Raw genomic sequence first — 54106 nt, 5'->3', positions numbered from 1 at the left:
GTTGATCGGCGGTATCACCCAGGAAAGTGTCGAGTCGCTGCGGGCGCGGGTAGTGCGATCGTACCGAGTCATTCCGCACGGCGGCTCGCCGGACGACTACGAAACTTGGGCGTTGGAAGTGCCCGGAGTCACTCGCGCCTGGTGCCGCCGAAACTTCCTGGGGCCGGGTACCGTTGGCCTTTTCGTGATGCGTGACGATGACGCGAATCCTATTCCTGACCCCGCTCAACTCGCAGAGGTTCGGGATTACATAGAGCAGCCGAACGTGCGTCCTGTCACTGCGGAGCTCTATGTGCTCCCACCAGTGCCGGTGCCGGTGGTGTACCAGCTTAGCCTGACCCCAGACACCAGCGCCGTGCGTGCGGCTGTAACGGTGCAGTTGCAGGATCTGCACAACCGTGAGGCGGGGCTGGGTGACAAGCTGTTGATCACCCACATCGGCGAGGCTATCAGCAGCGCCACGGGCGAAACCGATCACAACCTGATATCGCCATCGGATGACGTTCTGGCCGCAACCAATCAGTTGCTGACCTTCGGGGGTTGCCTATGGCTGGATTAAGAACCGCCGAGCAGTACCGCGCCCAATTGCAAGCGCTGCTCCCTGCGGGGCCTGCGTGGGACCCAGAGTTGGTCCCTGAGGTCGGCCTGATCCTGTCGGGCGTCTCTGTGGAGTTCGCAAGGCTGGAGGGCAGGGCAGCCGACATCCTCAACGAGATGGACCCTGGCGGCGTAAGCGAGCTGGTGCCCGACTGGGAAAAGGTTATGGGTTTGCCGGACGAATGCCTGGGCTTGAACCCGGTGTTTGAGGATCGCCGCCTGGCAGTTCGCCGGAGGCTGGTGGAGGTCGGTGGCCAGAGCCGCGCTTACTTCATCGAGATCGCAGTGAGCCAGGGCTACCCGGGAGCAACCATTACTGAATACCGCGCGCCCCGTATGGGGCGTTCTCGTTTTGGCTCCGCGCACTTTGGTACATGGGGAGCCCAGTTTATGTGGGTGCTGAACACAGGCGGCCGTCTGCGCGCTGGCCGGCGATTCGGCGCGAGCTTCTGGGGTGAGCGGTTCGGTACCAATCCTGGAGATGCGCTTGAGTGCCTTATCCGTCGACCGGCGCCAGCGCACACCGTTGTGCACATCAATTATGACTAAGGGGTGAAACGTGGATTTTCCTAAAAGTGTTCCCGGCGTAGGGCTGGTCGATGGAAAGTTTATTGATGAGGATCCGTTGGCTGCTACGCCTGGGTCGCTGATTCCTTCTGCTTGGGGCAACTCGGTTACGCTCGAGCTGCTCAAGGTGATCGAGGAGGCGGGCCTTACACCCGACGAAGACGACAACACACAGCTGAACGTAGCCATTGATCAGAAGATTTCGGAATCCTCTGTTGCGTTTGCGAGCCAGCCCGAAGCCGAGGCCGGCGAGTCAGCCACCAAAGCGATGAGCCCGCTTCGAGTATTTCAGGCGATCGCAAAGGTGGTTACGCAGGCCACTGAGAACGCATTTGGATGGCTCAAGATTGCCACCCAGGCGCAGGTCACTGCTGGGATAAATGACTCCTCGGCCGTAACTCCGAAAAAGCTTGCAGCTCGATTGACCGAAAAAGCTGATTTAGATAGCCCCGTTTTTGTAAATCCGGCAACGAACTCAACACCAGATCTTCATGACAACAGTGCAAAACTTGCCAATACGAACTTTGTATATCAAGAGCTGCAATCTTATTTGCGGTCAACTTCAGAGTCGGTGCCCGGCCTTATACAGCTAGCTACCAGTCCAGAAGTGACGGCAGGCGTTAACGATTCGAAAGCTGTTACCCCGGCAAAGCTGGCTGTCAGGTTGGGCACTGCACTAAATAGCACGCTTGGATATAACAGGACCTATGTTGATGTAACTGTTTCGCGTGGAAGCGGGGTAACCTACACAAATAGTTCCGGGGCTCCAATTCAAGTATTTCTATCACTTGATACGCTATCTGGAGCTGAAGCGACGACAGTCGTAGTTGGAGGGGTTACGATTTATAGTGGTGATCCTGGCGTAGCAGGGCAACGAGCCCCGCTTTCATTTATTGTTCCAAACGGATACGGATACTCGGTGACAATTTCAGGAACAACAATACAAAAGTGGGTGGAGTTAAGATGACTAATTTAGTTATGAGTTATTTTTTGGCGGAAGATGGTTTGTATTATGGATTCGATGATGAGCAAGTAGCGTCAGGGTTAAGCGATGGAATGACGCGAATATCCCTGAAAGAAGTAAATGGCATCTTGAATCCCGTTGTCAGCCCAGCCATCGGCGAGCGAGCTTGGCGTGATGGAGAACTGAAGTTGACCGACGAGATCGTTTCGAGACATCGTGACGAGGTTGAGGGTGGAGGAGTGACCACACTAACTCCTGATGAATACAAGGATCTGCAGGCATATCGAACATCTCTGCGCGATTGGCCTGGGTCTGCGGGATTTCCAAAATCCGAAAAACGCCCGATAGCTCCAGCATTGCTGGCGGCCAAGATCAGCAAATAATCGAGAATATTGGCATGTCCATCACCAGCAGCAGCTGCTGTAGATCCTTTCGAACACCGGCCATCAAGCCGGTATTTTTTTGCCTGGAGAAAAGTATGAAGTCTGCCGATAAAGACCGTGACGTCCTGGCCCGCACGCTTTGGGGTGAGGCCAGGGGCGAAGGCCTCGCCGGCCAGATCGCCGTCGCTTGGACGATCCGTAACCGCGTGTTCGACAGCAAGGCCAAGTCTTGGTGGGGGGAGGGCTACGCCGGGGTTTGCCTGAAACCGTGGCAGTTCAGCTGCTGGAACCAGAACGACCCGAACAACGCTTACCTCAGTGGCGCCAAGCCGATCCCGGCCGCGCAGTTCGCCCAGGCCCAGCGTGTGGCTGATCAGGTGATATCTGGCGAAGTGCCGGATCCAACCGGCGGCGCCACACACTACTACGCCACCACCATGCCGAAGGCGCCCGCCTGGGCGTCGGGTGCCAAGCAGACGTTGCGCATCGGGCACCACGTCTTCTTCAAGGATGTGCCGTGATGACGCCGGGTCAGATCCTGGCGTCGATCCTGCTGGCGCTGGTCATCGGGTTCGGCGGCGCCTGGCAGGTTCAGGGCTGGCGGATGGGCGAGAAGCTGGCCGAACAGGATGGGCTGCACAAGGATGACCTGGCCGATATCGGAAAGGCCGCTGCCTCCCAGGCTCGCGCCGAGCAGGATAAGCGCCTGGCAGCTGAGCAGCAGCTCTCCCGCCAGGATCAAAAACACACCAAGGAATTATCCGATGAGCAACGCAAGCAGGCTGTTATCCGTGATCGCCTTGCCACTGCTGATCTGCGGCTGTCAGTCCTCCTCAAGGATCCAGCCAGTGGCTGCGACGTGCCTACCACCACCGCCGCCGTCGGCGTGGTTCATGCAACCCGTCGAGCCCAACTTGACCCAGCGCATGCTCAAAGAATTATCGCAATAACCGCGGACGGGAACAATGGATTGATAGCGCTTCGGGCGTGTCAGGCCTACGTTAGAGAGATTTCGGCAGTACATTAATATTTTGTTTTCTCTCGTAGTGTTCTAACAAGATCTGGATCAGTCAAGGCTATTTTTGCAATTTCAATTATCACTAGCTCAAGGAAAGAATTAACGTTGCCTAGATCTTTTATAAAAGGCTTTAATTTGATAGTTGATCCGTGAGCGATACGACTCCTGATGTCATATAGTGTTTCCCAGAGCTTTTTGTATTCGATCACTCCAAAATATTTGGCGGTATCAGGAGGGGTATCAGATCTTTCCATGATTGGTTTTATATTGTTTAAGATTTGCGTTGTGATCGGTGGGCCGTGTCGAGTTATCAGGCATTCGATCACGGAGAAGTATGATAAGGTTTTCAGCGTGGAACGCATGTCAAGACTCATTGAGTCAAGGAATAGCTTCATTGCATATTTTGTTTCATGAATTACATCTTTGCCCTCTAGCTTTCCAAAGTAAAGCTTGAAATTAGCCATGGCCTGAGGAGTTACTAACTGGGTTCTATAAGGCATCCAAGATTCTCGACATATTCTGTCTGCCTCATGCTGCCTTAATAATACATGAGCCGTCGCATAGTGATCATTTTCATTTCCAATAGCTCCTTGCATGGCGAAATTTATTTTTGGTCGGATAAGTTCTCCGGCCATATTCAGTGTTTCTGTATGATCTATGCCATCAGCAAAGCTGACCAACCACCATCTCGGGGTTGGTGCAGGTATAGGGTCGTTGTCGGCATTTAATATAAAGCAAGGCGAGCCGTAATCTAAAAAATTGTGAAACTGGAAATAATTTTTTGCACCTTCCATGTTGCTCTGGAATATACTTATATGCTGTTCGTTAGCTCGTTTAATGGTAAGTAAGTCATTGATGTGATAGGGGATCAGGTTCTCGTCGAAATACACGTTTGAGGTAATAAGGCAAAAATCATATCGATCCATTTTTATCGCTCATTTAGGTTTTCCGTTAGAGTATAGGCAAAATAATGGATTCGACATGAAGCTCAGGATGGGATTGTCTTATTGAGCTCGGCGAGCAGTCTCTGATTCTCCCTAAGCAGATAATCACGCTGCCCGAGAACAATCCTCACGCTTTGCACTGACGCAAACGAGTACTGTTGTTCCAGTGTGCTTATCTGTTGCTGCGCGGCTGCGAGCCTTCCTTCTGCTTCGGCCTAAGCCCTGGCCAACAGGTTACTCATTTGCACGAGGCCGGCCACGTTCGCCCGCAACTTGCGTAGCGTTGCCTGACTCTGGATGAGTTCGTCTTTGAGCTGGGCGCACTGGCGTTGGTTACATTTCCAGGGGCGTACGGCAGCCTAACCATGCGACGAAGTGTAGAAAATCCATTCCGCAATGGAAATTAGTCCTCTCAAATCCAGCGGTCGCCAGCGCCATTAAATTTTTTGTCGTGCGGAATTGTTTTCTTGGTAACTTGTTGAAAAATAATATTATTTTTGTGGATTGCAAATCCGCCTACGCCGGTTCGATTCCGACCTCGGCCTCCACTCTTGAAAACCCCGTAGATTAGCGTCTACGGGGTTTTTTATTGCCCGGACGAAAGTACGGGCGTGCCGATCAAGGTTTTTGCATGGTCCGTCCCGCAGACGTAGAAAAGCCCGCAATTGCGGGCCTCTCGCACACGACTTTCCGGCTTATTTAAACAGCCCACCGATTGCATTGATCGCATCCGCTGCCTTGTTCACGTTTTGTTGGTGCTGCGGGTTGGTATTCACTTGGGCCTGGGTGTTGTAACTGGCGTTACTGCAGCTTTTGTTTGTCTGGGTCAGCGCAGCTTGATAGGCGGTTGCGCGCAAGGTATCGCCCTTGGCATTGGCTGCATTGATGTTCGCCTGCAGGTCGCGGACCTGTTGCTGGCAGGAGGAGGCGTTATTGGAGTAATTGGTGTTATTGGTGGTGTTGTTTGCACCACCCAGAGCAGAGGACAGAGCCCCTGTCAGGGCACTCAAGTCAGCGGCTTGTGCCGATAGGGCGATCAGACTGAACAGGGCGGCGGATGGAGCGAGCTTGGAAAGACGCATGGCAAACCTCAATGTTTTATTGTCTGCACGCGCGTGGCTCCCGAGCTGGTGCAGAGCAATATCCGTATAAAGGTGTGTGCTCGGTTGCGGCAAAATATTATTTGGTCAAATTTTGAGCTTCAATATCCAGTGTCAATAAATGTGAATTCTTTCACGTTGTTCGTCGGCTGCGCGCCATTGGGGTATGCCTCCTGTGATTACAGGATTTCAGACCTGGCGATGCGCTGGTCTTTCACCTCACCTGCATACGCGTGAAGCCTTTCCTGTTGCGCTGCCAGCAACGCGCAGATCTTCATCAGCGCCACGGCCTCATCCGGCGTCCGACCGCTGGCGGCTAAAGCCGTCAATTCAACCACCGACCAGCCAATCACAGCGGCGGCGTCCTCCAGGTCGTAGAACAATTCCTGCTGTGCCGTTCTGGGGCCGTCGAGCCCCTGGATCAGTTCTTTCATTTATTGCCCCTCCCACTTCAGGTCAAACCCCATGATATCCATCCCGATCTCCGCCAGATCGGTCTTGAATGGAATTTCTCCCATCAAACGCCTGATGTGTCACAACGTCCAGCCCAGCCCCAATGCCTTGTGCAGCGAAGCAAAATCCTTGAGCAGTTCCGCATCCCCGGAAATCCGGCTCTCCTGGGCCTGGTAGCGGGTGCGCTCCGCATCCAGCCAATCCAGGGTGCTGGCGGTGCCCGCACGGTAGCGTTGGCGGGTCAGGTCTGCCGCACGCACTGCCGAGGATTCCACACTGCGCAACAGCACCACGTTCTGGCGTTGATGGCCGTACCGCGCCAGGGCCACATCGGCGTCGCGCAGCGCACTCAATACCACACTCTTGTACTGCGCAAGCGCTTCGTCGCGACCGGCTTCGGCACCTTTGACGCTGGCGGCCACGCGGCCGAAGTCCAGCGCGTTCCAGGTCAGGCGCGGCAGGATCAGCCAGGTACCGTTGTCCTTGCGGGCGAGGTGGCCGGGGTCGCCGGCAGAGAATGACAGGTCGCCCATCAGGCTGAGCTTGGGAAACCAGTCGGCGGTTTTCTCGCCGATCTGCGCGTTGCTGGAGGCCAGTTTGCGTTCGGCGACGCGGATGTCGGGGCGGGCCTTGAGTAGGGCGGCGGGGTCTGCCACGGGTACCACACCGGGGATGGCGGGCAGGGCTTTGGCGGTGGCGAGGCGGCCATCCAGTTCGCCGGGTTCCCGGCCGCAGAGCAGGCCGAGTTGATCCAGGGATTCAACGATGGCGGCTTGCAATGGCAGGCGCTGGGCCTGGGTGTTTTCTGCCTGGGTGAGGACTTGTTCCAGTTGCAGCTGTGAGGCCACGCCACGGCTGCGACGTTGCTGGGTCAGGTCGAGGGCCTGGTTTTCGATGTCGACACTGGCGTCTACCAGCGCCAGGCGTGCCTGTTGGTCGCGCAGGTCGGTGTAGGCCTGCACCACTTCGGCGGCCAGTTGCACCTGGGCGTCGGCCAGTTGCGCCTGGGCAGCGTCGGCTTCGGCTTGCGCGCCTTCGACGGCGCGACGTGTGCCGCCGAACAGGTCGGCCTCCCAACTGGCATCGAAGCCGGCCAGGTAGAGCGTCAACGGCCCGCGACCGCTACCGCCGCCACCCAGTGCGGAGGTGTCGGGCGAGCGCAGTTTGAGCATGGCGGCGTCACCGGTGACCTTGGGCAGGGCGTCGGCCCGCGCACCGCTGAGGCTGGCGCGGGAGTGTTTCAAGCGGGCCTGGGCGGTGGCAATGTCGGGGCTGTTGTTCAGCGCCATCTCGACCAGTTCATTGAGCTGCGGGTCATTCAACGTTCGCCACCACTGCGCCACAGCCGGGGCGCTTGGCACCTGGCGGTCGGCATGGGGCAAATGCCCGGCGGCCAGGGTTTTCGGCGCGGCGTCGGGTGCGCCTGAGTAGTCCGGGCCTACGGTGCAGGCCGATAGCAGGCCAACGGTCAGGAGCAGAGGAAACGAGCGAGCAATCATGGCTGTACCGTGCGCTTTTTCAGGATGAAGATCAGGGGCAGGCACGCCAGCATTGCGAGTCCCAGTACGTAGAACGAATCGTTATAGGCCATCACCGAGGCTTGGCGGGCGATGTCGTTGGCCAGTTGGGCCATGGCTTGCAACGAGGCGGTGGAGGCGTCGCCGGTTTGTGCCAGGTAGCTGGCGGTGTTGCTGGCCATGTGGTCCTGGGTCAATTGGCTGTTGGCCAGGATGCCTTCGCGCAGCCGGTCGTCATGGAAGTGGCTGCGCCGGTCCATCAACACGCCGAGCAACGCCAGGCCAATGGTGCCGCCGAGGTTGCGCGACATGTTGTAGAGCCCGGCCGCGTCGCCGGCGTCTTTGGTCTCTCCCGAACGCATGGACAGTTGGCTGAGGGGCATCATCACCAGGATCTGCCCGAAGCCGCGCAGCAACTGTGACCACACAAAATCATGGCCGACGCTGTCGGCGGTCAACAGGGTGTCTACAAAGCAACTGGCCCAGTACAGCAGCAGGCCGGCGCCGACCATCCAGCGCAGGTCGTAGCGGCCGAGCATTCGCGGCAGGATCGGCATCAGCAAAAACGCCGGAATCCCCGACAACAGCATGATCGCGCCGGACTGCTGCGCGTTGTAGCCGGACAGAATCCCGAGAAATTGCGGCACCAGATACGCCGTGCCATACAGCCCCGCACCCACCGCCGTACCGATCAGCAACACGCTGCCAAAGCTTTTGTTGAGCACCAGTGGCAGGCGCAGGATCGGCGTACTGGAGCGCAATTGCCCCACGGCAATCAGGAAAAAACCGGTGACCGTGGCAATGCTCAGCCACACGATCAGCAGCGAGTCAAACCAGTGCTCGCGCTGGCCTTCTTCCAGCACCACGGTCAGCGAACTCAAGCCCATGGCCAGCCCCAGAATGCCCAGCCAATCGGCGCTGATAAAGCGCTGCAGGTTCATGCGCTCGCTGGGCAGGCCGGTGATCAGCAGGGTGATCAGCGCGATGCTGATGGGCAGGTTGAGAAAGAAGCACCAGCGCCAGTTGATGTTCTCCGTCAGCCAGCCGCCGATCACCGGGCCGAGCAAGGGGCCGAGGATCACGGTCATGCCGAACATCGTGGTGCCGATGGCCAGTTGGTGGGGCGGCAGACGCGTGCGCACGATGGTCTGCGCGGTCGGGATCATCGCGCCGCCGGCGAAGCCCTGGCCGATGCGCCCGGCGATCATCGCGCCAAGGCTGGTGGACAAGCCGCAGAACATCGAGAACAGGGTGAAGGTGAGTGCGGTGCCGATCAGAAACCGGCGCAGGCCGAAGACTCGGGTCAGCCAGGCCGCGAGCGGGATCATCACGATTTCCGACATCAGGTAGCCGGTGGCGATCCAGGTGCCTTCGGTGCCGGTGGCGCCGATCTGGCCCTGGATCTGCGGCAGCGCCGAGTTGGTGATCGACACATCCAGGGTCGCCAGCAGGGCGCCCAGTGCGCCGGCGGCGACGGCGATCCAGTCGGTCAGCGAGGCGTTGCGCGGTTTCTCGGCGGCCACCCCGGCCATGCTCGCCTCAGCCATGGTTGGCGTCTGCGGTGTGGGTGCGGGTGTCGACTTCCACGGTGGCCGACAGGCCTGGCATCAATGCGGCACGCAGGTCATCCGGTATGTCCAGGGCAATGCGCACCGGTACCCGTTGCACGATCTTGGTGAAGTTGCCGGTGGCATTCGACGGCGGCAGCAGGGCGAACTGCGCGCCGGTGCCGGGCGCCAGGCTGTCGATGTGGCCTTGCAGGTCGCGGCCGGGCAGGGCGTCGACGTGCACGGTGACGGTCTGGCCGGGGCGCATGCCACCGATCTGGGTTTCCTTGTAGTTGGCGGTGAGGTAGATCGCGCTGATCGGCACCACGGTCAGCAAACGCGTACCAGGTTGCACGTACTGCCCCACGCGTACGCCACGGTCAGCCACACGGCCGTCCAGCGGGCTGCGGATGACCGCGTCGTCGACGTCCAGTTGGCTTTGCGCTTCGCTGGCCTTGGCGACGCCCAGTTGCGCCTGGGCCTGCTTGAGCTGGGCCTGCAACGTGCCGTAGCGAGTCTGGCTGGACCGCAGCGCCGCCTGTTTGGCCGCCACGGTGCTGCGGGCCTGTGCCAGTTGGTTGTTCAGTTGGGCCAGGCGCTCTTCCGGTTCGGCGCCCGAGCGGGCCAGCGGCGCGTAGCGGGCGACTTCGGTCTGCGCATGCCGGGCATCGGCCTCGGCGCCCTGCAATTGGGCGCGGGCTTCGGCGATGGTGGAGTCCTGTTGCACCAGGTCGGCCTGGGCCTTGGCGAAGTCGGCATTGCGTGCGGCGATGGTCGCGGAGGCTTCGTCGCTCACGGCCTGGTACTTGCGCGCATCCAGGCGCACCAGCACGTCGCCACGCTTGACGTTCTGGTTGTCGCTCACCAGCACGTCGGCCACGTAGCCGTTGATCTTTGGCGCCACGCTGATGCTGTCGGCTTGCAGGTAGGCGTCGTCGGTGGTCTCGATAAACCGCCCGGTGATCCACCACCAGGCGCCCCATGACACGCCCGCCAGCACGGCGACGCCGGCCACGCTGAGCAGGATGCGCCGGGCCTTGCCACGTTGACCGTTGACGGTTTCTTCAGGCATGACCTGAGGGGAGGGAGGTGCAGCCGACATCGAGGTCACTCCAGATTTATAACGAGTGGAATAAATTCCTTTTTTCGCGAATTTTTGTCAACTGGTATATTTTGGTCCGGTATTCGAAGGGAGCTGCACATGGCACGACACAAACCTGCCGCCGAGGGTGGTTACCAGCGCGGCGAAGAAACCCGCGCCCGCATTATCGAGGCGGCCGTCGAGGTATTCGGCGCGCGTGGCTACGATGGGGCGTCCACGCGTGATATCGCCACGGCTGCCGGCGTCAACGCACCTGCGATCCAGTACTACTTCGATGGCAAGGAAGGCGTGTACCTGGCGTGCGTCGAGCACTTGATCACGCTGCTGTGGCGCAAGATGTCGCCGCCGGTGGAGGCGGCGGAAAGCGTGCTGGCCGATGCCGATTCCGGCGACAACGCGCTGATCGACGCCTCGCTGGGCATCCTGGGCACCGTGGTTTCAACCATCCAGGACAGCCCGCAAACCACGGCCTGGCGTGCGTTCATGGATCGCCACCAGGCCGGGTTGTGCCCGCAAAGCGCAACGATGGCTTTCGAGGAGCGTTTCAAGGCGCGTATTGCGCGAGTCATCCGCCAACTGATCGCACGCGTGGCCGGCCTGGCGCTTGAGGATGAGCGCACGGTGATCCATTCCATGGCGCTGTTTACCCAGGGCCTGGCGTTCCGCATCCAGAAGCCCAAGCTGCTGGAGGCGTTGAAGTGGAGCGAAGTGAACCAGAAGGAAATGGAACAGGTGCGGGAGGTGGTGCTGCTGCAGGCGCGGTTCACTTTGGAAGGGCTGGCCCGGCACCGGGACCAGCACGCCTCCCGTTAATCGGCGGTTGCCGCCTACTTGCCGCCTGTCACGTCCAGAAAGGTCCCGGTGATGAACGACGCTTCCTTACCGGCCAGCCACAGGATAGCGCGGGCCACCTCTTCGGGTTCGCCGCCACGGCCCATGGGAATGCTGTCCTTGACCCGATCCACACGCCCCGGTTCGCCGCCGCTGGCGTGCATGTCGGTGTAGATATGCCCAGGCCGTACGCAGTTGACGCGTATGCCTTCGCGCGCGACTTCCTTGGACAGCCCGGTGGTGAATGTCTCCAGGGCACCCTTGGAGGCGGCGTAATCGACATACTCGTTCGGGCTGCCCAGCCGGGCGGAGGCCGAGGACACATTGATCACGCTGCCACCCTTGCCATTGTGACGCAGCGACATGCGTTTCACCGCGTGTTGCGCGCACAGCATCGGGCCGATGGCATTGATCGCGAAGATGCGCTGCATGCGGGCAAAGTCGAGGTCTTCAAAGCGTGACTGCAGGGCAATGATCGCGGCGTTGTTGACCAGCACATCGATACGGCCAAACGTCTGGTCAATGGCTGCGAACAGCTGCGCGACCTGTGCAGGGTCCGCACTGTCGGCGCGGATGGCCAGGGCACGGCGCCCCAACGCTTGCACATCCGCCACCACGCCGAGCGCGGCTGCCTCGTTGCTGACGTAGCTGATCGCGACATCGTAGCCTTGCGCCGCTGCAAGGCGCGCGGTTGCCGCGCCGACACCGCGGCTGCCGCCGGTAATCAGAATCAGCGGTGTCGAAGACACAGTACTCATTGCTTGGACCTCCTTTGAGGGGTTAAGGATCAGCCTATCAGCATCGTGCCGGTCGCAATGACCACGCACGCCAGGACTTTGCGGACAGTCAGCGACTCGCCCAAAAACAAATAACCGATCAAGGCCGCGAACAGCACGCTGGTTTCGCGCAGGGCCGAAACGGCGCCCATCGGCGCGTGGGACATGGCGTAAATGACGATGCCGTAGGCCAGGAGGGACACAAGCCCCCCGATCAAGGCCGTGATGACGCCGGGGCGTGGTGCGAAGAGGCTGCGTGTATCGCGCAGGCCGATGTACACCAGGGGCATCAATACGCCCCAGAGCGCACACATCCATACGGTGTAGGCCATCGGTGCGCCGGACAGCCTCGCGCCAATACCGTCCGTGACGCTGTAGGCCGCGATGAAAAACCCCGTGCCCAGGGCGTAGGGCAGGCTGGGCACCGCCAGTCTGCGCTGTCTGAAGGCCAGAGAAATAATGCCGCCGGATACCAGCAGGATGCCGATCAGAGCGCTCGTGCTGAGCGTTTCACCGGCAAACACCAAGGCGCAAAGCGTGATCAGAATGGGCGAGGAACCGCGGGCGATCGGGTACGTCTGCCCCAGGTCGCCCACCTTGTAGCTTCGCACCAGGAACAGGTTATAGCCCACGTGCAACACGCCCGACAGCACGGCGTAGGGCCAGCTGGCTGGCGCGGGAGGGGCGAGAAACAAGGCTATTACACTGCTGGCGATGGCGACCGCCACGCACATCATGGTCATTGACCACAGCCGGTCGGCGCCGACACGCAACAATGCGTTCCAGCTGGCATGCAAGAGGGCGGCGAAGAGGATGAGTAGAACGATGGGTAAAGGCATGCGCCATGGTAAACACCACAAGGGCGTGTTTAACAGCGAAGTCCTTTCATCCTGTCATGAGTGAATGTTCATGCATCACTGATAATTTTGCTGTGCCTGCATCGACTCGGCCAACAGCCAGTTACGAAAGCTGATGATGTGTGGCTGGGTTTCGATCCCTTTGGGGCAGACAAAGTAGTAGCCGACCGGCGACGCGAACGGCAGCTCAAACAGCCTGATCAGGCGGCCGTCGTTGATTTCAGCTTCAACATGGCCGCTTCGCGCCAGCGCAATACCTTGGCCCAGCAGCGCCGCCTCGATGGTCATGTTGGTGTCAGCGAACCTGACGCTTTCCTTGAGGGGTGCAATGCTGACGCCGATATGCTCGAACCAGGCGTCCCACTTGGGCACCAGGTCTGCGCCGTCGCGCGTCAGCAATGGATAACGCAGCAGCTCAGCGGGCTCGTGGGGCGCGCCGAAACGGTTGAGCAGATCCGGGCTGGCCACCGGGAAGATCTGCTCGCGGAGCATGAATTCCGAGTGCAGGCCGGGATAATTGCCGTTGCCCAGCCGGATGGCCACATCCGGGTCTGAGCTGGAGAACTTGATGGCCTTGTCGCTGGTCTCCAGCGTGATCAGGATTTCCGGATGTTGCTGCGACAGGCTGGGCAACCTGGGCAGCAGCCATTTCAAGGCAAACGAATACGTGGTGCTGACCTTCAGGCGAACCCGGCCTTTTTGTTCCCGCAGGTCAGCCAGGGTGGCCTCAAGGTTCATGAAAAACTCGCGCACAATGGGCGCCAGTGCGGCCCCGGCCGGGGTCAGCCGCAACGCCTTGCCGCGCTGGAACAGCTGCAAGCCCCACAGGTCCTCGAGGTGCTTGAGTTGGTGGCTGACGGCGCTCTGGGTCACATGCAACTCTTCTGAAGCCGATGTGAACGTCGCATGCCGGGTCGCTACTTCGAAAGCTCGCAGCGTGGCGGTGGGCGGTAGATCTCTCATGACTGGGTCCGGGTCGGGGGCTGGCGATTAATCGGCATGAATACAGGTTCATGGTAATGGATTGGCAGGCTTTCACAGAAGCCGCAGACCATGGCCTTGTGAATTGTTGTGAAGCACAGATTAATGGCCCATTGCCCATGCTAACGTCTGCTCCTGGCTATCGTCAGCACGACGATTTCATTCGTACCATCAGGGGAGCAGCGCCGATGTCTACCACCGTAACGCCCGCCGGCAGCGGGGCAAACACGCCTAAAGCGTCACCGTCGGTGTTCGATGACAAGTTGAACATCGCCAAGTCCAGCAAAGTGATTGCCGACTACATGCGCCAGACCGGCAAGTCGGCCATTACCAAGCAGGAACTGACCCAACTGGCCAACAACGCCTCGGGCAAGGTGCCGGCCGAAGTCTGCGATGCGGCCAAGTACATGGAGCGTCATCCTGACGTCTTCACTGCCATCGAAACCCACGATGTGCCGGGCGCCGATAACCTCTCCGGCGTGTGGAACTTCGATTGGGCCGCCAACGGTGGATTGAACGGTACGTCGACCGACGCGATTGCGAAGATGCAAGATACGTTCGATTTCGCGATTGCCAAGTCTGCGCAGATCACCGAGATTTCCACGGGTAAAAAAGCCGAGCTGGATTCGACCAAACAACGGCCGCAGAACTAAAACAGTGCGTTGTACTGTCCCTTGCCAACGGGTTACACGATAGCCCAGGCAAAGAAAAGCCCGCGTGGGGAGCGCGGGCTAAAGGGATGTTCATTAGGAGCTGAGGCCACCCTAGGCGCTTGTCTGTGAAAGGTTTGTGAAAACCACGGCAAAAAAGTGTATGCCTCAATCCCGCCATGGCTGTACGGGGCAGGGCGGTCGATAACCCTCTACTGTCGCAGGCATACCACTGCCGTTTGGATGCCGCGTCATGTTCATGTCTACCAGCCTGTTGTCCGCCTTTGTGCTGTTTGCCTTCGTGTCCTCGATCACGCCCGGGCCCAATAACACCATGCTGCTCGCCTCGGGGGTGAACTTCGGCTTTCGCCGCTCGATGCCCCATGCATTGGGGATCAGCATCGGGTTCATGCTGCTGGTGATTTCGGTGGGGCTGGGGCTGGGCGAAGTGTTCAAGGTGTTCCCGTGGGCCTACACGGTGTTGCGCTACGTGGGGGCTGCGTACTTGCTGTACCTGGCGTGGAAGATCGCGACGGCGGGCGGCATGTCCGACAGCCCTGATGAACAGGGCAAACCCATGACTTTCCTCGGCGCGGCGGCGTTCCAGTGGGTGAACCCCAAGGCCTGGATCATGGCGCTGGGCGCAATCACCACCTACACGCCGGCCGAAGGTTACGTCACCAATGTGCTGGTGATCGCGCTGGTGTTCGCCGTGGTCAACCTGCCCAGTGTGTGTGTATGGGTCGGATGTGGCAGCGGCTTGCGCAATGTGCTGCGTGAGCCGCGCTGGTTGCGCCTGTTCAACTGGACGATGGCCGGGTTGCTGGTGCTGTCGCTGTACCCGATGCTGTTTGCCGGCTGAGCGTCAGACCGGCGAGATGGTCGCGAGCAGGCCGATGCCGATGGTCAGTACCAAAAAGCCGAACAGGAAAAGTGCCATCTTGGTCATAAGGCCTCCGAAGGGAAGGGAGTGGGGATGGGGCCATTGTCCGCCCAGACGGCGTTTCGATACAGACGCAGATAGCAAAGAAAAAACCGTATCAGATGCGCTTGCCGCTGTTCAGCCGGGGGCTTTCAGCGCGTGTGGCTGTTTCAGGATCAGCGCCGGACATCAAACGATAAGTACGCTGTGGCGAGCGGGCTTGTCCCACGTTGGGCTGTGAAACAGCCCCAAAACCAGCGGCCAAAGAGTGCCTGACTCAGCGCATTCCTCAATCCAGGCTCGCTTCGCAACCCAACGCGGGACAAGCCCGCTCGCCACAGCTACAGTGTTCGCCCTTAATGGCCGGTTTTTCAAAGACCTCAACAATAAGAGTGGGCCAACCCTCGATGCAAAGACGTCAATTCAGCGGTGGCATGAAAGGCAAGAACCTGCGCTACCTCAACGAAACCCAACAGCCGGCGTCGGTCACCCGCGTCGGCTTCCTGTTGCTTGAACATTTCTCCCTGCCGGCGTTCACCCAGACCCTCGACACCTTCGTTACCGCCAACCTGCTGCGCCCCGACCTGTTCGCCTCACGCACCTTCGGCTGTGACGATGGCGAAGTCATCAGCGACCTGGGCCTGGTGATACGCCCCGATGCGCGCCTGGATGCCGGAGCATTGCACGACTTGGACCTGCTGGTGATCTGTGGCGGTTTCCGTACCGAACTCAAGGCTGGCGAAGCCTTCATCCAGCTGCTGCACACCGCCGCCGAACAGGGCATCAGCCTTGCGGGGCTGTGGAACGGCGCCTGGTTCCTCGGCCGTGCCGGCCTGCTGCAAGGCTATCGCTGCGCCATCCACCCCGAACACCGTCCGGCGCTGGCGGAAGTCTCCAAGGCGACCCACGTCACCAGCGAACCCTACGTGATCGACCGCGACCGCCTCACCGCTTCCAGCCCGTCCGGGGCCTTCCATATGGCGCTGGACTGGATCAAGGGCCTGCATGACAAGGCACTCGTTGAAGGCATCGAAGACATCCTGGCCTTCGAAGAGTCCCGCTACCGCCGCATCAAACCCACCGAAAACGTCAGCGTCAGTGCGCCGTTGCGTGAAGTGGTGAAACTGATGGACGCCAACCTCGAAGAACCTTTGGAGCTGGACCAACTGGCGGTCTACGCCGGCCGCTCGCGGCGCCAGTTGGAGCGCTTGTTCAAGGAACAACTGGGCACCACCCCGCAGCGGTACTACATGGAACTGCGCGTGACCGAGGCGCGGCGGCTGTTGCAGCACACCGAGTTGTCGCAGGTGGAGGTGCTGGTGGCATGTGGGTTCGTGTCGCCGAGCCATTTCAGCAAGTGCTATAGCTCGTACTTCGGATATCGCCCCTCGAAGGAGAAGCGGTTGGTCAAGTAAAGTGCTGACTGACTCACTCTCTTTCAAGGATGACAAATGTCTCTCACGCTTTTGGATCGTTACCGCGGCAGCCTGCTGGGCTTGGCCTGTGGCGACGCAGTGGGTACCACTGTTGAATTCATGCCTCGCGGCACATTCACACCGGTCACTGACATGGTTGGAGGAGGACCGTTCAACCTGAAAGCGGGCCAATGGACAGACGACACCTCGATGGCGTTGTGCCTTGCAGAAAGCTTGTTGCGTAAAGGTGGTTTTGATGCCGCTGACCAGATGGGGCGATACCTGAACTGGTGGAAGTGGGGCTACCTGAGCTCTACCGGTGACTGCTTTGATATAGGCATGACCGTGCGCACGGCGCTCACGGCGTTTGAGTCGCAAGGTGATCCGTTTGCAGGTTCAACAGAGCCTTTTTCCGCAGGCAACGGTTCGATGATGCGCCTCGCGCCGCTGGTGCTGTTTTACTTTCCAAACCTGCAAAGCGTTGATGACTTTTCCCGAGAAAGCTCCCGTACGACTCACGGAGCCCAAGAGGCAATCGAGTGTTGCGTGGTGTTGGCGAGAGCCATCGGTATCGCGTTGAGTGGAGCAACAAAGGTGCACCTGTTGAATATCTCTTGCGCGGGCCTTTCTGCGTCCAAGGTCGTAGCGATTGCCCAGGGGGAGTATTGCAACAAGACCCGTGCGCAGATAACGGGTTCCGGTTACGCCGTGGCGTCATTGGAGGCGGCGCTGTGGTGCGTAAAACATACTGACAGCTTCGCCGACGCGGTGTTGGCTGCCGCGAACCTGGGTGACGACGCTGACACTACTGCCGCCATCGTTGGTCAGTTGGCGGGTGCATATTACGGCGTGCAAGGCATCCCGACGGTTTGGCTGGACAAGCTTTGTATGCGTGATGAAATTGAGGAAATGGCTGATGCACTCTACAGCACGGCTGCTCAAACCCCATGATTAAGCCCCCCCGCTTGTGTGACCAGTGGACTAGCTGTGGCGAGCGGGCTTGCCCCGCGTTGGGCTGCGCAGCAGCCCTAAAAACGAACACCGCGTGCTGTCTGACAGGCCGCGGTGTTTTCTATTGGGGCCGCTGCGCAGCCCAACGCGGGGCAAGCCCGCTCGCCACACCAGGCAACTCACCGCAAAAAACGCGTTGGTCAGAATCGGTCCAGACGATAAGGCGTGAATAACGGAGTTTGACCCTTGCTCGCCAACTCCCCAATCATCTCCGCCGTCACCGCCGCCTGCGTCAACCCCAGATGCTGGTGCCCGAACGCAAGCAGCACCTTCCCGTCACACACCCGGTCAATCACCGGCAACGAGTCCGGCAGCGACGGCCGAAACCCCATCCACGGTGTCGCACCCTCTGCGCTGAGGTCATTCCGAAACAACCCCTTGCTCAACCGATGCAACTGCCAGGCACGCTGCATATTCGCCGGGCGGTCAAGACCGGCGAATTCCACTGTACCGGCCAGGCGCAGGCCGTCGGTCATGGGGGTCATGATGAATTTTCGTTCCAGGGAAGTGACGGCAAACGGCAGGCGATGCGGCTCGTGGGGCAGCATCAGGTGATAGCCGCGTTCCGTGTCCAGCGGGACTTTTTTGCCGGTCAGGGCAGCGGTCAATCTGGCTGAGTGGGCGCCGCAGGCAATCAGCACCTGGCGTGCGCTCAGGGGGCCCTGAGCGGTGGTGAGGGAGACGCCGTGTTGGTCAAGCCGCCCATCCAGTACCTGGCGCTTGAGGAACTGCACACCACTGGCCTTGGCGGCCTCGACCAGTTCGCACACCACCTGGAACGGGTCGAGGAAGTGCCCGGTGCCCGGAAAAAACAACCCGCCCTGGATGTGCTCGCTCAACTGCGGCGCAGCCTGGCGTATGGCATCGGCGGTCCAGAACGTCACGGGCACCTGCTGCGCTTGCATGCGCTGCTGCAAGGCCCGGAGCGCGTCGCGTGAGTCCGCTCGTTCGTACACCAACAATGACCCGTCTTCACGCAGCAGGTGCGCACGTCCGATGCTGTGCAGCAGGCGCTGCCAGGCGCCCAGGCTGCCTTCGTTAAGCGCACGAATACCCGCGACGGTACGCTGATAGCGCGCCGGACGCAGGTTCAACAGCAGCCGCACAAACCAGGGCACGGCGCGCGGCAGGTATTTCCAATCCAGGCGCAGCGGGCCCATGGGGTCCAGCAGCATGCCGGGCAAGCGCTTGAGGATCGACACGTCGGCAATCGGGAACACCTGTTCGGTCGCCAGGTGCCCGGCGTTGCCATAGGACGCGCCCATACCGGGTTCCTGTTGATCGACCACCACCACGTGCCGGCCCTGACGCGCCAGTTGCAGGGCGCAGGCGACGCCGATAATGCCGGCGCCGACTACGACGATATCGGGATCGGACATGGCCTATGCCTCTCTCTGGCCATCAAGCAAACGCCGCAGCCGCAACGGATTGCCCTGTTGGAGCGCATCCGGCAACAACGCGTCGGGGAAGTCCTGATAGCACACGGGGCGCAAGAACCGCTGGATGGCCGCCGTGCCCACCGAGGTGCTGCGCGGATCCGAGGTGGCGGGGAAGGGGCCGCCGTGGACCATGGCGTCACACACCTCAACGCCAGTCGGCCAGCCATTGACCAGCAGGCGGCCAGCCTTGCGCTCCAGCACCGGCAGCAGGGCCCTCGCGCTTGGCACATCGTCGTCATCCATGTGCAGCGTGGCGGTGAGTTGGCCTTCCAGATGTTCGGATACCCGGCGCACTTCTTCGTTATTCGCGCACACCACAACCAATGAAGCCGCACCGAAGACTTCGGCTTGCAGGTGTTCGTTGCTCAAGAACGCAGTTGCCTGGGTCACGAACAGGTGGGCCTGGCCCTGGTTGGGACCTTCAGTCGCCGAACCCTGTGCGACAACCTCGGCGTGTCCCGTCAGTGTGTCTATGCCTGACGTGTAGGCACTGGCGATGCCGGGTGTCAGCATTGTTTGCGCCGCACAGTTCGGCAGTAACCCACTGGCGGCACTGATGAAGCGATCCAGGGCAGGCCCTTGTACTGCAATCACTAACCCTGGGTTGGTGCAGAACTGCCCCGCACCCTGGGTCAACGACGCCACAAAACCCTGGGCCAATGCTTCAGCCCTGGCTGCCAACGCTGCTGGAAACAGGTACACCGGGTTGATCGAACTCATCTCTGCGTAGACCGGAATCGGCTCCGGCCGTGCCTGCGCTGCCTGGATCAACGCAAGGCCACCGCTGCGCGAGCCGGTAAACCCGACGGCCTTGATGCGCGGGTCGGTCACCAACGCAATGCCCACCTCACGGCCCGAACCGTACAACAGTGAAAACACACCTTCCGGCAGACCGCACGCCTTGACCGCCTGCGCCACCGCACGCCCCACCAGTTCACTGGTGCCCGGGTGCGCGCCGTGGGCCTTGACGACGACCGGGCAACCGGCAGCCAGCGCAGAGGCGGTGTCCCCGCCGGCCACGGAAAATGCCAGTGGAAAGTTGCTGGCGCCAAACACCGCGACCGGGCCCACCGCGATATGGCGTTGGCGCAGGTCTGGGCGAGGCAGGGGTTGGCGTTGCGGTTGTGCGTGATCGACCCGCACATCCAGCCATTCCCCGGCACGCACGGTGCGGGCGAAGGTGCACAGTTGCCCGCAGGTGCGCCCTCGTTCGCCCTGGATGCGGGGGCGAGGCAGGCCGGTTTCGGCGACGGCGCGGTCGATCAACTCATCGCCCAGGGCCTCGATGTGCGCGGCGATGGTCTCAAGGAACGTGGCGCGCACTTCCAAAGAGGTTTCGCGATAGACATCCAATGCCGCCCACGCCAAGGCGCAGGCCTGCGCGACATGCTCGCCGTTGCCGCCGAGGTAGGCCGGTTCCAAGGCGGTATCGGTGGCGGGGTTGATCGCCTGGATTGCTTCGCGATTGCCGGCAGTGGCGTGCTGACCGATCAGCATCTTGCCCGTCAGAGTCATGGGGATTTCCTGGATAAAAGAAGGTTGGCCGCTGCGAGCGTCGCAGCGGCGCGCGAAGGGTCAGGCGACGTTCTGTTCCGCCGACCAGTTGGCGTACCACTGGCGGAACAGGGCGTACTGATGCTCTGCGTAACGACGCTGGGCATCGCTGAGGGCGTCGGTTTCGTTGAAGTGCAGGGCATAGCCTTGGTCACCGTTCAACACCATCAAGTGCTTGTAATACAGCACCAGGTCGCAGCCCTCGTCGAAGGACGACAGCACCGCCAGCGCGGCCTCCAGCTCACGCGCCTGGCGACGGGCCTTGGCATCGCCCTTGGCAGCTTTTTTACTCAGGGCCACCAGTTGCAGCACTTCCCGAGGCAGCGCGTTGCCGATGCCGGTGATGGCGCCGGTGGCATTGCAGTTGACGAAACCGTGCACCACCTGGGTGTCGACACCCACCATGAGGGTCACGTTGTCGTCCTGGGAGGTGATGTGTTCGGCGGCGTAGCGCAGGTCGGCACCGCCGCCGAATTCCTTGAAACCGATCAGATTCGGGTGCTCGCGGCGCAGTTCGAAGAACAGCTCGGCGCGGGTCGCGAAGCCGTAGTAGGGGCTGTTGTAGATCACCGCCGGCAGGTTGGGCGCGGCCTTGAGGATCGCCGAGAAGTGCGCCTTTTGTGCGGTGGCGGAGGCACCCCGGGACAGCACACGCGGAATCACCATCAAGCCATGGGCACCGACCTTGGCGGCGTGGGCCGCATGGGCCACGGCTTCACGGCTGTTCACCGCGCCGGTGCCGACGATGGTCGGCACACCGGCCGCCACCAGCCGTGCCACGCCTTCCTGGCGTTCGGCTTCGGTGAGCAACGGCCAGTCACCCATGGAGCCGCAGTACACCACGGCGCTCATGCCGATATCGATCAGCTCGCGGCCCTTGGCGACCAGGGCGTCGAAGTCCGGCTTGCGTTCGGCGGTGCACGGGGTCATCAGGGCAGGGATGCAGCCGGTGAAGATGTTGTCGCTCATTTATATCACTCCAGTTTCCAGTCGGGGGAGGGCTCAGATGCCCCAGGCAAAAGGGTCTTGCGGGTCGATCAGCAAGGTGCTGTCGGCGGTCATGTGGGCACGGCCGGTGATGAAGGGGCGCACGCGTTCGCCGTCCCATTCGTAGCGACCTTCGAATTGGCTGCCGGTAATGCTGGCTTGCACCCAGGTTTCGCCGGGCGCGAGTTTTTCATCGGCGGCCAGGCAGGCCAGCTTGGCGCTGGTGCCGGTGCCGCAGGGCGAGCGGTCGTAGGCTTTGCCGGGGCACATCACGAAATTGCGGCTGTCGGCGTGGTCGTCGTCGGCGAACAGTTCGATGTGGTCGATCAGTGCACCGTCGGCGCCGTGGATGCCCTGGTCTTCAAGGGCCTTGAGCATTGCCCAGGTGTAGTCGGTGAGGGCGTCGACGTTGTCCATCTGCAGGCGCTGGCCATGCTCCGACACCAGGAAAAACCAGTTGCCGCCCCAGGCGATATCGCCATGGACTATGCCGTGACCGGGCACGAGCACTGCGATCTGCTCGCGATAGCGGTAGGCAGGAACATTGCGCAAGGTCACCGCGCCGTCTTCATGCAGGGTAGCCGCGACCGGCCCGACGGGGGTATCGATCGTGTGCACGCCTGGCGCGATGCGACCCAAGTGATGCAGGGACGCGACCAGGCCAATGGTGCCGTGGCCACACATGCCCAGGTAGCCAGCGTTGTTGAAGAAGATCACTCCGCAGATGGCGCCCGGCGTGACCGGCGCGCAGTACAGCGCACCGACCAGCACATCATTGCCACGTGGCTCCAGGATGCAGGCGCGGCGCCATTGGTCGTGCTCGGTGCGCAGGTGGTGCAGCTGATCGGCAATCGTGACGCCCTCCAGCGCCGGAAAACCGCTCATGACCAGCCGCGTCGGTTCGCCGCCGGTGTGGGAGTCGATCACATGCAGTCGCTTCATAAAACGCTCCTGAATCAGTAGGTCGCGGGCATCAGCGGGGCGCGAGGCTCGTCAACCGCTTCGCTTTCATCGGCTTCATGTTCCAGCCGAACCAAGTGAGCTGGCACGCCAGTGGCGGCGCCCCAGTAGTAAATGCCGAGTGCGCAAGCCGCGACCACAATGGTGTCGAGCGGATGGCCGATCGCACCGATGCCACCAAAACTGCCGAGCTTGGACAGCAGGATGGTCACTGCGTAGAAGCCGATCAGCCAGGCAGACGAGCGCACCTGTTGCTTGAGGTTGAGGTGCGCGGTCGGTACCCAGCGCGCGCACAGCAGGTACACCACGAACATCAGGATTTGCAGGCCGAGCAGCCAGGACACCGTGCCCCAGCCGGACCAGTACACGATCAGCGCGGCGATGATGAACGACAGCGGACCGAGCACGGCCATGCCCTTGACCCGGAACGGCCGCGCCACCTGCGGTGCGTTACGGCGCAGTGCGGCGACGGTCACCGGGGCCACCGCGTAGCTGAGGATCAACGCGGCGGACACCACATTGATCAACGCTTCCCAGGACGGGAATGGCAGGGTCCAGAACACCGACAAGCCAAACGTCAGCCACAGCGCCGGACGCGGAATGCCGGACTTCTCATCGATGCGCGTGAAAATCTTGAAGAACGTGCCGGTCTGCGCCCAGCCATACACCACCCGCGGCGTGGCGTTCATGTAGATGTTGCCGCAGCCGCTGGGGGAGATCACCGCATCCGCCACCACCAGGTAGGCCAGCCAGCCCACGCCCAGTGCCAGGGCGATATCCCGGTAAGGCAGCGCCAGTTCCTTGCTGATCCCGGCCCAGCCGTTGGCGAGCATCTGCGTGGGTACGCCACCGAGGAATGCGGTTTGCAGCAGCACGTAGATGGCAGTCGACAGCAACACCGAAAGAATCAACGCAATCGGAATCGTGCGCTGCGGGTTTTTTACTTCACTGGCCACCGAGATGATCGGAGTCAGCCCCAGGTAGGCAAAAATCACCCCGCCGGCCGACACCGCCATCTCGATCCCGGACAGGCCGAACGGCGCGAAGCCCTGCACCTGAAAGTTCGCCGGTTTGAAGAAGGTGAACAGCACACCGATCACCAGCAACGGCACGATGAACTTGAACACGCTGACCAGGTTATTGGCGATGGCGAAGGTTTTCACACTGCGGTAATTGAGCGCGAAAAAAACACAGAGCAGGGCGAACTGCACCAGCCAACCGAGGGTGGTCGGGTCGCTGGAACCGACCTTGGTCAGCTCGGGAAACCAGGCCGCCGCGTATTGGCGCGAGGCGACCACTTCGATGGCGACCAGGCTGGAAAACGCGATCAGCGTGATAAAGCCCATCAGGTAGCCCAGCAACGGGCCATGGGAGTAGACGGGATAGCGCACCACGCCACCGGCGCGGGGGAGTGCGGCGCCCAACTCGCAGTACACAATGCCCAGCAGCAACACCGCGAACCCGCCAATGAGCCAGGAGATGATCCCTGCCGGGCCGGCAATGGCCGACACATGACTGGCTGCGAACAACCAACCCGAACCGAAGATGGCCCCCAGCCCGATAAAAGTGAGGTCCATCAATGAAAGTTGTTTCTTGAACTTGCCTTGACCTGACATAGCGTCGCCTTCTTGTGAGTTATTGGATAGGCATGCAGTGGCCATACAGTGAACTCACAGGCGGCGGCGCGATTGATGTTTTTTGCCGACATCGATGACGAAATCGGCACAGTTTTCGTGGCTCGACAGGGCGCCGGGCATCGGGCAATCTGCGTGCGTCGAGGCACTCAACGGGGATGGAAAGTCATGTTGCAGACTGCGTTTGCGGCCCTGTGCCAAGGGAATGAGGCGCATCGGCCCCACAGCATCGAGCAGCTCCTGGCCGGCGTGGTGCAGCTCCTGCCGATGCTGGATGTGATCCCCAATGCGGCAATTTTCATCAAGGACACCCAGGCCCGCTACGTCCTCGCCAACCGCACCCTGGTGCACCGCTGCGGCCTCAAGCAGCTGCAACCGCTGCTGGGCAAGACCAGCGCACAAGTGTTCCCCGCACAACTGGGGCCGGGTTACACCGAGCAGGACCGGCGCGTGCTGGAACAGGGCTTTGTGCTGGAAGACCAGCTCGAACTGCACCTGTATGGCACCCGTGAACCCGGCTGGTGCCTGACCCACAAGTGGCCGCTGTACAACCACATGGGCGCGATCATCGGCCTGGCCGGCATCTCGGTCGACCTGCAAACCGCCAGCGAAAGTCACCCCGCCTACCAACGCCTGGCCGCCGTGGACGCGCATATCCGCACGCACTTCAACCGCCGCGTCACCCTCGGTGAGTTGACGCGCATCGCCGGGATTTCCGTGGCGCAGCTGGAGCGTTATTGCAAGCGCGTGTTCCACCTCACCCCCCGGCAGATGATCCAGAAAGTGCGGCTGGAACACGCCCATCGGTTATTGCACGGCGACCTGCCGATTACCGAAGTGGCGCTGCAGTGCGGGTACACCGACCACAGCGCGTTTACCCGCCAATTCAAGGCGTCTACGGGGTTTACCCCGAGGCAGTATCGTCAGTTGGCGTAGTCGGCCACATTGCAATGCAACGAATGCCTCCGGTTGTGGCTCCTATGCTTACGAGTAACCTTTGCACGACGACAGGTATCCGACTTATGACTGCGGCTGAAAACAACCATGTGAACTGGCTGGTGGACCAATCGATGCTGCACGCGGCCCGCCAGCGCGCCAAGCTCTATTCGGGCCAGGGCCGGTTGTGGCAGCAGCCTTACGCGCAGACCCGGCCTCGGGACGCTTCGGCGTTGTCGTCGGTATGGTTTACGGCGTACCCGGCGTCAATTGTGACCCGCGAAGGCGGCACGGTGCTGGAGGCGCTGGGGGATGAGGCGCTGTGGCATGCGCTGTCGAAGATTGGCATCCAGGGCATCCATAACGGCCCGTTGAAGAAGTCCGGTGGCCTGAATGGCATGCAGCACACGCCGACCATCGACGGCAACTTCGACCGCATCAGTTTCGAGATCGACCCGCAGCTGGGCACCGAGGCGCAGTTGCAGGCGTTGACACGCATGGCGGCGGCGCACAATGCGGTGATCATCGACGATGTGATCCCGTCCCACACCGGCAAGGGTGCGGACTTCCGCCTGGCCGAGATGGCGTACGAGGACTACCCCGGCCTGTACCACATGGTGGAAATCCGCGAAGAAGACTGGTCGTTGCTGCCCGACATTGCCGAAGGGCGCGATGCACAGAACCTCAGCCCGGTGCAGGTCGATGCCTTGCGCGACAAACACTACATCGTCGGCCAGTTGCAGCGGGTGATCTTCTTCGAGCCCGGCGTCAAGGAAACCGACTGGAGCGCCACGGACGTGGTGCTGGGCGTGGATGGCAAGCCGCGTCGCTGGGTGTACCTGCATTACTTCAAGGAAGGCCAGCCATCGCTGAACTGGCTGGACCCGACCTTTGCCGCACAGCAGATGATCATCGGCGACGCTTTGCATGCCATCGATGTGATGGGCGCGAAGATCCTGCGCCTGGACGCCAACGGTTTCCTCGGCGTGGAGCGCACGCTGGACGGTACGGCCTGGTCCGAAAGCCATCCGCTGTCGATCACCGGCAACCAGTTGCTGGGCGGGGCGATTCGCAAGGCGGGCGGTTTCAGTTTCCAGGAGCTGAACCTCACCGTGGATGACATCGCGTCCATGTCCCATGGCGGTGCCGACCTGTCCTATGACTTCATCACCCGTCCCGCTTACCAGCACGCGTTGCTGATGGGCGATGCCGAGTTTCTGCGCCTGATGCTGCGCGAAATGCACCGCCAGGGCATCGACCCCGGCTCACTGATCCACGCGTTGCAGAACCACGATGAACTGACCCTGGAACTGGTGCACTTCTGGACGCTGCATGCCCATGACACTTTCCTGTACCAGGGCCAGACCTTTCCCGGGAATATCCTGCGCGAGCATATCCGTGAGCAGATGTATGAGCGATTGACGGGCGAACAGGCACCGTACAACCTCAAGTTCGTCACCAACGGTGTGTCCTGCACCACCGCCAGCATCATCACGGCGGCATTGGGGATCCGAGACCTGGACGCCATCACCCAAGCGGATATCCAGCAGATTCGCCAGATCCATTTGCTGCTGGTGATGTACAACGCCATGCAGCCGGGGGTGTTTGCCTTGTCGGGCTGGGACCTGGTGGGTGCGCTGCCGCTGGCGGCCGAAGAGGTCGAACACTTGATGCAGGACGGCGATACGCGCTGGATTCATCGCGGTGCTTATGACCTGGTGGATTTGAACCCGGACGCCGAATTGTCCGCAGGCCAGATGCCGCGCTCGAAAAGCCTGTATGGCAGCCTCAATAGCCAATTGCAGGACCCCGAGTCGTTTGCCTCGCAGCTGCAAAAAATCCTCGCGGTGCGCCGTGCCTACGACATCGCCGCCAGCCGCCAGATCCAGGTGCCGGAAGTGGAAAACCCAGGGCTGCTGGTGATGGTCCACGAGTTGCCCGCCGGCAAAGGCATCCAAATCACCGCGTTGAACTTCGGTGCCACGCCCATCACCGAAATCCTGCATTTACCGGATATTGGCGCGGGCATGGTGGTGGACATCATCAATGAGCGGGTCGAGGGTGACTTGACGGCGCAGGGCGAGTTTACGATTACGCTGGATGCCTATGAGGGCTTGGCGCTGCGGGTGGTGAGCAACTCGCCCGTGTAATGGCGGGAGCGAGCTGATTCAGGAGAGCTGCGACACGATCAGCTCCGGCGGCTGGCGGGTGTGAGACATAGCGCCGGAAGTACCACTGGGTCTGTTCGCGGTCATTCGGCGCGGGCAGGGCGCCTTCGATCGAGGACGTGGACCGTGGCAACGTCTTAGTCTCAATTTGTTACGAACCAATGACGTCAAACTGCCGGATTGCGGCGGGAGAGGGGGACAACCAGGCGTTTTGCCATTCCACATTCATAAAACCGTAACAAGATTGTTGCAGAGTTCCCCAGCCCGTAATTCACAAGGATTTTCCTGAATGAAACGTCTGATGAAGTCTGCTGCACTCGCCGTTGCGGTTTCTCTCAGTGCCACCTCGGTGTTTGCTGCCGAGAGCATCCGCCTGACCGGTTCCGGTGCGAGTTTCCCAGCGCCGATCTACCTCACCTGGTTCAAGGATTTCAGCAAGAAGAGCGAGGGCGTCACCGTTGACTACCAGTCCAAGGGTAGCGGTGCGGGTGTACAGGACTTCCTGAATAAAACCGTCGATTTCGCCGCCAGCGACTCGGCCATGAAAGACGAAGACATCGCCAAGGTGGCCGAAGGCGTGCAACTGCTGCCGATGACGGCGGGTGAAATCGTGCTGGCGTTCAACTTGCCGGGCAATCCTAAAGAGCTCAAGTTGCCGCGCGACGTCTACTCCAACATCTTCCTGGGCAAGATCACCAAGTGGAACGATCCGAAGATCGCTGCCGCCAACCCAGGCCTGAAACTGCCGGATCTGCCGATCACTGTGGTCGTGCGTGCAGACTCCAGCGGCACCACTGCGGTATTCACCAAGCACTTGGCAGCGATCAACCCTGAGTTCCAGAAAGACCTGGGCGAAGGCAACACCGTCAACTGGCCTGCCAGTGACAAGTTCATCAAATCGCCGAAGAACGACGGCGTGACCGCCACCGTGCGCCAGACCCCGGGTGCCATCGGTTACATCGAATACGGCTTCGCCAAACTGGCCAAGGTTGACTTCGCCCAGTTGCAGAACAAGGCTGGCAAGTACGTTGTGCCCAACGCCGAAAGCGGTGCCGAAGCCCTGGCTGCGGTGAAGATGCCGGAAAGCCTGGTGGCCTGGCTGCCGGATCCGGATGGCGCCAAGTCCTACCCGATCACCTCTTACACCTGGATGATCTTCCGCAAGGATAACGGCAACCCGGCCAAGGCCAAGGCCATGCGTGAAATGGTCGAGTACAGCCTGACCGAAGGCCAGAAAATCGCCGACTCGATGGGCTACATCCCGCTGCCTGAATCGGTTGTCGATCAAGTGCGCAAAGCTTCCGCCAACATCCAGTAAGGCTCGCCACGCCACTCCCGGCATGGGCCGTCAGCCATGTCGGGAGCGATCCCCCCTTGTTCCGGAATCAACCAATGAACAAACCCTTTGTCGTACCGGTCAACCCGGATTCTGCGTGCCAGCCACCCTCTACGAAGGATTTCCTGGTTGACCGTACCTTCCGTGCGCTTGCACGCATAGGCGTGGTGTTGGTGCTGGCGCTGGTGTTCGCGCTGGTCTTCGAAGTAGGGCGCAAGGCACTTCCCGGCATGGAAAAGCACGGTTTCGACGTGCTGTTCGGCAGTGTCTGGGACGTTAACCAAGGCAAGTACGGCATTCTGCCAGCTATTTGGGGCACGCTTTACAGCGCCCTTATTGCGTTGCTGATCGCGGGTTTTTTCGGTGTCAGCATGGCGATTTTTCTCACCCAGGATTTCCTGCCGGCAAAACTGGCAGCGGTGTTTCGCACCATCGTCGAATTGCTCGCCGCCATCCCCAGCGTGGTCTACGGCCTGTGGGGCATTTATGTGGTTATCCCGGCCATCCGCCCGCTCACTGCGTGGCTCAACAGCGAACTCGGCTGGATTCCTTTTTTCGGCACGTCCCTCAGCGGGCCTGGCCTGTTACCGGCTGCATTGGTGCTGGCGATCATGATCCTGCCGACCATCGCCGCCGTTTCCCAGGACGCCCTCACCGCAGTGCCTATGAAAACCAAGCAAGCGGCCTACGGCATGGGCACTACCCACTGGGAAGCGATTCTCAAGGTGATGGTGCCGTCCGCTGCGACCGGTATTTTCGGTTCCCTGGTGCTCGGCCTGGGTCGTGCCCTGGGTGAAACCATGGCGCTGGCCATGCTGGTCGGTAACGCCAACAACATTTCGCTGTCGCTGTTTGCGCCGGCCAACACCCTGGCGGCCCTGTTGGCGCTGAACTTCCCCGAAGCCGGCCCCAACGAGATCGAAGTGTTGATGTACGCCGCACTGGTGCTGATGTTCATCACGCTGCTGGTGAACATCATCGGTTCGATGATCATGGTCTACGCCCAGCGGGGGACTAAATAATGACTGACCTTTCTACGCCTATGACGGCGATGCCGAGCCTGCAGCGCCGGTTCGAAGGCCGGGCCCTGCGCAGTCTGGTGCTGACCACCCTGGTGTGGTTCGGCGCGCTGCTGGCCAGCGTGCCGCTGATTTCCGTGCTCTACATGCTGATCACCCGTGGCGGTGCGCGCCTGAGCCTGGAAGTGTTCACCGAATTGCCACCTACCGGTTTCGAGACTGGCGGCGGTTTTGGCAATGCCATGGCCGGCACCTTCGTGATGGTCGGTATTGCCGCCGCCATCGCGGTGCCGGTCGGCATCCTGGCGGCGATTTTCCTCGCGGAACTGGGGCCGGACAGCAAGCTGGCAAACGCCTCGCGCTTTGCCGCCAAAATGCTGACCGGCTTGCCATCGATCCTGGCCGGTGTGTTCGCCTACGCTCTGGTGGTGATGACTACCGGCACATACTCGGCCCCGGCCGGTGGCGTGGCGCTGGCCGTGCTGATGCTGCCGATCGTGGTACTCACGGCTGAAGAGTCGATGAAAATGGTGCCCAAGATCATGAAGGACGCCGCCTACGGCATGGGCTGCACCCGCTCGCAGGTGATCTGGAAAATCGTCTTGCCCACCGGCATGCCCGCGATCCTCACGGGCGTCATGCTCGCCGTGGCCCGCGCCGCCGGCGAAACCGCACCGCTGTTGTTCACCGCGCTGTTCAGCAACTACTGGATCTACCACGACGGCAGCCTGGCAGTGATGAATCCGACGGCGTCCCTGGCCGTGCTGATTTACAACTTCTCCGGCATGCCGTTCGACAACCAGCTCGAACTTGCCTGGGCGGCTTCGTTGGTGCTGGTGATGATCGTGCTGGTCGTGAATATCGTGAGCCGTATTTTCGGCAAGCCCAAGTACTAAGAACGGGAGCATCTGAATTTTGAACATGTCAACTGCGCAAGTAGCCGCTCCGTTTATCACCCAGTCGCCTGTGGTCATGGACTGCAAGCTGGACAAGATTTTCTACGGCAATTTCATGGCGGTGCGTGACAGCCATGTGCCGATCGAGAAAAACAAGATCACCGGCTTCATCGGCCCGTCCGGCTGCGGCAAATCCACGGTGCTGCGTAGTCTCAACCGCATGAACGACCTGGTGAAGGGCTTCCGTTTCGAAGGCCACGTGCACTTCCTCGGCCAGGACGTGTACGGCAAGGGCGTTGACCCGGTAGTCGTGCGCCGTTACATCGGCATGGTGTTCCAGCAGCCGAACCCGTTTTCGATGAGCATTTTCGACAATGTGGCCTTTGGCCTGCGCCTGAACCGCTACAAAGGCGACCTCGGCGACCGCGTCAAACACGCCCTGCAAGGCGCTGCGCTGTGGGATGAGGTCAAGGACAAGCTCAAGGTCAGCGGCCTCTCGCTGTCCGGCGGCCAGCAGCAACGCCTGTGCATCGCCCGCGCCATCGCCACCGAGCCGGAAGTGCTGTTGCTGGACGAACCGTGCTCGGCACTCGACCCCATCGCCACACGCCGTGTCGAAGAACTGATGGTCGAGTTGAAAAAGGACTACACCATCGCGCTGGTCACCCACAACATGCAGCAGGCGATTCGTGTGGCCGATACCACTGCGTTTTTCTCGGTGGACATCTCCCAGGGCACCCGTACCGGTTACCTGGTGGAAATGGGCGCGACCACGCAGATCTTCGAAAACCCGCGCGAACAAATGACCGGGGACTACATCAGCGGCAAGTTCAGCTGACCCGCCATTCATCGTTTTCAGGATTGCCAATGACTGCAACACGTCGTCTTGATTTGCTCGCCATCGAACGCGCCCTGCGTAAAGTGCAGAGCCGTTTTGCCCAGCTCAGCCGGGACTTTACCGAGCCACGCGACCCCCTGACGGACGAAGTGCTGCAGAATGTGCTTGAAGGCTACGCCTTGATTGACGACTATGTTGCGCGCGGTGTGGATCTGTTCGACCTTCAGCAGTTGAACCTGATGCTGGAGGTCAACGCCACCGTGCTGTGCGGCACAGACCCGGGACGCCGGCGTGAATACGCCCAGCACCTGGCGGCCACCGAAGTGCACTTTTTCAATAATGTCGAAGGTGGCATCAAGGACTTGTACAACTGGTACTGCAAGCACCACAGCGAGTCGGTGTGGAAGCGGGCCGCCGGGGTGTATGTGCGAGTGCTCAGCAAGCCGCAGTTGTTCATTGAAGGCAACCACCGCAGTGGCTCGCTGATCGTCAGCTACCTGTTGATGCGCGAGGGGTTGCCACCGTTCGTGCTGACGCTGGACAACGCCGAGGGCTATTTCAACCCGTCCTCGGTCATACGTAACTCCGCCAAGCATGGCGTCATGGCTTTGTACGAATTGCCGAAGATCAAGAAAAAATATGCCGCGTTCCTGGAAGACAAGGCCCCTGATCCAATGGAGTTTTTCCTGAGCGACACACCTGTGCCTGTGTATCAGGGAAATCAATGATGGGAAGGTACCCCGTGCTCGACACAATCAAGCAGGTGTTCAAGCGTCAACGCGTCCGTATCTCATTCGATATCGATGACACGCTGGCCTGCCAGCTGCACCACAGCGCGACCGAACACAGCCGCTTGCCGGCGTGTGTGCACCGTTGGCTGGGTGAGCCGCTGCGCAGCGGCACCCGGTCCCTGACCCGCGAGCTGCGCCGCCAGGGCTGCAGTGTGTGGGTCTACACCTCGTCGGGTCGTACGCCGTCCTACATCCGTCGTTGGTTGCTGCTGTACGGCATTCATGTGGACGGCGTCGTCAACAGCGTGCGACACAACCAGGCTCTCACCGAGCGTGGGCTGACGAGCACACCGTCGAAATTCCCACCGGCCTTCGACATCGACCTGCACGTCGATGACTCCGAGGGTGTGCAGCTTGAAGGTGTCGACCATGGTTTTCGCGTGGTGGTCGTCGACCCGGAAGACGAGCAGTGGGCGCAACGCGTGTTGGATGCGGTCGCGCAGGTCCGGGCGCAGCTTGCACGCCAGCAACCGCAGCGCCACAAGGTGCCGGTTCAGGCTTATCCGGGGTTGACGCTGAACGGTTGAGCGCAATAACGGGCATCAAGCAAAAGGGGCAACTGATTGATCAGTCGCCCCTTTTTTCTACTTGGCGCTCAATGCGTCCAGGAACTCGGTATGCCGTAACGCCTGGGAAAACATCGGCAGGGTGAAGTTCTCGGCAGCCTTTTGCTGTTCTTCGGTGAATGTCGCCGTGCAATCGGTCAGGGTCACGACGTTGTAGCCTTTTTCATAGCCTGAGCGCACGGTGCCCTCGACACAGCAGTTGGTCAGGAACCCTGCCACTACCAGGTTGTGGATGCCGTTGTTGCGCAGCACCAAGTCCAGTCCCGTGGTTGCAAACCCGTCCAGCCCGCGCTTGCCCTCCACGAGGATGTCGCTGGTTTCACGGGGAATCGCATCGGTGATTTCGGCTCCCCAACTGCCTGTGCGAAACGCGCTGCCGTCGGCAACGCCTTTGAGAATCCCATAGTCACGCGTGGTCAGTTCGGGATAGCCATCGGCGAACTGGATTGGCAGGTGAATGATCCTTACGCCCGACTTGCGTGCCTGTTGCACCGTGGTTGCGGTGTTGGCCAGCATGTCGGACTGCTGCATGACGTCTTTGACGGCGTCATGAAACACGCCCCCTGGCGTGGTGAAGTCGTTCTGGAACTCGATCAGGACAAGGGCTGTGGCGTTTGGATTCATGTCGGGTCTCCGATAGGGTTGATGACAGAGGGGCGGCGTGTCGCTTCAGCATAGACACCTCTGGCGCGTTATCCCGCAACCACCGGTTTGACCCTGGTTTTATATTTCGCCATTCGTCTAATGCCGGGCACTCCAGACGCCGTGCCGTCTCTGAACAATAAGCGCGGATAACCCGAGCCTACAAATGGAGAACCCGTATGGACATCAATGAAAACGCCCCAGGGAATATTTCACAACAGGACGTGACCCGCGGCACAGACAACGAGACCGGGCATGATCCAAGGCATGACGAGGATAATATCCCGCTCCTGCCAGACGACGAGGCACCGCTTGAAGAGGATATGTCTGACGTGGATGCTGCCGATTCAGTCGCGCGGGAACACCCCGACAATTGATGAGCCTCCCGGCACAAAAAATCCCTACCTTTGCGTAGGGATTTTTGTTGGGCCGTTCGGCTGCTGATCAGTAGAGGGTGCGAGGCAGGCTACACATCTTTCCCGTCTGGAGATTGGCAAGCGTTGATTTGCACAGGGAAAGTATGGCCTGCTCGCTGTATCTGACGAGCATGGTCAGCGCCTACCTGAATGTCACCGAGCCAAAGATCGTCGCCGGGATTGGCTTTCTCCTGGGCACGTTCGGCGGTTCTCTCCTGGCAGCAATCAACCGAGCCATCAAAGCCGCTGACCTCTGGGCGGTCATTCGCCAGCGGTTCGGGGGAGGCAATCCACCATGAATCTTGAACTGATCAACTCCATCGCCTGCGGCCTTATCGCGCTGTGGGCTGCCTGGTGCGTACTGAGCGGGAAGGTGAGGGACGGCATCCTCGGGAAGCTGATCTACTCGACGATCGCCATCAGCGGCTTCGTCGTAATGGCGCGCAGCCAGAACATCTTCTTCGGTCCGACCAGTGCTGGCCTGACGCTGCACGTCGCCCTGGCCCTGGCCGGTGCCCGCCACATCTTCATGGTCACGTACTGGCAGCGGGTGACGGTCTGGCTGTGCCGGACGCTGAACTGCGAGCACTGCTTGAACTGTGACAACCCGCCAGGTGGAATAGAGCGCAGGGACAAGTAATTCGCGCCACGTTTTCGAATGCGCCAAATCGTGTTGAACGATGGCTGAAGTCAGTGGCTTTTTCTCTCTATATTTTCGAAAAGTGACTTGAGATTGGAAGGGTCTAGGCAGTCAGGTGCTATCGTCTGCGACTGCTTGAAATAGCCCTGGACTTTCGGGTTCGCAAAATCGCCCTTAAGAGCCAACAGGTAATACCCGTCGGCGCGAAACTTTTCCAGGCTCAGAGAAACAGGTTCGAAGAAGTCCCTCATAGTGGTCAAGGGTAGTTGACGGTTGGCTTCCGTTTTCAGTGAATCTTTGAAGCAGTACGAGCGTATCGCCGGCAATGGATAGTGGTCAGAGTACAGATCTGGTCGCTCTAGGGCATTGGCTAGCTGGCTATACTTGCGAAGAAATTCGGGGTCATCGAACTTGAATCGCAGGAACGCCTCGTCACAGTCGCGCAACAGCATTATCGCTCCGGCAACCAGGCCTTGATCCGCAGCGCTCTGGTAAAGCGCGCAGGCTTCTACATGCATAGCCTTATGGCCATTTAAAAAGGTTGCCGCGCGACTCTCTTGCATATTCGCCAACATGAAAGTAGCTACACCGTGCCCCCCGGCGCTAGCTTTACGCAGTTCATCCTCATAGGTCTCAAGTCCTTTCGTTGCCTCCTGTATTGATTGGCTCAGTGTGAGCTTGTCAGTTTTACCCTGCTGTTCGTTTTCAACCAGCTGATCAGCTCGTTGCTGTATGTCATCAGCTAACAGCATTGCGTGTTCAAAGACAGCTTCGGTTTCGGGGGATGGCGCAGCCTGTACCTCAGCACACAGAGCTATGCTGAAAAGCAGGACTGAAAGACGAAGTTTCAAAGGCGTTTCTTCCGTGATTGCAGTTGTTCGAGTCGCCATTACTGTAATGGATTCAATCAGGGTGGGGTAGCTCACGTGCTTGACCGTCACTCCGGTATGAGTCGGAGTTATGGTGAGGTTTCCGATTGGTGCAGAGTTTCATTGCAGAGGGTCATGCATGAGCAACGTCATCCGCCTGCGCCACGCGCTTCCGATGAGCCCGGAAATCAACAAGGCCCTGACTGATCTGGATAGCGCCATTGCCAAGGCGATCGAGGCTTCCAAGGCTTCCGGGCTGCCCCAGGGCTTGATCGTCGCAGATCTGCACGGCCATGCCCACGCACAGACACACCAAATGGTGACCGAATAACTGGCAAGTCGCAGTTGTTCAGGCCGAGACTTAACAGCCATCAGGTTAGGGTTTTACGCTGGGGGAAAGGCAAGATCTGAGCGATTGCTGATGCTTTTCAAGTTGAATCATGGCCTCTTCCCGGCGCTCGCCCTGCAAAGCATGTGTCCATGGCGGATTGACCGCCAGTTTTTCTTCAATGTCAGCAATTACACGCTGTATTGCCAAGCACGGGTCATTCGCTTTTACACGGTTGCCCAATTGAGAGTTGAGATTCTTGTACTCCCCAAGCAGATTCGTTAGCTGAGTCAACTGCTGGTTCGCGGCATTTAGGTCTGAGTCGGACCTGTTCAACTTAAGCTCTAGGTCATGCGCTTTGGCCTGCAGCTGATCGGATTTCTCCGAAAGGGTTTTCTTCTCAAGCTGCAGCTCAGCGATTAGCTTGGCTTGCACCTCGACGGTCGATTGAATCTTTCCAATGCCAACTAATTTTTCGGCGCCGTAACCGACAAGATGAAAAAGCGGTACAGCGGCTATCAGGCCTGCTCCGAAAGTAGCGATAGCTCTCAGGAGCATTCGAGGTTTTTTTTCAAGGTGATTGAGCTGTTGTGTCGGGGCTACTTTCTTCATCAGGTAATGCGAATCTCGCTAGTCCAACCCATTCATCACGCGACTAAATCACAAATATGGGCGGATCGTTGATCGGGAAAAAGTGCCGCAGGTGAGTGCGGCACAGCTGGCTCAGTTCACCTTCAGGGCCTCTTGAATCTGGTCAGCATATTCGCTGAGCTTATTCATCTCGTCTGCGACGATATTACAGTCAGCAGGGGTATTTGAAACCTTGGCTTGAATGAGAGCGAGAGCGGCAATTACGGCCAGGCTACGCTTGTCTTCAGCGGATTTTGAGCGAAGGTTGTAGTTGGATAGCTCCGTAAATAGTTGCGACATGTTTGATCTCTATATGATGTGAATTTGATCCCCACCAATACCGGCATCCAGCCACTATTTCAAGTCCTGCCCAAGCGAGGCACCAAAGTCTCAAGACCTGTTGGAAATAGCCGTAGAGGTAGAGTTTAAGCAGGTCGCCGGGATGGTACGACGGGCGTCCGGTTGCTTTTGGAACGGCTTTGTCGAACCCAAGTTGCTCAAGGTCCAGCAGAGAAATATAGGCTTCGATCACCCGAACCAGATGGTCTTCGGGAATGAGTTCGTCCAGTGAGACTGGAAACAGAGTGCCTTGAGTACGGTCTTCACCTTGGATATAGCGCATAAGAAAAATGCCCGTATCTTGCGATACGGGCATTTTTCTTAAACCGGGCGGCAGATTGCTAGGTTTTCACACAGCCTGCTGGGGCGGGTTTTAAAAGGCTTCATGGACGTTACTGGCTGCCCATGGAGCAAGAGATGGTGCCCGAACCCGGAATCGAACCGGGACGCCCTTACGAGCGGGGGATTTTAAGTCCCATGCGTCTACCAGTTTCGCCATTCGGGCGGTAGCGCGGTGTAGCAGGGTTGGGAATATATAGATCCAGACGCTTGGATGCAAGGTCGCAGAGGGGCTTTATTGCATTCGTGGGTGGGCGAAAAAGCTTGCCAGATCAGTGATCTAGAAAGGTTTTCGGCAGCGGTCCGGAGGATGTCGTCGGCCCGCGCTGTTGACCCTGGCATCAAAAGCCGACACGACATGCGGTCGTCCATTGCGGTGTTCGGGGTGTAAGGTAAAGCCTGCAACGCTGGCAACATCTCAGGTAGACGAGGTGATTATGAGCACTCCAATGCTGAACAAGCTGCACATCAATGGATACGACGTGGTACGGGTAAACTATGGACCCTGGCGGGTGTGCACGCCCCAGGACCGGTTGGCGTCGTTCAATTCCCGTGAGCAGGCACTGGCGTATGCTGCCACGCTGCCCGGGTATCGTGCCCGCACCAGGCCGATGGCCAAGTAGATCGATGCTTGCTGCCGAACTCAGTCGATCAGCGCCAGTAAATCCGTAGTGCCCACATCCAGCCCCGCCTGGGACAGCAGCGTGGTGGCCTGGCCCCGGTGATGCGTCTGGTGGTTGAAGAAATGCACCAGCAGGCTGAAGAAGGGTTTGTCGGCTGTCACCCCGCGCATGTTGCTGTAGTGCAGGCGCTGATTCAGGTCGGGCTCGCGCACGGTGTGGGCCCAGTCGATGATCAGTTGGTCCAGCCAGGCGCGGTGGATGGCCAGTTCGCGGATATCGGCAAATGCCAACTGCCTCAGGTCGACTGGTGCGGCAATCGCCTCCAGCGGCGCCAGCGCCGTGTAGCCGGCTGGATGCCCGGCAAACCGCTTGAGCCACACGGTGTCGCCCAGCGCTACATGGTTGAGCGTGCCGAGGATCGAGCCGAAAAACGCCTGGCGATCCATCAATAACTCGGCGTCCGATAGCGTACTGGCCGCGTCGTAGAGCTTGCGGTTCATCCACTGGTTGTAGTTCGCCATCAATGCGATGTGTTCAATCCGGTTCACGTGGGTGTTCTCTCGAAGACGCGGTGACGGGATGATAAGCCGTGCCCGCCCGGCGGTCATGGTGTTCCGGCAAGGCCGGGCTATGGTTGTCAGACGCCAACACTGCGCTCTGGGAGGGTAGCACCATGAACACCAGCGACTTACTGGAACAACTCTTGCGCGCCGGGCAAGGTGGCAGTGCTTCCACTGGCGGCCTCGGCGGGCTGCTGGGCGGTTTACTGAAAGGCTCCAGCACCGGCAACGCTTCCACCGGTGGCGGCCTGGGTGATCTATTGGGCGGCCTTGGCGGCATGCTGGGCGGTACCACGGGCGCTCGTCCTGCCCAAGGGCGTTCCGGGGGAATGAATTACGCGGCACTCGCGTCCCTGGGCATGGCCGCATTCCAGGCCTATCAGGCCTGGCAACGCCAGCAGGCCAACGCGCCACAGCAAGCCTTCCAGACGGTGGACCAGCTCGACGGTCCCGCCGCCGAAGCCCACAGCCACGCGGTACTGCGTGCCTTGATCGCGGCGGCCAAGGCAGACGGGCGCATCGATGAGCAAGAGCAGCAGTTGATTTCCAATGAACTGGGCCGGCATACCGACGACCCGCAACTGCAACAATGGCTCGACGCTGAGGTGGCCAAGCCGCTGGATGCGGCGGATTTCGCCGAGTTTGCCAGCGACCCGGCGGTGGCAGCCGAGGTGTACCTGGCCAGTGTGATGCTGGTGGACGATCAGCAGGACGCCGAACGCAATTACCTGGACGACCTGGCAGGGCAGTTGCAAATCGACCCGCAATTGCAACTGCACCTGGAACAACAAGCCAAGGCCTAGAAGCGCAGTGTGGCGCCGGTGGTCAACCACTGCGCCCGATCCCCGATCAGGCTGCGACCGACCACCAGGTCCACGTCGACGAATTCGCCCAAATGCAGCCGGGGCCCGGCCTGCCAGGCCTGGTCACCGCCTTCCTGGCCGTAGCGCTCGGCGATCAGCGTCAACAACGGTGCCACCTGATACTCGAAACCGGTGCCCCAGGTCAGGCGGTGTTGCTGGTCACCATCGTTGTAGGCATGGGACCAGCCGGCATTCAGGTTCAGCCGCAGGGGCGTCAGCGGTTGCCAGGTCAACGGGATATTGAAGTCTGCGCCATCAAACCCGTGTTGACGACCCAGGGCAAAATGCGCGCCGGCGGACAGGGCCAGCTCCAGGCCCAGATCCTCCCGCGACCATACCTGGGCCTTGAGCTGCGGGTTCACCTGGGTTTCGCCCTTGTCTGTGCTGGTTGCACGCGACAGGGCGGCACCCCATTGCACCGACGGCAGCGCGGCGAAGGTACAGGCCGGTGACAGCGTTTCTGTATGCGTACTGCCGTCGTGGCGGTCAGCGGTGTACCAGGCGTCGACGTTGCATTCGCCCGGCGCGTTGATCGCGCCATCGTCGACCACATAGGAACCGCCGGCTGCGTTGGCTTTTGACAGCAAGGCAATCGTCAACAGGATGCCCAGTGTCAGGCCGATAAAGATCAAATTGCGCTGCAATGCGCGGCGTTTGGCCGGTGGCAGCAGCAGTAACGTGTGGCGTGCGCCGCGGTAGTGACGCGCACGGTATTTGGCAAACCCGTCCTGGCGGGCTGGGGTGTGTTTTTTGTGCATGATGCACCTCACATGAATTCAGCTTTCTACGGTCAGTACCGAAATGCCGCTGGCCTTGGCCTGGCACACCAGCTCGCTGGTGTCGTCCCCGCCGGGCAGGGCGATGACCACATCGGGGCGGCTGTCGGTCAGCATGAAATGGTTGCGCTGGCGTTCCGCCTGTTTGCCGTGGCGTTGCCAGTTGGGCGGGTAGCGCACCACGTCGATGCCCAGTTCCCGCGCCCATTCCTCGACGTCACTGCCGAGGAATTGGTTGCCGCCGTGGATCAATACCTGCACCGGACGCAGGCGGTGGTAAGCGTCCAGCACCTGGCGGGACATTTTGGTGTCGGCGTAATGACGACCTGCACAGATCAAGACGCGCATAGGGTGTTTCCTTGTAGTGCACGGTGGCGGCCGGGCGACCGCCACCGTTTAAACGGCGGGGAAGATCAGTACCACTGCTTGAAGCGGCGGATGTAGATCGTCTTCATCAGTTGGGCCACGCAGCAGTAGCTGAGCAGGGTGCCCACCAGCCATGGGAAGTAGGCCATCGGCAACGGTTGCAGGCCCACCAGGGTGCCCAGCGGCGAGAACGGCACGTAGATCCCCAGTACGATCACCACGCAGGTCATCATCAACACCGGCCACGCGGCGGTGCTCTGGAAGAAAGGGATCTTGCGGGTGCGCAACATGTGCACCACCAGGGTTTGCGAGAGCAGGCCCTCGATGAACCAGCCGGACTGGAACAGGGTCTGCATCTCGACGCTGTTGGCGGCGAACACGTACCACATCAGCGCAAAGGTGGTGATGTCGAAGATCGACGAAGTCGGCCCGATCCAGATCATGAAGCGGCCGATGTTTTTCGCATCCCACTTGCGCGGCTTGGCCAGGTATTCCTTGTCCATCTTGTCCCACGGCAGCGCCAGCTGGGAGATGTCGTACATCAGGTTCTGCAGCAGCAGGTGGATCGACAGCATCGGCAGGAACGGAATGAATGCACTGGCGACCAGCACCGAGAACACGTTGCCGAAGTTGGAGCTGGCGGTCATGTTCAGGTACTTCATGATATTGCCGAAGGTTTCGCGGCCCTTGAGCACACCTTCTTCCAGCACCATCAGGCTCTTTTCCAGCAGGATGATATCGGCTGATTCCTTGGCGATATCGGTGGCGGTGTCGACCGAGATCCCCACGTCGGCATCACGCAGCGCCGGTGCATCGTTGATCCCGTCACCGAGGAAGCCTACGGTGTGGCCGTTGGCTTGCAGCGCCTTGAGCACCCGGGATTTCTGCAGCGGTGTCAGCTTGGCAAACACGGTACGTTCTTCCACGCGGCGCAGCAGCGTCGCGTCGTCCATCGCTTCGATCTCGGTGCCCAGCAACGGCTGGCCTGGATCGAGGCCGACCTGGCGGCAGATCTTGCTGGTGACCACGGCGTTATCGCCGGTGAGCACTTTGATCGCCACGCCAATCTGTTGCAGCGCGGCAATCGCAGGGCCGGCGGTTTCCTTCGGTGGATCAAGGAAGGTCAGGAAGCCCTGGATCACCAGGTTGCGCTCATCGGCCGTGGTGTACTGCTGACGCGCCAGGGATTTAGGGATGTGACGGGTCGCCACTACCAGCACGCGGAAACCGTCCTCGTTGTAGTCGTTGGCGATCGCCAGCAGCTCCTCGCGGCGACGATCATCCAGTGGCACCGCAGCGCCGGCCTCCATCACATGCGTGGAAATGCTCAGCATCTCTTCCACGGCGCCTTTGCACACCAGCAGTTGATCGTCGGCGGCATCCTTGACCACGATCGACAGGCGACGGCGGACGAAGTCGAACGGCAACTCATCGACTTTGCTGTAGGCAAACGGCACCTGGAACTTCGGATTACGTTCCGAGAACTCCACCACCGCCTGGTCCATCAGGTTTTTCATGCCGCTCTGGTGATGGCTGTTGAGCCAGGCCAGGGACAGCACGGCGTCGTCACGTTGGCCGAAGGCGTTGACGTGGTGTTCGAGAATGATCTTGTCCTGGGTCAGGGTGCCGGTCTTGTCGGTGCACAGCACATCCATCGAACCGAAGTTCTGGATCGCGTTGAGGCGCTTGACCACCACTTTGCGCTTGGCCATGGCCGTGGCGCCCTTGGCCAGGTTGGCGCTGACGATCATCGGCAGCATTTCCGGGGTGAGGCCTACGGCAACTGCCAGGGCAAACAGGAACGCATCCCCCCAATCACCCTTGGAGAAACCATTGAGCAGGAACACGATCGGCACCATCACCAGCATGAAGCGGATCAGCAACCAACTGACGCTGTTCACGCCGCGGTCGAACGCGGTTTGCACCCGCGAGCCGACAATCGCCTTGGCCAGGGAGCCAAAGTAGGTGCGTGCCCCGGTGGCCACGACGACAGCTTGTGCCCGACCGCTGACCACGTTGGTGCCCATGAAGCAGATGTTGGGCAGGTCCAGCAGGTTGCCCTGGTCGGCGGCCATGGCGCTGGCGGATTTCTGTGTGACCTCGCCGAGGGTGTCGTACTTTTCCACCGGCAAGGCTTCGCCGGTCAGCACCGCCTGGCTGATGAACAGGTCACGGGACTCGATCAGGCGGATATCGGCCGGGATCATGTCGCCGGCCGACAGCTGCACGATATCGCCGGCCACCAGCTCGCGCATCGGCACTTCACGCAGGGTCGGTTGCGAGCCCACTTGCTCACGGCGCAGTACGGTGGCCGTGGTGCGGACCATGGCCTTGAGGGCTTCGGCGGATTTGGCCGAGCGATGTTCCTGCCAGAAGCGCAGCAGGCTGCTGAGCAATACCATGGTCATGATGATGATGACTTTGGTCGGGTCGGCGTCTTCGCCTTCCTGCATCGGCAGCCAGCAGTCAGTGAAGAAGCTGATGCCGCCCAGGGTCAGCAGCACATAGATGAATGGGTTGTTCAGTGCCTGCAGGAACTGCACGATGGCGTGAGGCGGCTTGTCATGGGCGACTTCATTGTAGCCTTCGCGTTGCAGGCGCGCCTGGGCGTCCAGCTCGGTGAGGCCGTCCTTGGTGGCGCGGACGTTGGCCAAGGTGGCCGACAATCCGTTCTGGGCTTCGCGGGCGGCACGCATCGACAGTCTGGTGTCGGTGTGGCTGCTGCTCTTTTTGTTCAATGGGGCGTTTTTTACGGCGCTCATGGTGTGTGCTCCTGTCGCCAATTTTTCGACAAAACATACCCGTTACCGGCCTGATGACAGGCGAGCGAAAGCATGCCGAGTCGCTAACTTCGCGATCGGTTTAAATAAGGTGTTCACATAACTTCTACAGTGCCCGCTAACAGCGCGTTAATTAATTAGCGCGCAGCGGGCTACTACTGGACGTGTTCATAAAAGAACTCCAGAACAATAATCAGGAAGTTGCTGTTTCCAGCCAAGTCAGGCGGCGCGAGCGCTCACATACAGACCGAGCATCAAGCTGGCCTTTGCCAGGCTGGAAACCTTGGGTCTCTGTGGGTCTTGAGGGTCGGCGTGATCCCAGTGCTGGACCAGTTGGCCGCTGTCAGGGCAGATACGCCAATGCGCCAGCGGGTAGGCCGGGCGCACTTGGGGGGAGGGTGCAGCAAAGGTTGAGCGGGTAGGCGAAAAACCCACAGGCTCACGGCACAGCTTGGCACGCAGGGCTGCCGCTAGTGTGCGTACATCGGGCAAAGCAAGGGTTAGCAAGGTCATACACACCTCGGGACCGGACAAGCGACCGGCGAGGCAGTTACGGTGGAGCATCAAGCTCTAGCGCAGCTTACCGGACCGGGGAGGCGAGTCCTGTCATGTTCTGGGTTTGGCGCCCGATGCCCGCCAAGGCGGTGCTCGGACAGCGACTAGATACTGTGTCCATTGGCTTCTTTTGTGAGGTTTAAAAAAGGCCCCAGTTGCAGGCACGGGCAATCTACTCAGGGCGATGCAGGATGTCAACGCTTAATGTATTAATTCATTACAAGTTCAGAGTCTGTTCAGATAGAAGGGCTGTTTCAGTTCTGCTTCGGCTGTATCGTTACTTGCACTTCTTCAGCGTTGTGAGCGGGAAGTAGTTGTTTTTGAAGGTGGAGATGAACGGGCTTGTCTATATCCCGTGGCGCACGAACACCACGACCTGCCCGCCGGCCATCCGCACCTGCTGCACCATCACGCCGGCGTGCATGGGCATGCCTATGTGATCGATGACCTGCACCGCCGCTGGCCGGCCTGATCAGAGGCCTTGCCAGGCCAGCAGCGCCAGGTAGATCAGCACCAGCCCACAGGCGGCATAACTGATGCGCTGCCAAGTGGGCGAGGCGTTCTGCCGCAACAGGTTCACCAGAGCGGCAATCAGAAAGCATGACAAGATCGACGCGAGCATGAACCCGGCAAAGAACATCAGCGTCTGCCCGTGGCTGGGCGTGGTGCCGACGATCCCCGACAGCGCACTGCCCAGTGCGCCCCAGTAGACGATGTTCTTCGGGTTGGCCAGGGAAATTGCAGCGCCTACCGCCAGGGCATTTTGCCGGGTGCTGGCCGGCGCGCTGTCCGGTTGTGGCAGGTGCCAGGCATCGATCAGGCTGCGTGCGCCCAGCCAGGCCAGGTACAACGCACACACCACCGTCAACGGCACACGCACCGTGTCATGCTGGATCAGCAGGGCGATCCCGGTCAGGCCGATCACTGCCCACACGGCATCGCCCACCAATGAGCCGAACTGCACCAGCAGGGCGGGTGTAAAGCCATGCAGCAAGCCACGGCGCAGGGTCTCCGCGAGCACGGCGCCGGGGGAGAGGCAAAACACAAAACCGAATATCAGTGCATAAAAAAAGATCGTCAGCATGCCCGCATTTCCTTCAAGTGAGGTGGGGCAGTGTGAGGGTGTGCAGGTGCGGTGTCTTGGACCAGATTGCGCTGTTCAGCGCTTCACGGTGCTTTGATAGTGGCCAGGAGTGATGCCGTAGGCCGCCCGGAAATGCCGGTTCAGGTGACTCTGGTCGGCGAAGCCCAGGTCGTGGGCCGCCTCGCCGGCGGGAACCCCATTGCGCAACAGGCTTTTGGCGCGACGGGTACGCAACTGCATGGCCCACTCCCTGGGCGTCAGCCCGGTTTCTTTCTGGAAGGCACGCAGCAGGTGGAATTTGGACAACCCCAGTTCGCCGCCCAGGTGGTCCAGGGTCAGGGGTTGATGCAGGTGTTCGGCGAGTAATGCCTGGGCGCGGCTGATCAGGGGTTTGCCGGGGCTGGCGGTGCCGGGCAGACGTACGCCGCTGATGTTCACGACCTCTGCCAACAGCAGCACCAAGGCATCTTCATTCACGTCGCGAACCAGCGTGTCACCGTTTAGCGCACCCTTGATTGCGGCGGCCAGTCGCAGGGCAAGTTCGGGCTGAACACATAAGGCACGGTCAAATTCCAGATGCACCAGCCCCAGGTCCGCCGCCAATTGATCCGCCGTGGCGTACAGGCTCACAAAGTGCCAGGGCGCACCATCGGCCGCACCGCCGCCTTGAATCTGACCGGGGTTGTACAGGGTGATGGAGCCTGGGCCGGCGTGGAACTCGCGACGATCCAGCCAGACCTTTTCCTCGCCTGCCAGGTTCACGCCGATCACACATTCATCATGGCTGTGGCGGGCAAAAGTCAGGCCGGTGCAGGTAGTGCTGCTGACTTCATAGTTGCCCAGCCAGGCGTGTTGCACGGCGCTCATCGATTTCACTCAGTCGGGGACAGGCACGAGCATACGCTGGCAGGGGTGGTCAAATCGACCGTTGATTGACCCGGCGCGACAGTTCATCGGCGCTTTCCTTGCGTTCCGAGTAACGGTCCACCAGGTCGGGACGGTCGCGCAGCAGCAGGGTGAAGCGCACCAGTTCTTCCATTACATCGACGACCCGATCATAAAGCGCCGAGGGCTTCATGCGGTCCTGTTCATCGAACTCCATGAAGGCCTTGGGTACCGAGGACTGGTTGGGGATGGTGAACATGCGCATCCAGCGCCCCAGCACCCGCAGCTGGTTGACGGTGTTGAAGGACTGGGAGCCGCCGGACACTTGCATCACCGCCAGGGTCTTGCCCTGAGTCGGGCGGACCGCGCCCAGGGTCAAGGGCACCCAGTCCAGTTGCGCCTTGAACACCGCCGACATCGAGCCATGCCGCTCGGGCGAGCACCACACCTGGCCTTCGGACCACTGCATCAGTTCCAGCAGTTCCTGCACCTTGGGGTGGTCACTGGGCGCGTCATCCGGCAATGGCAGGCCGCTGGGGTTGAAGATGCGGGTATGCGCGCCAAAGTGCTGCAACAGCCGTGCGGCTTCTTCCACCAGCAGGCGGCTGAACGAGCGTTCGCGGGTCGAACCGTAGAGCAGCAGGATGCGCGGCGGCTGGTCCGGGCTGGCCGGTTTTGAGTCGATCAGGGACAGGTCCAGATTGGGCAGCGTCGTCATAGGGCCTCCGATTACAACTGCGCAATGCGCGCGAGTTCCGCCTTGAGGTCGGCAGGGCCGAGTTCGCCGAAGGGCAGGACGAAGAACGCCCTGCAGCGCGTGGCGATGGTCTTCAGTGTGGCGTCGAATGCCGCTTGCACACTGGCGTCGTCACCCTGGACGTCCGACGGGTCTTCCAACCCCCAGTGCGCCGTCACGGCCGGCCCGAAGTACACCGGGCAGGCTTCGCCGGCGGCCTTGTCGCACACCGTAATCACCACATCCGGCGGGCTGCCTTCAAAGGCATCGTTGCCCTTGCTGTACAACCCTTCGGTACTGATCCCGGCCGCCTGCAACGTGCTCAAGCTACGTGGCAGCACCTGGCCCTTGGGAAAACTGCCGGAGCTGATCGCTTCGAAGCCTTCCGGCGCCAGGTGGTTGAACATGGCTTCGGACAAGATGCTGCGGCAGCTGTTGGCGGTACACATGAACAGGACTTTCATCGGGGTATCTCCGTTAGAAACTCAGGCGCAAGGCGAGGGCGGCGAGGGTGATCAACAGCACCGGCAGGGTCAGCACGATGCCGACCTTGAAGTAGTAGCCCCAGGTGATGCTGATGCCTTTGCGCGCCAGGATGTGCAGCCACAGCAAGGTGGCCAGGCTGCCGATAGGGGTGATCTTCGGGCCGAGGTCGCTGCCGATCACGTTGGCGTAGATCATCGCGTCCTTGACCACACCCACGGCATGGCTGGACTCGATGGACAGCGCGCCGACCAACACCGTCGGCAGATTGTTCATCGCCGACGACAGCAGCGCCGTCAGCACACCGGTGCCCATGGCCGCGCCCCACACGCCGTAAGTGGCAAACGTGTCGAGCCAGGTGGCCAGGTAGGTGGTCAGGCCGGCGTTGCGCAGACCGTAGACCACCAGGTACATGCCCAGGGAAAAGATCACGATCTGCCACGGTGCTTCCTTCAGCACTTTGCGCGTGGAAATCTTGTGCCCCTTGGCGGCGATCACCAGCAACAGCAGGGCACAGGCGGCGGAAATCGCACTGATCGGAATGCCCAGCGGTTCCAGGGCGAAGCACCCCACCAGCAGGATGCCCAGCACCCACCAGCCGGCGCGGAAGGTCGCGCGGTCGTGGATGGCGCTGGCGGGGTCGTCCAGGTCGGCCGGGTCGTAGGTTTGTGGAATATCGCGGCGGAAGAACCACAGCAATACCGCCAGGGTGGCCGCGACGCTGACGAAGTTCACCGGCACCATCACGGCGGCGTATTCGTTGAAACCGATCTTGAAGTAGTCGGCCGAAACGATGTTCACCAGGTTCGACACCACCAGCGGCAGGCTGGCCGTGTCGGCGATGAATCCCGCGCCCATGACGAAAGCCAGGGTTGCCGCCGGGGAAAAGCGCAGGGCCAGCAGCATCGACATCACGATGGGCGTCAGGATCAGCGCTGCGCCGTCATTGGCAAACAACGCCGACACCAGCGCGCCGAGCAGCACCATATAGGCAAACAAACGCCGTCCGCGTCCACGTCCCCAGCGCGCCACATGCAAGGCGGTCCAGGCAAAAAAACCGGCCTCATCCAGCAGCAGGCTGATGATGATCAGCGCGACAAAAGTGCCGGTGGCATTCCAGATGATGTGCCATACCACTGGAATGTCGGCCAGGCTGATCACGCCGAAGGCCAGGGCCAGGATCGCGCCCAGGGTTGCGCTCCAGCCGACGCCCAGGCCTTTGGGCTGCCAGATGACCAGAACAATGGTGAAGATAAAAATCGCGATGGCGACAAGCATGGATAAACGCTCCGGTGGCTCAGCAGCAGGTGCTGGCCCGTTGTGGTCGGTCGCCCATTGCATCCAGACGCAGTGCGTCGCTGTGCAACCAGGGCTGGTTGGCTTGCAAAGTGGTGTACAGCACGGCAGTGACCCAGTCGGGTAATGCCGGATTGATGCGGTAATAGATCCATTGACCCTGACGACGATCCAGCAGCAAGCCGCAACTGCGCAGTTGCGCCAGGTGACGGGAGATTTTTGGCTGGCTGTCGTCCAAGGCATGGATCAGTTCGCACACGCAAAGTTCGCCTTCGCGCAGGATCAATAACGTCAGGCGTGCCCGGGTGGCATCGGCCAGGCATTTGAACAGGGTGGGCGGGGAGATGAGGTCCGACATGGTCAAGGCCTTCGTATATATGGTTATCCGAATATACGTATTCCCATATGTATTGGTCAAATCCTGTTTCAATTGACTTGGATCATATGTCTCGAAAATCACCACAAGTGTCTGAAATTAAAATGAAACACGAATGTCCTAAAGTGCCTGCCCATTGCTGATGAAGGAAGACCCCGCGTGACCCGTGCCACTCGCAACCTGCGCAAGACCCTGGATTCCGTCGCGGAAAATAACGAAACCGCGGCGTTCGACCTGATGCGCGCCGTCGAAAAGCTCGGCGATGAAGTGCTGCGCCAGCGCCTGCTCAATACTATTCACCGACTCAACCAGGATGCTCACGAACTGCGCGAAGCGCGTGATTCGGTGGAACAAGTGTCGGTCCGGCTCGCCTGAGCAAGATCGTTCAAGACAACTCCATTGTTGCGCTGGCATGCTTGTCGACTGTCTGTCGATGAGCCGTTTCCATGCCTACCGCCTTACCTCATTACGCCTTCGCTCGCGGCGCCATTGCCGTCATTCCCTTGTCCCTGGCCTGTGCGCCCTGGGGACTGTTGGCCGGTTCCATGGCCATCGATGCACAATTCAGCCCGTTGGAAGCCCAGGGCCTTTCTGCCATCGTATTCGCCGGTGCTGCGCAACTGGTTGCCATCGGCATGGTCAAGAGCGGCGCCAGTCTGATTTCCATCGTGCTGACCACCTTGCTGCTGACCTCCCAGCATTTGCTGTATGGCATGCACTTGCGGCCGGTCCTTTCTCCCCTCAAGACCCGCTGGCGCATGAGCCTGGGCTTTCTGCTGACCGACGAATTCTTTGCGCTGGTCAGTCACTATGACCGCGAGACCTTCAATCGCTGGTATGCCTTGGGTGTCGGCCTGACGTTCTATATCGCCTGGAACCTGTTCACCCTGGCCGGCATCGTGCTTGGTAAAAGCATTCCCGGCCTCGACCAACTGGGCCTGGAATTTTCCATCGCCGCCACCTTCATCGCCTTGATTACGCCGGTGGTGCGTGACGTTCCCACGGTGGTCTGTGTGGCGGTGTCATTGCTGTTCTCGGTGTGGCTGAGCTTCCTGCATTGGGAATCGGCGGTGGTGGTGTCCGGCCTGCTGGGCATGAGCGCAGGGTATGCCTGCAAGCGACTGGGAGTAGGGCAGCAATGATCTACATCATGATTGTGGCCATGGGCCTGGTGGTGTTTCTCAACCGTTACCTGTTTATCGAGCCACGCCTGCCGGTGCGCCTCAACCGTGGCGCGCGGGAGTTTCTGGGATTCGCGGTGCCGGGGATGCTCACGGCGATTTGCGGGCCGATCATTTTCCTGGCTGACCACCAGCTCAACCTGAGCCCGGCCAACCCTTACCTGCTGGCGGGTATCAGCGCCGTGGCATTGATGTTCTGGACGCGCAATGTGTTGATGACGGTGCTGCTGAGCATGGCGTTGTTCTATCTGTTCCGCTGGCTGCTCTGAGTACAACCGGGGCAAAAAAAAGCCCGCGGGAGAGCGGGCGGAAGGAAGACTTCTAAAAATGAGCGTGACCACTATAGGTCGCGCCTTGCCCCTTTACAGTGAAACAAAGTTCATGCGGCCGTCAGTCCTGCCTGTCGCAATGGTACAGTCGCGTTTTTTTCCAACGGAGCAATGGCATGCACAAGGTGGTAATTGGCGCACTGGTACTGGCGGCCCTGGCCGGTTGCGCGGGTTCGAAGATGAAAGAGGCGCGCGCAGGCACGCCTTACAAGACCCTGGCTTCGGACAAGGCCACCCTGGTCGTTGCCGAATGCGTGCAGTTCGGCTGGCAGGACGAAAGTGTCTTCGGCGTTGACGCCGGCGGCTTCAAGGAGCCAATCGGCGCGGGTGGCTTCACGGTGTACACCACCGCCGGCGATTACTTCGTCGATGTGCAGAGCGCGGGCAGCGGTTCCACCATCAAGTACTACGCCATCGAAGACAACATGCCGGCCAAGCGTCGTTTGGCCGCATTGGCGACCTGCCTGTAATCCCTTGCCTTAGTCGATTTAGGAAATGCCTGGCACGACAGCCGCGAGGCATTCGCTTATGATTCACCGGCTCGCCCGACATGATGGCTCTTTACCAGTACACGGACGTCGAGGCCTAAACGTCGGGCGAGCTCCTTTTAACCTTCAGCGGGGCATGAAGCCCAGGTGCCAGCGCCGAGGGATCTTCAGCGATACCAGCCCTAGCAGCCCCGCCAATACACCGCTGATGATCAGCGCCTTGAGCCCCAACTGCTGCTCCAGCAGCGCACCGATCACCGCCCCCACAAACATCCCGGCCCAAGGGATCAACTGTACGCGCCAGCCATTGCGGCGCTCGCCGAGCAGCCAGCGCCCCAGCCCACGGCCAAAGCGTGACAGTGCGCCGGTGACGTAAGTCAGTCCCACCGGCAGCCCGTTGACCTCTTCCACCGCAGCATTGAGCATGCCCATCGCGATGATCGCCGCCAGTAGCGCGGGCAAGGTATCGGCGAAGGGCAGGAGTGCACCGCCGCACAGCAAGGCGGCAATACACAGCAGCAAGGGCAGGGCATGGCGACGGCTGAGTCGGCCGACCACCACGCCCAGCGCGTTACCCACCACAAAAGTTGCCACCAGCAACAGCAGCCGCCCGGTCAGGCCCAGGTCACCCGCGCTTATCGCCACCGCCAGGCGCGTAGTGTTCCCGCTCATGAACGAAACAAAGTCACCGCTCGCCATGAAGCCGATGGCATCGGTCATGCCCGCCAGCACCGACAGGCTGGCCACCAGCATCAGTCCGACGCGGCCACGCCAACGCTGTCGATGGGCCAGTGCGGCATTGACGTAGGGCTTTCGTGGCGAAGGCAACATAGGGCCGGGTTCCTCGGTGAGATTATCCGGCCACTACCGTAGGACGCTTTAAGCGCGCATGCAATGACCTCAGGCAGGCGTCAGGGTCCAACCCGCAGGATGCCAATCCAGAAAGTGCGTCGGCCTGATCGCCTGCACAAACGCCGCGTCATGGGACACCACCAGCATTGCCCCGGCAAAACCTTGCATGGCTTGCTCAAACGCCATCACCGATTCCAGGTCCAAATGGTTGGTCGGCTCGTCCAGCAACAGCAATTGCGCCGGCACTGCGCGCCACAAGGCAACCGCCATCGCAGCCTTCAAGCGTTCGCCGCCGCTGAGTTGCCCGGCGGGTTGGGTCACACGCAGGGCATCCAGTTGCAGCAGGGCCAGGCGCGTGCGCAATTCGCCTTCCGCCAGCGGGGTGTCCAGCAGGTTCAGTTGTTCGACGATGGAACGGTGGTCGTCGAGCAGCGCGAGGTGCTGATCGATATAGGCGCTGGGCACGTGCACGTGGCATTCGCCGCTTTCCGCACGCCATTCTCCCGCCAGCACTTTGAGCAGCGTGGACTTGCCGCAACCGTTGGGTCCATGCACCGCCACCCGCACCGGGCCGGTGAGGTGCACGTTGAGGCAGGTCGACGGCAGCCAGGGTAATTGCGCGTTGATCAACGACAGCACCTGTCGGCCGTTGGGTACCGCTGACGCAGGCAATGCCACCAGCGTCGGCGTTTCATCCTCGACCCGTGCATAGGCTTGGCGCACCTGGGCATCCAGCTCCTGTTTGTGTTGCTCATGGGCGCTGCGCACGGTGCTGACGATCTGCGAGGCAGCGCCTTTCCAGCGCGCTTTGGTGAAGCGATCGACGTTGGCCGTTTCCGCATGCTTGCGTGAGCGGGCGGTATGGCGTTGCAGGTTGTCGTGGCCTTTTTGCAGGCGCCGCTTTTCGCGGCTGCGTTCCAGGCGGGCGTGTTCCAGTGCGGCGACGGCGGCGTGCTGTTCAGCGTCGCGCTGTTGTCGATAGGCGTCGTAGTTCCCGCCATATAGGTTTACGCCGAGCGGCGACAGTTCAATGATGCGCCCCATGGCGTTGAGTAATTGCCGGTCATGGCTGACCACCACCAGGCCGCCACGCCATTCGTCGAGGACACGCAGCAGCCAGGCGCGGCCATCGCTATCGAGGTGGTTGGTGGGCTCATCGAGCACCAGCAACTGTGGCGCGGCCAGCAGCGCGCCGATGATCGCAACCCTGGCTAACTGGCCGCCGCTGAGTTGACGGGCTGGGGTATCAACAGAAAGCCGCGACAACCCTGCGGCATTCAAGCTACTGCGCAAACGCTCGGCCAAGTCCCAACGATCATCGATCAACTCGAGGTCATCGATCTGTGGGGCGCCTCGGGCCATGCGCTCAAGGGCGGTCAATATCGCTGCGGTGCCGGTAAGATCGGCGACGGTATCGCCTGGCGCTACCACGACGTTCTGCGCTACATAGATCACGCTGCGCGGGCAATTCAACGAGCCGGAGGAGGGCGACAACAGCCCCGCGATCAATTTGGCGAGTACACTTTTTCCTCGACCATTGCGCCCCACGATACCGGTGGGGGTGTAATCGATGGACAGGTTGAGGTCATCCAGCAGCGTCTCGCCATTGGCGAACCGGAAGGATAAATGTTGCAGGGAAACAAGCACAGGCAGCCGGTTGACGTCAGTCATCAGCACCTCCAAAAAAATGTCGGACAGGCCAACAAGCGCGCCAGGCGGCTTGTTGCGGGTACATTTTGGAAGGCTTAGTGGTTCACGTCGGCGGTCGTCCTGCGCATCAGAAGGGAGGCAAAGCCTAACCCGCCTTGGCTTTTTTCGGCAAGTCTTGCGCCAGTTGCTCCAGGAACATCGCCAAGGCCACTTCTTCGGCCTTGAGCCCTTTGCGCAGTCTTGGTTTGGGCAATTTGGAGAGTTCGCCGAGGCTGAAATGCTCCAGAACGGCCGGGTGGATATAGCATTTGCGGCACACCGCCGGCGTGTTGCCCAGCTGCCTGGCGACGTCCTTGACCATCGCCACCACATGCCGCTTGGCATCCGACTCAGGCTGCCATTCCAGCTCGCGTAACACCGCCAGCGCCATGGCGGTGCCGGCCCAGGTGCGGTAGTCCTTGGCGGTGAAGTCGGCGCCGGTGAGACGGTGCAGGTAGTCATTGACGTCCTGGGAACTGACGGTGTGCCGTACACCGTCTTCGTCCAGGTACTGGAACAGGTTCTGCCCCGGCAGCTCCATGCAGCGTTTGACCACCGTGGCCAGGCGCCGGTCCTTGACGCTGATCTGGTGCTCTACGCCGCTCTTTCCACGAAACTGGAACTGGATCTCGCTGCCTTTGATATCCACATGACGGGTGCGCAGGGTGGTCAGCCCGTAGGACTTGTTGTCCCGCGCATACTGAGTATTGCCGACCCGGATCAGCGTCGCGTCCAGCAGCATGACGACCGTGGCCAGGACTTTTTCGCGGGTAAAGCCGGGTTCGGCGATTTGCGCTTCCAACTGTTTGCGCAGCTTCGGCAAGGCGTTGCCAAATTCCTGCAGGCGCGAGTATTTGTCGCTGTCGCGCACCTCACGCCAGCGCGCGTGATAGCGATACTGCTTGCGCCCGCGCGCGTCGCGGCCGGTCGCTTGCAGATGGCCTTGCGGGTCGGCGCAGATCCACACATCGGTGTAGGCCGGCGGTACGGCGAGGGCGTTGAGGCGCTTGATCTCATCCGCATCGCGGATACGCCCTCCCTTGGAATCGAAATACTGGAACTTGCCCCGCAGCGTCTTGCGACGGATGCCGGGCTGGGTGTCGTCAACGTAATGCAGGTCGCGGGGCAGCGCAGAGTCAGACATGGGGCGGGTTCCTTGGCAACACATCAGGCCGGTATGTCTGATTGACCGCAGCCGTATGCGGTCGTGCCAAAAGATTGC

General features: G+C 60.5%; 59 protein-coding genes, 1 tRNA gene and 3 pseudogenes (1 of these 63 running past the window's edge). 29 read left to right on the top strand and 34 right to left on the bottom strand.

What is annotated here, in order from left to right; genetic code table 11:
- The 6 genes from BMX59_RS09015 to BMX59_RS08990 form a co-directional block, all read left to right on the top strand.
- On the top strand, window positions 1-559 hold the 3' portion of the coding sequence (locus tag BMX59_RS09015) for a baseplate J/gp47 family protein (protein WP_093121073.1). It extends 488 nt beyond the left edge of the window; 559 of the gene's 1047 nt are visible here — the last part of the coding sequence; the start codon falls outside the window, past its left edge; it ends in the stop codon at window positions 557-559.
- Window positions 547-1146, top strand: coding sequence for a YmfQ family protein (locus BMX59_RS09010; RefSeq protein ID WP_093121072.1), 600 nt, complete (start codon window positions 547-549; stop codon window positions 1144-1146). The genes BMX59_RS09015 and BMX59_RS09010 overlap by 13 nt, the downstream gene beginning before the upstream one ends.
- A 10-nt stretch (window positions 1147-1156) precedes the next feature.
- Window positions 1157-2131, top strand: coding sequence for a hypothetical protein (locus tag BMX59_RS30440; RefSeq protein WP_175486667.1), 975 nt, complete (start codon window positions 1157-1159; stop codon window positions 2129-2131).
- Window positions 2128-2511 (top strand): phage tail assembly chaperone, encoded by a 384-nt coding sequence (locus tag BMX59_RS09000; RefSeq protein ID WP_093121071.1) that lies wholly within the window; start codon window positions 2128-2130, stop codon window positions 2509-2511. The genes BMX59_RS30440 and BMX59_RS09000 overlap by 4 nt, the downstream gene beginning before the upstream one ends.
- A 95-nt stretch (window positions 2512-2606) precedes the next feature.
- Window positions 2607-3032 carry a cell wall hydrolase gene (locus BMX59_RS08995; protein WP_093121070.1) on the top strand — a complete coding sequence of 142 codons (426 nt, stop codon included), beginning with the start codon at window positions 2607-2609 and terminating at the stop codon, window positions 3030-3032.
- Complete coding sequence (locus BMX59_RS08990; RefSeq protein ID WP_093121069.1) at window positions 3032-3538, top strand: lysis system spanin subunit; 507 nt, start codon at window positions 3032-3034, stop codon at window positions 3536-3538. Before BMX59_RS08995 ends, BMX59_RS08990 begins: the two co-directional genes overlap by 1 nt.
- Here BMX59_RS08990 and BMX59_RS08985 read toward each other — a convergent pair.
- The 6 genes from BMX59_RS08985 to BMX59_RS08955 form a co-directional block, all read right to left on the bottom strand.
- Window positions 3535-4455 (bottom strand): HEPN domain-containing protein, encoded by a 921-nt coding sequence (locus BMX59_RS08985; protein WP_093121068.1) that lies wholly within the window; start codon window positions 4453-4455, stop codon window positions 3535-3537. The genes BMX59_RS08990 and BMX59_RS08985 overlap by 4 nt on opposite strands.
- Before the next feature lie 713 nt (window positions 4456-5168).
- Window positions 5169-5555, bottom strand: coding sequence for a DUF1090 family protein (locus BMX59_RS08975; protein WP_071488186.1), 387 nt, complete (start codon window positions 5553-5555; stop codon window positions 5169-5171).
- A gap of 197 nt (window positions 5556-5752) precedes the next feature.
- On the bottom strand, window positions 5753-6007 hold the full coding sequence (locus tag BMX59_RS08970; RefSeq protein ID WP_093121067.1) for a hypothetical protein: 255 nt from the start codon (window positions 6005-6007) through the stop codon (window positions 5753-5755).
- 99 nt (window positions 6008-6106) lie between these two features.
- Window positions 6107-7525 (bottom strand): efflux transporter outer membrane subunit, encoded by a 1419-nt coding sequence (locus BMX59_RS08965; protein WP_093121066.1) that lies wholly within the window; start codon window positions 7523-7525, stop codon window positions 6107-6109.
- Window positions 7522-9090, bottom strand: coding sequence for a DHA2 family efflux MFS transporter permease subunit (locus BMX59_RS08960; RefSeq protein WP_093121065.1), 1569 nt, complete (start codon window positions 9088-9090; stop codon window positions 7522-7524). Before BMX59_RS08960 ends, BMX59_RS08965 begins: the two co-directional genes overlap by 4 nt.
- Complete coding sequence (locus tag BMX59_RS08955; protein WP_093121064.1) at window positions 9083-10192, bottom strand: HlyD family secretion protein; 1110 nt, start codon at window positions 10190-10192, stop codon at window positions 9083-9085. The genes BMX59_RS08960 and BMX59_RS08955 overlap by 8 nt, the downstream gene beginning before the upstream one ends.
- Before the next feature lie 99 nt (window positions 10193-10291).
- Between BMX59_RS08955 and BMX59_RS08950 the strand changes: the two genes are divergently transcribed.
- Window positions 10292-11005 (top strand): CerR family C-terminal domain-containing protein, encoded by a 714-nt coding sequence (locus BMX59_RS08950; protein WP_093121063.1) that lies wholly within the window; start codon window positions 10292-10294, stop codon window positions 11003-11005.
- Window positions 11006-11019: 14 nt separating this feature from the next.
- On the opposite strand, the gene BMX59_RS08945 is transcribed toward BMX59_RS08950, so the two are convergent.
- The 3 genes from BMX59_RS08945 to gcvA all read right to left on the bottom strand — a co-directional run bounded on the left by BMX59_RS08945 (window position 11020) and on the right by gcvA (window position 13619).
- Window positions 11020-11781, bottom strand: a complete 762-nt coding sequence (locus tag BMX59_RS08945) for an SDR family oxidoreductase (protein WP_093121062.1) — start codon at window positions 11779-11781, stop codon at window positions 11020-11022.
- A gap of 29 nt (window positions 11782-11810) precedes the next feature.
- Window positions 11811-12638, bottom strand: a complete 828-nt coding sequence (locus tag BMX59_RS08940) for a DMT family transporter (RefSeq protein ID WP_093121061.1) — start codon at window positions 12636-12638, stop codon at window positions 11811-11813.
- 75 nt (window positions 12639-12713) lie between these two features.
- Complete coding sequence (gene gcvA / locus BMX59_RS08935) at window positions 12714-13619, bottom strand: transcriptional regulator GcvA (RefSeq protein WP_092243828.1); 906 nt, start codon at window positions 13617-13619, stop codon at window positions 12714-12716.
- Between the two features lie 206 nt (window positions 13620-13825).
- On the opposite strand from gcvA, the gene BMX59_RS08930 reads away from it, so the two are divergent.
- From BMX59_RS08930 to BMX59_RS08915, 4 genes are all read left to right on the top strand, one after another.
- The gene (locus tag BMX59_RS08930) at window positions 13826-14290 is read left to right on the top strand and encodes a hypothetical protein (RefSeq protein WP_092243825.1); all 465 of its coding nucleotides are present in this window, start codon (window positions 13826-13828) and stop codon (window positions 14288-14290) included.
- Window positions 14291-14540: 250 nt separating this feature from the next.
- Window positions 14541-15149, top strand: a complete 609-nt coding sequence (locus BMX59_RS08925) for a LysE family translocator (RefSeq protein ID WP_071488196.1) — start codon at window positions 14541-14543, stop codon at window positions 15147-15149.
- A gap of 467 nt (window positions 15150-15616) precedes the next feature.
- Window positions 15617-16624 (top strand): GlxA family transcriptional regulator, encoded by a 1008-nt coding sequence (locus BMX59_RS08920; protein ID WP_092243822.1) that lies wholly within the window; start codon window positions 15617-15619, stop codon window positions 16622-16624.
- 36 nt (window positions 16625-16660) lie between these two features.
- Window positions 16661-17575: an ADP-ribosylglycohydrolase family protein gene (locus tag BMX59_RS08915; RefSeq protein ID WP_093121060.1), complete on the top strand. Its 915-nt coding sequence runs from the start codon at window positions 16661-16663 to the stop codon at window positions 17573-17575.
- Between the two features lie 200 nt (window positions 17576-17775).
- Here BMX59_RS08915 and BMX59_RS08910 read toward each other — a convergent pair whose 3' ends face one another.
- From BMX59_RS08910 to BMX59_RS08890, 5 genes are read right to left on the bottom strand one after another with little or no spacing between them, the layout of a single operon-like run.
- Window positions 17776-19014, bottom strand: a complete 1239-nt coding sequence (locus tag BMX59_RS08910) for an NAD(P)/FAD-dependent oxidoreductase (RefSeq protein ID WP_093121059.1) — start codon at window positions 19012-19014, stop codon at window positions 17776-17778.
- 3 nt (window positions 19015-19017) lie between these two features.
- Window positions 19018-20589, bottom strand: coding sequence for an aldehyde dehydrogenase (NADP(+)) (locus tag BMX59_RS08905; RefSeq protein WP_093121058.1), 1572 nt, complete (start codon window positions 20587-20589; stop codon window positions 19018-19020).
- A 60-nt stretch (window positions 20590-20649) separates the two neighbouring features.
- On the bottom strand, window positions 20650-21597 hold the full coding sequence (locus BMX59_RS08900; RefSeq protein ID WP_093121057.1) for a dihydrodipicolinate synthase family protein: 948 nt from the start codon (window positions 21595-21597) through the stop codon (window positions 20650-20652).
- A 33-nt stretch (window positions 21598-21630) separates the two neighbouring features.
- Entirely contained in the window at window positions 21631-22557 is a 927-nt protein-coding gene (locus tag BMX59_RS08895; protein ID WP_093121056.1) for a 4-hydroxyproline epimerase, read from the bottom strand.
- Between the two features lie 14 nt (window positions 22558-22571).
- The gene (locus BMX59_RS08890) at window positions 22572-24191 is read right to left on the bottom strand and encodes an APC family permease (protein ID WP_093121055.1); all 1620 of its coding nucleotides are present in this window, start codon (window positions 24189-24191) and stop codon (window positions 22572-22574) included.
- 186 nt (window positions 24192-24377) lie between these two features.
- Here BMX59_RS08890 and BMX59_RS08885 point away from each other — a divergent pair, with 186 nt between their 5' ends.
- Together BMX59_RS08885 and treS are read left to right on the top strand one after the other, a co-directional pair.
- Window positions 24378-25145 (top strand): AraC family transcriptional regulator, encoded by a 768-nt coding sequence (locus BMX59_RS08885; RefSeq protein WP_093121054.1) that lies wholly within the window; start codon window positions 24378-24380, stop codon window positions 25143-25145.
- Between the two features lie 86 nt (window positions 25146-25231).
- Window positions 25232-27295 carry a maltose alpha-D-glucosyltransferase gene (treS, locus tag BMX59_RS08880; RefSeq protein WP_093121053.1) on the top strand — a complete coding sequence of 688 codons (2064 nt, stop codon included), beginning with the start codon at window positions 25232-25234 and terminating at the stop codon, window positions 27293-27295.
- A gap of 43 nt (window positions 27296-27338) precedes the next feature.
- On the opposite strand, the pseudogene BMX59_RS30955 reads toward treS, so the two are convergent.
- Window positions 27339-27461 (bottom strand): annotated as a pseudogene (locus tag BMX59_RS30955) (hypothetical protein); the annotation flags it as partial.
- A gap of 141 nt (window positions 27462-27602) precedes the next feature.
- Between BMX59_RS30955 and pstS the strand changes: the two are divergent.
- The 6 genes from pstS (at window position 27603) to BMX59_RS08845 (ending at window position 32720) form a co-directional block, all read left to right on the top strand.
- On the top strand, window positions 27603-28631 hold the full coding sequence (pstS, locus tag BMX59_RS08870; RefSeq protein WP_093121051.1) for a phosphate ABC transporter substrate-binding protein PstS: 1029 nt from the start codon (window positions 27603-27605) through the stop codon (window positions 28629-28631).
- A gap of 74 nt (window positions 28632-28705) precedes the next feature.
- Entirely contained in the window at window positions 28706-29671 is a 966-nt protein-coding gene (gene pstC / locus BMX59_RS08865) for a phosphate ABC transporter permease subunit PstC (protein ID WP_092243790.1), read from the top strand.
- Window positions 29671-30564, top strand: coding sequence for a phosphate ABC transporter permease PstA (pstA, locus tag BMX59_RS08860; protein WP_058427836.1), 894 nt, complete (start codon window positions 29671-29673; stop codon window positions 30562-30564). The genes pstC and pstA overlap by 1 nt, the downstream gene beginning before the upstream one ends.
- Before the next feature lie 76 nt (window positions 30565-30640).
- Entirely contained in the window at window positions 30641-31402 is a 762-nt protein-coding gene (pstB, locus tag BMX59_RS08855) for a phosphate ABC transporter ATP-binding protein PstB (protein ID WP_217649954.1), read from the top strand.
- Between the two features lie 29 nt (window positions 31403-31431).
- Entirely contained in the window at window positions 31432-32130 is a 699-nt protein-coding gene (locus tag BMX59_RS08850; RefSeq protein ID WP_092243787.1) for a hypothetical protein, read from the top strand.
- The gene (locus BMX59_RS08845; protein ID WP_092243784.1) at window positions 32130-32720 is read left to right on the top strand and encodes a hypothetical protein; all 591 of its coding nucleotides are present in this window, start codon (window positions 32130-32132) and stop codon (window positions 32718-32720) included. The genes BMX59_RS08850 and BMX59_RS08845 overlap by 1 nt, the downstream gene beginning before the upstream one ends.
- A gap of 57 nt (window positions 32721-32777) precedes the next feature.
- Here the strand turns inward: BMX59_RS08845 and BMX59_RS08840 are convergent, their stop codons facing one another.
- Window positions 32778-33383 (bottom strand): cysteine hydrolase family protein, encoded by a 606-nt coding sequence (locus BMX59_RS08840; protein ID WP_093121050.1) that lies wholly within the window; start codon window positions 33381-33383, stop codon window positions 32778-32780.
- 197 nt (window positions 33384-33580) lie between these two features.
- Here BMX59_RS08840 and BMX59_RS08835 point away from each other — a divergent pair, with 197 nt between their 5' ends.
- The 3 genes and pseudogenes from BMX59_RS08835 (at window position 33581) to BMX59_RS08825 (ending at window position 34457) form a co-directional block, all read left to right on the top strand.
- On the top strand, window positions 33581-33778 hold the full coding sequence (locus BMX59_RS08835) for a hypothetical protein (protein ID WP_093121049.1): 198 nt from the start codon (window positions 33581-33583) through the stop codon (window positions 33776-33778).
- A 143-nt stretch (window positions 33779-33921) separates the two neighbouring features.
- Window positions 33922-34116, top strand: a pseudogene (locus tag BMX59_RS08830) (MFS transporter); the annotation flags it as partial.
- The gene (locus tag BMX59_RS08825; protein ID WP_093121048.1) at window positions 34113-34457 is read left to right on the top strand and encodes a hypothetical protein; all 345 of its coding nucleotides are present in this window, start codon (window positions 34113-34115) and stop codon (window positions 34455-34457) included. The pseudogene BMX59_RS08830 and the gene BMX59_RS08825, both read left to right, overlap by 4 nt.
- A 50-nt stretch (window positions 34458-34507) precedes the next feature.
- Here the strand turns inward: BMX59_RS08825 and BMX59_RS08820 are convergent, their stop codons facing one another.
- A complete protein-coding gene (locus BMX59_RS08820) occupies window positions 34508-35383 on the bottom strand; it encodes a hypothetical protein (protein ID WP_139212858.1) in 876 nt (291 codons plus the stop codon).
- A gap of 82 nt (window positions 35384-35465) precedes the next feature.
- On the opposite strand from BMX59_RS08820, the gene BMX59_RS08815 reads away from it, so the two are divergent.
- Complete coding sequence (locus BMX59_RS08815; RefSeq protein WP_093121047.1) at window positions 35466-35657, top strand: hypothetical protein; 192 nt, start codon at window positions 35466-35468, stop codon at window positions 35655-35657.
- 45 nt (window positions 35658-35702) lie between these two features.
- On the opposite strand, the gene BMX59_RS08810 is transcribed toward BMX59_RS08815, so the two are convergent.
- The 3 genes and pseudogenes from BMX59_RS08810 to BMX59_RS08800 form a co-directional block, all read right to left on the bottom strand.
- Window positions 35703-36266, bottom strand: coding sequence for a hypothetical protein (locus BMX59_RS08810; protein ID WP_139212857.1), 564 nt, complete (start codon window positions 36264-36266; stop codon window positions 35703-35705).
- A gap of 412 nt (window positions 36267-36678) precedes the next feature.
- Window positions 36679-36906 (bottom strand): annotated as a pseudogene (locus BMX59_RS08805) (transposase); the annotation flags it as partial.
- 135 nt (window positions 36907-37041) lie between these two features.
- A tRNA-Leu gene (locus BMX59_RS08800) sits at window positions 37042-37128 on the bottom strand.
- 271 nt (window positions 37129-37399) lie between these two features.
- Between BMX59_RS08800 and BMX59_RS08795 the strand changes: the two genes are divergently transcribed.
- Entirely contained in the window at window positions 37400-37585 is a 186-nt protein-coding gene (locus BMX59_RS08795; protein WP_092243766.1) for a DUF2188 domain-containing protein, read from the top strand.
- A 20-nt stretch (window positions 37586-37605) separates the two neighbouring features.
- On the opposite strand, the gene BMX59_RS08790 is transcribed toward BMX59_RS08795, so the two are convergent.
- Window positions 37606-38133 carry a DinB family protein gene (locus BMX59_RS08790; protein WP_093121046.1) on the bottom strand — a complete coding sequence of 176 codons (528 nt, stop codon included), beginning with the start codon at window positions 38131-38133 and terminating at the stop codon, window positions 37606-37608.
- Window positions 38134-38258: 125 nt separating this feature from the next.
- On the opposite strand from BMX59_RS08790, the gene BMX59_RS08785 reads away from it, so the two are divergent.
- Complete coding sequence (locus tag BMX59_RS08785; protein WP_093121045.1) at window positions 38259-38948, top strand: tellurite resistance TerB family protein; 690 nt, start codon at window positions 38259-38261, stop codon at window positions 38946-38948.
- On the opposite strand, the gene BMX59_RS08780 is transcribed toward BMX59_RS08785, so the two are convergent.
- From BMX59_RS08780 to BMX59_RS08735, 10 genes are all read right to left on the bottom strand, one after another.
- Window positions 38945-39766 carry a hypothetical protein gene (locus tag BMX59_RS08780; protein ID WP_093121044.1) on the bottom strand — a complete coding sequence of 274 codons (822 nt, stop codon included), beginning with the start codon at window positions 39764-39766 and terminating at the stop codon, window positions 38945-38947. The two genes, BMX59_RS08785 and BMX59_RS08780, sit on opposite strands and share 4 nt — an antisense overlap.
- Window positions 39767-39784: 18 nt before the next feature.
- A complete protein-coding gene (locus BMX59_RS08775; protein ID WP_025999705.1) occupies window positions 39785-40132 on the bottom strand; it encodes a DUF2493 domain-containing protein in 348 nt (115 codons plus the stop codon).
- A gap of 65 nt (window positions 40133-40197) precedes the next feature.
- Window positions 40198-42912: a magnesium-translocating P-type ATPase gene (gene mgtA, locus BMX59_RS08770; RefSeq protein WP_092243754.1), complete on the bottom strand. Its 2715-nt coding sequence runs from the start codon at window positions 42910-42912 to the stop codon at window positions 40198-40200.
- Between the two features lie 237 nt (window positions 42913-43149).
- Window positions 43150-43443 carry a hypothetical protein gene (locus tag BMX59_RS08765; protein ID WP_071488216.1) on the bottom strand — a complete coding sequence of 98 codons (294 nt, stop codon included), beginning with the start codon at window positions 43441-43443 and terminating at the stop codon, window positions 43150-43152.
- A 514-nt stretch (window positions 43444-43957) separates the two neighbouring features.
- Complete coding sequence (locus tag BMX59_RS08760; RefSeq protein ID WP_093121043.1) at window positions 43958-44569, bottom strand: LysE family transporter; 612 nt, start codon at window positions 44567-44569, stop codon at window positions 43958-43960.
- A gap of 75 nt (window positions 44570-44644) precedes the next feature.
- On the bottom strand, window positions 44645-45436 hold the full coding sequence (locus tag BMX59_RS08755) for an AraC family transcriptional regulator (protein ID WP_093121042.1): 792 nt from the start codon (window positions 45434-45436) through the stop codon (window positions 44645-44647).
- 49 nt (window positions 45437-45485) lie between these two features.
- On the bottom strand, window positions 45486-46172 hold the full coding sequence (gene arsH / locus BMX59_RS08750) for an arsenical resistance protein ArsH (protein ID WP_093121041.1): 687 nt from the start codon (window positions 46170-46172) through the stop codon (window positions 45486-45488).
- 11 nt (window positions 46173-46183) lie between these two features.
- The gene (locus BMX59_RS08745) at window positions 46184-46654 is read right to left on the bottom strand and encodes an arsenate reductase ArsC (protein ID WP_093121040.1); all 471 of its coding nucleotides are present in this window, start codon (window positions 46652-46654) and stop codon (window positions 46184-46186) included.
- Between the two features lie 13 nt (window positions 46655-46667).
- Window positions 46668-47951, bottom strand: coding sequence for an arsenic transporter (locus tag BMX59_RS08740; protein WP_093121039.1), 1284 nt, complete (start codon window positions 47949-47951; stop codon window positions 46668-46670).
- Between the two features lie 19 nt (window positions 47952-47970).
- Window positions 47971-48327: a metalloregulator ArsR/SmtB family transcription factor gene (locus BMX59_RS08735; RefSeq protein ID WP_093121038.1), complete on the bottom strand. Its 357-nt coding sequence runs from the start codon at window positions 48325-48327 to the stop codon at window positions 47971-47973.
- A gap of 177 nt (window positions 48328-48504) precedes the next feature.
- On the opposite strand from BMX59_RS08735, the gene BMX59_RS08730 reads away from it, so the two are divergent.
- From BMX59_RS08730 to BMX59_RS08715, 4 genes are all read left to right on the top strand, one after another.
- Complete coding sequence (locus tag BMX59_RS08730) at window positions 48505-48720, top strand: hypothetical protein (RefSeq protein ID WP_025856028.1); 216 nt, start codon at window positions 48505-48507, stop codon at window positions 48718-48720.
- Window positions 48721-48791: 71 nt separating this feature from the next.
- Entirely contained in the window at window positions 48792-49487 is a 696-nt protein-coding gene (locus BMX59_RS08725; protein ID WP_071488225.1) for an AzlC family ABC transporter permease, read from the top strand.
- Window positions 49484-49795, top strand: coding sequence for an AzlD domain-containing protein (locus tag BMX59_RS08720; protein WP_071488226.1), 312 nt, complete (start codon window positions 49484-49486; stop codon window positions 49793-49795). Before BMX59_RS08725 ends, BMX59_RS08720 begins: the two co-directional genes overlap by 4 nt.
- Window positions 49796-49971: 176 nt before the next feature.
- Window positions 49972-50325: a hypothetical protein gene (locus tag BMX59_RS08715; protein WP_058427861.1), complete on the top strand. Its 354-nt coding sequence runs from the start codon at window positions 49972-49974 to the stop codon at window positions 50323-50325.
- Between the two features lie 144 nt (window positions 50326-50469).
- Here BMX59_RS08715 and BMX59_RS08710 read toward each other — a convergent pair whose 3' ends face one another.
- The 3 genes from BMX59_RS08710 to BMX59_RS08700 all read right to left on the bottom strand — a co-directional run bounded on the left by BMX59_RS08710 (window position 50470) and on the right by BMX59_RS08700 (window position 54028).
- Window positions 50470-51174 (bottom strand): YoaK family protein, encoded by a 705-nt coding sequence (locus BMX59_RS08710; RefSeq protein WP_092243742.1) that lies wholly within the window; start codon window positions 51172-51174, stop codon window positions 50470-50472.
- A gap of 69 nt (window positions 51175-51243) precedes the next feature.
- Window positions 51244-52866: an ABC-F family ATP-binding cassette domain-containing protein gene (locus BMX59_RS08705; protein WP_093121037.1), complete on the bottom strand. Its 1623-nt coding sequence runs from the start codon at window positions 52864-52866 to the stop codon at window positions 51244-51246.
- Between the two features lie 124 nt (window positions 52867-52990).
- On the bottom strand, window positions 52991-54028 hold the full coding sequence (locus BMX59_RS08700) for a DNA topoisomerase IB (protein ID WP_093121036.1): 1038 nt from the start codon (window positions 54026-54028) through the stop codon (window positions 52991-52993).
- Between the last annotated feature and the right edge of the window lie 78 nt (window positions 54029-54106).

The sequence above is a fragment of the Pseudomonas sp. NFR09 genome, assembly GCF_900111535.1.
GTDB classification, from domain to species: domain Bacteria; phylum Pseudomonadota; class Gammaproteobacteria; order Pseudomonadales; family Pseudomonadaceae; genus Aquipseudomonas; species Aquipseudomonas extremorientalis.
The sequence above is the reverse complement of the archived record's forward strand: the minus strand, read 5'-3'. Positions and strand labels throughout refer to the sequence as shown.

What these genes read in the sequence shown, in the direction of transcription:
- BMX59_RS09010 (WP_093121072.1), top strand. Translation starts at nt 547, where the DNA reads ATGGCTGGATTAAGAACCGCCGAGCAGTACCGCGCCCAATTGCAAGCG.
- BMX59_RS09000 (WP_093121071.1), top strand. Translation starts at nt 2,128, where the DNA reads ATGACTAATTTAGTTATGAGTTATTTTTTGGCGGAAGATGGTTTGTAT.
- BMX59_RS08995 (WP_093121070.1), top strand. Translation starts at nt 2,607, where the DNA reads ATGAAGTCTGCCGATAAAGACCGTGACGTCCTGGCCCGCACGCTTTGG.
- BMX59_RS08990 (WP_093121069.1), top strand. Translation starts at nt 3,032, where the DNA reads ATGACGCCGGGTCAGATCCTGGCGTCGATCCTGCTGGCGCTGGTCATC.
- BMX59_RS08985 (WP_093121068.1), bottom strand. Translation starts at nt 4,455, where the DNA reads ATGGATCGATATGATTTTTGCCTTATTACCTCAAACGTGTATTTCGAC.
- BMX59_RS08975 (WP_071488186.1), bottom strand. Translation starts at nt 5,555, where the DNA reads ATGCGTCTTTCCAAGCTCGCTCCATCCGCCGCCCTGTTCAGTCTGATC.
- BMX59_RS08970 (WP_093121067.1), bottom strand. Translation starts at nt 6,007, where the DNA reads ATGAAAGAACTGATCCAGGGGCTCGACGGCCCCAGAACGGCACAGCAG.
- BMX59_RS08965 (WP_093121066.1), bottom strand. Translation starts at nt 7,525, where the DNA reads ATGATTGCTCGCTCGTTTCCTCTGCTCCTGACCGTTGGCCTGCTATCG.
- BMX59_RS08960 (WP_093121065.1), bottom strand. Translation starts at nt 9,090, where the DNA reads ATGGCTGAGGCGAGCATGGCCGGGGTGGCCGCCGAGAAACCGCGCAAC.
- BMX59_RS08955 (WP_093121064.1), bottom strand. Translation starts at nt 10,192, where the DNA reads ATGTCGGCTGCACCTCCCTCCCCTCAGGTCATGCCTGAAGAAACCGTC.
- BMX59_RS08950 (WP_093121063.1), top strand. Translation starts at nt 10,292, where the DNA reads ATGGCACGACACAAACCTGCCGCCGAGGGTGGTTACCAGCGCGGCGAA.
- BMX59_RS08945 (WP_093121062.1), bottom strand. Translation starts at nt 11,781, where the DNA reads ATGAGTACTGTGTCTTCGACACCGCTGATTCTGATTACCGGCGGCAGC.
- BMX59_RS08940 (WP_093121061.1), bottom strand. Translation starts at nt 12,638, where the DNA reads ATGCCTTTACCCATCGTTCTACTCATCCTCTTCGCCGCCCTCTTGCAT.
- gcvA (WP_092243828.1), bottom strand. Translation starts at nt 13,619, where the DNA reads ATGAGAGATCTACCGCCCACCGCCACGCTGCGAGCTTTCGAAGTAGCG.
- BMX59_RS08930 (WP_092243825.1), top strand. Translation starts at nt 13,826, where the DNA reads ATGTCTACCACCGTAACGCCCGCCGGCAGCGGGGCAAACACGCCTAAA.
- BMX59_RS08925 (WP_071488196.1), top strand. Translation starts at nt 14,541, where the DNA reads ATGTTCATGTCTACCAGCCTGTTGTCCGCCTTTGTGCTGTTTGCCTTC.
- BMX59_RS08920 (WP_092243822.1), top strand. Translation starts at nt 15,617, where the DNA reads ATGCAAAGACGTCAATTCAGCGGTGGCATGAAAGGCAAGAACCTGCGC.
- BMX59_RS08915 (WP_093121060.1), top strand. Translation starts at nt 16,661, where the DNA reads ATGTCTCTCACGCTTTTGGATCGTTACCGCGGCAGCCTGCTGGGCTTG.
- BMX59_RS08910 (WP_093121059.1), bottom strand. Translation starts at nt 19,014, where the DNA reads ATGTCCGATCCCGATATCGTCGTAGTCGGCGCCGGCATTATCGGCGTC.
- BMX59_RS08905 (WP_093121058.1), bottom strand. Translation starts at nt 20,589, where the DNA reads ATGACTCTGACGGGCAAGATGCTGATCGGTCAGCACGCCACTGCCGGC.
- BMX59_RS08900 (WP_093121057.1), bottom strand. Translation starts at nt 21,597, where the DNA reads ATGAGCGACAACATCTTCACCGGCTGCATCCCTGCCCTGATGACCCCG.
- BMX59_RS08895 (WP_093121056.1), bottom strand. Translation starts at nt 22,557, where the DNA reads ATGAAGCGACTGCATGTGATCGACTCCCACACCGGCGGCGAACCGACG.
- BMX59_RS08890 (WP_093121055.1), bottom strand. Translation starts at nt 24,191, where the DNA reads ATGTCAGGTCAAGGCAAGTTCAAGAAACAACTTTCATTGATGGACCTC.
- BMX59_RS08885 (WP_093121054.1), top strand. Translation starts at nt 24,378, where the DNA reads ATGTTGCAGACTGCGTTTGCGGCCCTGTGCCAAGGGAATGAGGCGCAT.
- treS (WP_093121053.1), top strand. Translation starts at nt 25,232, where the DNA reads ATGACTGCGGCTGAAAACAACCATGTGAACTGGCTGGTGGACCAATCG.
- pstS (WP_093121051.1), top strand. Translation starts at nt 27,603, where the DNA reads ATGAAACGTCTGATGAAGTCTGCTGCACTCGCCGTTGCGGTTTCTCTC.
- pstC (WP_092243790.1), top strand. Translation starts at nt 28,706, where the DNA reads ATGAACAAACCCTTTGTCGTACCGGTCAACCCGGATTCTGCGTGCCAG.
- pstA (WP_058427836.1), top strand. Translation starts at nt 29,671, where the DNA reads ATGACTGACCTTTCTACGCCTATGACGGCGATGCCGAGCCTGCAGCGC.
- pstB (WP_217649954.1), top strand. Translation starts at nt 30,641, where the DNA reads ATGGACTGCAAGCTGGACAAGATTTTCTACGGCAATTTCATGGCGGTG.
- BMX59_RS08850 (WP_092243787.1), top strand. Translation starts at nt 31,432, where the DNA reads ATGACTGCAACACGTCGTCTTGATTTGCTCGCCATCGAACGCGCCCTG.
- BMX59_RS08845 (WP_092243784.1), top strand. Translation starts at nt 32,130, where the DNA reads ATGGGAAGGTACCCCGTGCTCGACACAATCAAGCAGGTGTTCAAGCGT.
- BMX59_RS08840 (WP_093121050.1), bottom strand. Translation starts at nt 33,383, where the DNA reads ATGAATCCAAACGCCACAGCCCTTGTCCTGATCGAGTTCCAGAACGAC.
- BMX59_RS08835 (WP_093121049.1), top strand. Translation starts at nt 33,581, where the DNA reads ATGGACATCAATGAAAACGCCCCAGGGAATATTTCACAACAGGACGTG.
- BMX59_RS08825 (WP_093121048.1), top strand. Translation starts at nt 34,113, where the DNA reads ATGAATCTTGAACTGATCAACTCCATCGCCTGCGGCCTTATCGCGCTG.
- BMX59_RS08815 (WP_093121047.1), top strand. Translation starts at nt 35,466, where the DNA reads ATGAGCAACGTCATCCGCCTGCGCCACGCGCTTCCGATGAGCCCGGAA.
- BMX59_RS08810 (WP_139212857.1), bottom strand. Translation starts at nt 36,266, where the DNA reads ATGAAGAAAGTAGCCCCGACACAACAGCTCAATCACCTTGAAAAAAAA.
- BMX59_RS08795 (WP_092243766.1), top strand. Translation starts at nt 37,400, where the DNA reads ATGAGCACTCCAATGCTGAACAAGCTGCACATCAATGGATACGACGTG.
- BMX59_RS08785 (WP_093121045.1), top strand. Translation starts at nt 38,259, where the DNA reads ATGAACACCAGCGACTTACTGGAACAACTCTTGCGCGCCGGGCAAGGT.
- BMX59_RS08780 (WP_093121044.1), bottom strand. Translation starts at nt 39,766, where the DNA reads ATGCACAAAAAACACACCCCAGCCCGCCAGGACGGGTTTGCCAAATAC.
- BMX59_RS08775 (WP_025999705.1), bottom strand. Translation starts at nt 40,132, where the DNA reads ATGCGCGTCTTGATCTGTGCAGGTCGTCATTACGCCGACACCAAAATG.
- mgtA (WP_092243754.1), bottom strand. Translation starts at nt 42,912, where the DNA reads ATGAGCGCCGTAAAAAACGCCCCATTGAACAAAAAGAGCAGCAGCCAC.
- BMX59_RS08765 (WP_071488216.1), bottom strand. Translation starts at nt 43,443, where the DNA reads ATGACCTTGCTAACCCTTGCTTTGCCCGATGTACGCACACTAGCGGCA.
- BMX59_RS08760 (WP_093121043.1), bottom strand. Translation starts at nt 44,569, where the DNA reads ATGCTGACGATCTTTTTTTATGCACTGATATTCGGTTTTGTGTTTTGC.
- BMX59_RS08755 (WP_093121042.1), bottom strand. Translation starts at nt 45,436, where the DNA reads ATGAGCGCCGTGCAACACGCCTGGCTGGGCAACTATGAAGTCAGCAGC.
- arsH (WP_093121041.1), bottom strand. Translation starts at nt 46,172, where the DNA reads ATGACGACGCTGCCCAATCTGGACCTGTCCCTGATCGACTCAAAACCG.
- BMX59_RS08745 (WP_093121040.1), bottom strand. Translation starts at nt 46,654, where the DNA reads ATGAAAGTCCTGTTCATGTGTACCGCCAACAGCTGCCGCAGCATCTTG.
- BMX59_RS08740 (WP_093121039.1), bottom strand. Translation starts at nt 47,951, where the DNA reads ATGCTTGTCGCCATCGCGATTTTTATCTTCACCATTGTTCTGGTCATC.
- BMX59_RS08735 (WP_093121038.1), bottom strand. Translation starts at nt 48,327, where the DNA reads ATGTCGGACCTCATCTCCCCGCCCACCCTGTTCAAATGCCTGGCCGAT.
- BMX59_RS08725 (WP_071488225.1), top strand. Translation starts at nt 48,792, where the DNA reads ATGCCTACCGCCTTACCTCATTACGCCTTCGCTCGCGGCGCCATTGCC.
- BMX59_RS08720 (WP_071488226.1), top strand. Translation starts at nt 49,484, where the DNA reads ATGATCTACATCATGATTGTGGCCATGGGCCTGGTGGTGTTTCTCAAC.
- BMX59_RS08715 (WP_058427861.1), top strand. Translation starts at nt 49,972, where the DNA reads ATGCACAAGGTGGTAATTGGCGCACTGGTACTGGCGGCCCTGGCCGGT.
- BMX59_RS08710 (WP_092243742.1), bottom strand. Translation starts at nt 51,174, where the DNA reads ATGTTGCCTTCGCCACGAAAGCCCTACGTCAATGCCGCACTGGCCCAT.
- BMX59_RS08705 (WP_093121037.1), bottom strand. Translation starts at nt 52,866, where the DNA reads ATGACTGACGTCAACCGGCTGCCTGTGCTTGTTTCCCTGCAACATTTA.
- BMX59_RS08700 (WP_093121036.1), bottom strand. Translation starts at nt 54,028, where the DNA reads ATGTCTGACTCTGCGCTGCCCCGCGACCTGCATTACGTTGACGACACC.